Here is a 52487-nt window from a genome sequence, read left to right on the forward strand (position 1 = left end):
GATAGGATTTGATTTCGTTCCTGCCATTTTGATGTTACCAAAAATAGATCCTTGCATTTCATCGACCAATAATGCTAAAGATGCTAGATTAAGTTTTGCATTCAAATTTCCTTTTTCCGTTGAGCCATCTACATTTATTCGGTTTTTATCCCAGATTATTGCTAGATCATTAGCGGATAAATTACGTTTAGAATCAACTTGTAAATTACCGTTAGCCGAAAAATCAGCATGTTTAATTTTACCTATTAAATCTAAATCGGTAACATTGAATTGCCAAGTTTCACCTGCTAATTTACCCGTTGTATTAAATTGACCATTTAATTTTACAGGGTAATCAGGTATCTCTTTTGTTAGATCAACTTGATTAAGTTTCACATTGGTATTCCATTGCAGAGAATTTTGCCAATTCACATTTCCTGATGCAGCAATCTCACCTTGGGTTAACTTGATGATTCCACGCTTAAAGATAGCTCCCTGGTTGGTACCGTTGCCAGCAATGTCAAATATTGTTGCTGGTAAATTTTCACCTGCTACAGACCCTTTGGTTGATAAATTATATTGTTCTACATTGCCATCAATAGAGAGATCAAAATCATCAAGTTGATATTGAGCCACTCCCTCAAGAGGCCATTGAATATGTTTACCACTGAATTTGGCCATAACAGGTAAATATTTCTCGATAAAATTAATATGACCATCGATATTAAGTTGATTTAATCCTTTAAGTGAGGTATGAGTCTCTAATTTACCTAATAATTTTCCAGAAAATTGTCCATCCAAATGATTTTCTTTTGTGTCCACTTTAATAAACGTAACGAGTGGCCAATCATCACCAAGTGTGATCTCACCATTAACCGATGCATGTCCATTTATATAAGGAGTCTGTACATTGGTATCAACTTGTTTTACCATAATATGATTGTTTACCATATCTGTTTCAATGTTCACTTGATTAAATCGAAAGTCTTCCCCTCCGATATGTAATAACCAATTATCTCCGCTTAGATTACTCACATTGATATCTAATGGAATACTTACTTGAGGTAAAGAATTAATCAGTGGTTCATTAAATAATTGATTAATCTGTTCATTAATAGGTAAATTATTTTCTGTTTTTTTTCTTTGAGGTGATGTGTTATCAGGAAAAATTGCACTCAAATCCATAGCAACCGCAGGATATACGTAAATTTTTTCATTAACCCATATCGCTTTACCAGTAAAACTTGACATACCGAATTGCATATCATCAACGTTCACTTTGACCTTGTTAAGCTGTGTAGCATTTAATTGAATCGGTAATGGTGTTTTGATAATAAATCGTTCTTCGTCTACTGTTGTATCTGTTGTATCTTTTTCTGAAGGTTCGAATTGTTTGGTATCAATCTGAACGTTTACTCCATCTGCATCAAAGTTTTTCAGGCAGATCTTGGTCTGTATTAAACATGAACCTGATAATTCAAGAGAAGCATCTTGAACGCTTACATGGACTCCAGTTAAATCTAATGAAAGTCCTTGTATATGTAAATTATGAAACGATCCTTCAACTTGTTGAATTTTCAGTTCTGGCAGATATTTATTTAATGCAAACATGGTAAGTTTTACACCTAAACTTGTGTAAATCACCATAATGATAAATGTAATTAGAAAGATGAAAATAGACAGTATGATAATACTGCGTTTTTTCCATTTTCCTTTGGATTTTGAGTTTTCAGCAACAGCATCATGATTAGCATTTTCAGACATATTATAATTCGCTTCCTAAACCAATATATAGGTGAACAGAGCCTTTATCTTTTCTGTTTAATGGGGTTGCCAGATCCAATTTTATAGGGCCAACAGGGGATGACCATCTAATTCCAAATCCACTACCAGTATAAAATTTAGCTTTATCAACTTTATCTATGGCTTCGCCACTATCAACAAATACTGCTCCCCACCATGGACCAGATAAATTATATTGATATTCTGCCGAACCAGTGATGAGTTTAGATGCACCTTTAAGTTTCCCTTTTTTATCCTCTGGCGAAATAGATTGGTAGCTGTAACCACGAATACTTCGATCACCGCCAGCAAAGAATCTGAAAGAAGGCGGTACTCTGTTAAAATTACTCGCTTGAATTATCCCAAAATTCCCTCTAACAATAAATCGATGAGATTCTTTTAATGAACGGATCCAAGTTTGTTGTGCTTGGAAACGAACTAAATTGATATCAGAACCTAATGTTTCTGCTGCGGCTTCAACTGAATAACGTTGGGAATCACCCCACATAGGTAATATATTATCGTCACTACGGATGCGTGAAAGACTAAGCGAGGGATAGTATAAGAATGTTTTATAACTTGAATCCCCTTGGGTAAAATCATCCCTTAGCATACTTAGACCTAATGCTGTTTGCCATCCTTCAAAGCGATCCCAATTGCGCAACACTCCAAAAGTATAGGAACGCGAATAAGTATCATTATTGTCAATTTTTTTATAACCACCTTGGATAGTGTAATACTGCTCTAAAGGTGATTGTTTAAGGGGTATTTTATAACTCATGGTTATCATTTGTTCAGGTGATGATAGAGATAAATTACTTTGAAAACTTTGTCCTCGACTATTAATCCAAGGTTTACTCCAGCCTATTCTACCATGTACGCCATTATCCGTAGAGTATCCTAACCCTAAGTCCATACTATTTTTTTTACGCGGCGAAGTTGTCACTTCAATAGGGAGAGTTTTATCCTCACTTAGATGAGGAAAGTCTGGTGTAACAAGAACAGAATTAAACCAATTGGTTGAATTAAGACGTCTATTTAATACAGATAGCTGTTCAGCCGTATATTTTTCACCTTCTTTAAATGGTACTAGATTAGCTAAATAGTCTTTACGGATTTTCACATTTGGAAAACTAACTTTACCAAATTTGTAACGTTGACCCGTATTCAAATCAATATTCCAATAAGCTTGGTGTTCATAATTTGATACAGCTAACTGATGCTTAGACAGATTAGCATCGAAATATCCTTTTTCTAACGATAGATTAAGTAATGATTTTTTAAATGATTCGTAACTACCATGATTCAAAATATCACCTTTTTTAGGCAAGTCATGTTCAAGTAACTCATTAAAATCTTTATCTTGTTTACCTTCACCCGTAATATTTATGTTAAGTTGTTCAATTAGTATTGGTATGCCAGGTGAAATTTTAACAGTTAATACTTTAGGATCTTGTTCAAAATATTCAAAACTAGGGGAGTAATATCCTAACGCTCGAAGGGCTTTTTGTGCTTCGCTTTCAAAATAACGCTTAAAATTAGGTGAATTATTGATTTTATTTGGTTCAATTAATGAAACGCGGGCATCCACATTATCAGCAAGTTCCCCAGATAAACCTTTAATTGATAACTTCATATCAGCATGACAATATGCTGTAGTTATCATTAAAACTAAACATAATGAACGGGAAAATCGTGACACAAACACCTCGATGATTTTTTAGAAATTGTTTTGGAAGCTATTATGGGTTTGTTATTGTCTGTAAATTTAACATATTTGTTGTTTCATCGTCTATGATACGCTTTGTAAAATAAAGTTAATTCTCATGGAATATTATGTTCGATAAGGGAATTTTACAATCCATTGTTTTAGATGTTTTAGTATCGTTGCTAAGTTATCTTTAGATAATTCAAAAACGATTGTCCAATTATCTTGTAACTCATAGTGAGCATCAAGACAAAAATCTGGTTCAAGTTCACAACTAAGTGTAATTGAAATTGTTACTATTTGATTTTTATAAGAAATAAATGCAAGTGAAAAGCAAGGCTCAGTAAACCATAACTTAGCATCACTTGGTAATTTGCTTTTTGATAAATCATTAAACCAATTGTATAGTGTGTGTAAATCAGCTATTTCTAAAGCAGGATCGGTTTTTTCAAACCGATTACCACTTTGTTGGACGATGACTTTTAGCAAACACCAATCATCTTTGCTGTCAGGGAACTCATAACCGATGATATCAAATTGTAAATTTACCGTCTTTGTAATATCTGTTAACTCGATCATTTATTCGTCCTTGCCTGTTTTTTAAATTTTAAAACTAATCCTTAATTAAGAGTCAAGTAATGTTACATGACCAATATAAGGTAAGTGACGATAGTGCTGAGCATAGTCAATACCATAACCAACCACAAACTCATCTGGAATAGAAAAGCCGATATATTTTACTGGTACGTTTACTTCTCGACGTGATGGTTTGTCAAGTAAAGTACAAATTTCAATGCTACGTGGGTGACGTAATTTTAAGATTGCCATCACTTTACTTAGTGTATTACCTGTATCAATAATATCTTCAACAATTAATACATCTTTATCGCGGATATCTTCATCCAAATCCTTTAAAATTTTGACATCACGATTACTAATAACCGCATTGCCATAACTTGATGCCGTCATAAAATCGACTTCATGACCAACGGTGATTGCTCGACTTAAATCGGCCATAAAAATAAATGAACCTCGTAAAAGTCCAACTAAAACTAGTTCGTTTTGACTATCTTTATAATCTTGACTAATTTGTAGACCTAACTCAATTACGCGTTTTTTGATATCTTCTTCGGATATCATCATTTCTAATGTGTGTTTTTTCATTAATTGTGCTCAAAATAACTTTTTAAATAAATCGAACTAGATTTTAGCAATTTTCCTGACTAAAAAGAATAAGCAGGCAATTTTTTATTAAACTATAAAAAAATACTTGCTTTTTTACTTAAACGTATGGTTAACCTCAAACTTCTTGGCAGCACTTTTTAAGTGCTTTTTTTTGTAAGCGTCTTTTTTTGAAAAATTCACTTAAAATATTACCACATTCATTTGCTAACACGCCTCCAGTTACTTCTGCATAGTGATTGATCCCCTGATGTGCAAGAATATCAATTAACGAACCTGCAGCTCCTGTTTTATAATCACTTGCACCATAGACAACACGTTTAACACGACTGTGAATAATGGCGCCTGCACACATGATGCAAGGCTCCAATGTGACATAAAGGGTAGTATTAATTAATCGATAATTTTTTAAATATTCACCCGCATTTGCTAATGCTATCATTTCAGCATGAGCAGTGGGGTTATGTGTCAAAATTGATCGATTAAAACCTTCACCAATAATGTTATTATTTTCGTCAACAATAACCGCGCCAACAGGAATTTCCCCAATTTCTTCAGCTTTTTTAGCTAACATGAGTGCATGCTGCATCCAAACTTCATCTAACATCTTAGGAATTTATAAGCTATTTAAATTAAGGACATCACGCATGTCATACAAACCAATAGGTTGTTTTGCAAGCCACAATGCTGCACGCACTGCACCATTAGCAAAGGTCATCCTGCTAGAAGCTTTATGACTAATTTCAACTCGTTCACCAATATCTGCAAAGATGGCCGTGTGTTCGCCAACAATATCTCCAGCGCGAATGGTAGCAAAGCCGATAGCTCCTTTAGGACGTTCACCAGTATGTCCTTCACGACAATAAACCGCCCGATCTTTCAAATCACAATTCAGTGCATCAGCGATTGCTTCACCCATAGCTAAAGCGGTGCCTGATGGGGCATCGACTTTGTGTCGATGATGTGCTTCGATGATTTCGATATCACTATAATCGCCCATAATTTTAGTCGCTTTTTCAAGCAACTTAAGCACTAAGTTTACACCAACGCTAAAATTAGCCGCAAAAACAATGCTGGTTTTTTTTGCAGCATCAGCAATTGCTTGTTTGCCTGCATCATCAAAACCAGTGGTGCCAATTATCATCATTTTTTTATTTTCGACACAAAAAGCTAAGTGATTCAATGTGCCTTCGGGTCGAGTAAAATCAATGAGTACGTCAAATTTATCTTTAGCTTGGTCGAGTTTGTCCGATACTTTAATGCCACAAACACCAATACCAGCAAGTTCGCCTGCGTCAGAGCCAATAAGAGAGGAACCTTCACGTTCAAAGGCTGCTCCTAATGTTACGCCATCGATTTGCGCAACAGACTGAATAAGTTGTCGTCCCATTTTGCCACCGGCACCAGCGATAGCGATACGAATAATGTTTGTAGACATATAACTTTCCTTACACTTTTGTCTATTGTCGTTAATTGGTGGCATTATAACGGAAATTAAATGACTTATACATATTGTTAAACTAAAATGAAATTACAGTTGGTAAATTATCTATAAAAAATCTTCGGGAATGGGTATGCGTTTTTCATGGTATTTTGGTTGGAATATTGTCGTTGCTGCGTCAATTTTAACATTGCTTTCGAGCGGACTTAGAATGAGCATGGGCGTATTTTTCCTTCCTATAGCTAACGATCTTGGTTTTAGCCGCAGTGTTCTTTCTGGTGTTATCGCTATTGGTATGCTTTTTTCTGGTATTGCTATGCCAATAGCTGGTTATTTGGTTGGTAAATATGGTACTCGCTTTGTGCTATTGCTTGGTACCCTGATAATTATACTTTCAACGATTTGGTCGGCGATGTCTCGTGATTATTGGAATTTTCTTTTTTCATTTGGCATTGCATTGTCATTTGGTACATCGTTTGTTGGCTCAGTCAGTTTTACACCTATTGTGACAAAGTGGTTTTACAAACATAGAGGATTAGCCTTATTTATCTTATCATCAGGAAGTATGGCTGGAATTGCGGTAATGCTACCAGTGTTTGCTTTTTTCATTCCTATATATGGTTGGCAAACTACTTTAGTTGGGTTTTCTATTCTTTTTATGATTATAGCCGTGCCAGTTGCACTTATTATAATGAAAGATCATCACAAAGATATCATTGAGTTTAATCAAGATACTGCACGAGAACCACAATCGAGTATAAAACTTAGCGAAGTATTAAAAACTATACCATTTTGGCAACTTAGTTTTGGTCTTTTTACTTGTGGTTTTAGTATGAATTTATTAGGAACACATGGTGTTCCAATGCTCATTGACCATGGATTTAATGCAATGGTGAGTTCTAATGCAATTGGAATGATTGGTTTTGTCGCCATTTTTAGTACATTAGCACTTGGGTATCTTTCTGATATTGTCCAAAGAAAAAATATTTTAGTGATGGTTTATTTAGTTAGAGGCATCGGTTTTATTGCTTTGGTTTTAGCATCAAATGAATGGCAACTATTTACTATTGCAATGTTAGGAGGATTAGTTTGGGCTGGTGCTTTGTCCACTTCAGGGGCGATTACCGCAGATATTTATGGTGTAAAAATTGTAGGATTACTTTCTGGATTAACTTATTTAGGTCATCAAATCGGAGCTATGATTGGTTCATGGTTAGGCGGTTGGGCTTATGATAACCTACATACTCATCTTGTTGCTTTTGGTATAGCAAGTATTTTATTGTTTATCGCTGCATTTAACTCTTATTTTTTACCAAAAACAAATCATAATTAAAATGTAAATGGACGCTTTCGCGTCCATTTTTACTTATAAAACTTTCAATAATTCAACATCAAAAATTAATGCACTATAAGGTGGGATTGATGCGCCAGCACCTTGTGCTCCATAAGCCAATTCTTGAGGAATATATAAACGCCATTTAGAACCTTCAGGCATAAGTTGTAAAGCTTCAACCCAACCAGGTATCACACCATTAACAGGAAACTCAGCTGGTTGACCACGTTCAACAGAACTGTCAAATACAGTACCATCAATTAATTGACCGGTATAGTGAACTTGTACGCGATCAGTTGCTTTTGGTAGTGCTCCTTCACCAACAGTAATGATCTCATACTGTAAACCAGATTCGGTCGATTTAATGCCATCTTTTTTAAGATTTTCTGCAAGAAAATCTTTGCCTTCTTGCGCAATTTTTTCGGCCTGTTTAGCCTTTTCTTTGGTTGCTTGTTCATGTACGTGGCGTAATGCATCATGTAATTCTTGCAAAGGGAGTGCAGGTTGATTACCTGATAATACATCTTCCATTGCAAATTTTAATGCATTTAGATCTAAATTATTTAGACCTGAGTCTTTTAGTTGTTGCCCAATTTGTAATCCTATAGCATAACTTGCTTTTTGATCAATCGTATCTAATTTCATTTTTTACCTTTAATGGTTAATGGATAGAATTTATAAATAAGTTAATTAGTTTGTAGATAAGCAAATAAATGTCAAGCAGTAATTTACATTATCAATGCGTTATTACTGTTTTATTACACAATTGGGAAAGAATTTATTAATTTGGCTAGCACTCAGCTAAAATATCAGCGATAATAGGCGCCATTATATTCTCAAAATAGGTTAAGTGTAGATGCCGTTTCGTAAATTTACCTCGCTTGTAATTTTAACTAGTATTTTATTAACTGGTTGTTCAGTCGTTGATAATTGGGTGTATCGACCTGACATCAATCAAGGTAATTATGTGACACCAGAAGCAATTGATTTATTAAAAGTTGGTCAAACAAAAGATCAAGTTGTCTTTATCATGGGTGCACCGATGTTAACTTCTATTTTTGGTGATAACGTTTGGTATTATGTTTTTCGTCAACAACCACAACATGAAAGCATTAGTCAAAGAACGTATTCCATTTATTTTGATAAAATGGGTAGAGTGACAGATATTAAAGTTTCAGCATTGGAAAATTCAAAATCTTTAGAAGAAATGAATAAACAAGAAATATCAGATCCTATTAACGTACAATCGGATGATGAGACTAATCAATAACCATCTAACACTTTATTTTAGTCGCAATTTCGTCCATCTTTTCAGTAAAATAAAAAACCTCGTAATGTTGCGAGGTTTTTCTTTTTTATTGAGTTCAGTAAAACATAGAAAGATAAATTATAGTGCGGACAATCTGAACTTAATGATAGTGTTGAGCGAAAGAAGCTACAAATACAATTAAAATTATAATATATAGAATAAAAAATATAATTGAACAAATGAAAGTGATTAATTGAAATTTCCAATAACCATGTAAATTGGTGATGGCTTCAACAAAGTCATCCGCTTTTTGCAGATTCGCAGCCAGACTAAATGAATTTCCTGATTTAAACAGTTTTATCCCCCCCAAAATAACGGGAACACCGATAATTGCGGTGATAATACCTAAACAACTAATCGCACCACCTATAACAGCTATGACTCCAAAAATTTGTTGCATAATCGCAATAAATCGCATTTGTTTTCTTAATAATTCCGTAGAGTTAATTGAAATAATGTTTGTTTCATTGATATCCATGTTAATTCCCTTATACTATGAATCTTTGTTTTAAAAAAAAGACGGATAGAATAACACTTTTTCTTATAATGTCGAGGTAAGTTTGCAAAAAAAAATTGATTTAAATCATTTCTCTGTTGCGCCAATGCTGGATCTAACTGATAAACATTGTCGTTATTTTCATCGAATTCTAACCAAAAAAACGCTTTTGTATACCGAAATGGTAACAACTGGTGCAATACTATTTGGCAAAGGTGATTATTTAGCTTTCAACCAAGAAGAACAGCCAATTAGTTTACAATTAGGGGGTAGTGATCCTAACGCACTTGCACAATGTGCAAAGTTGGCTCAACAACGTGGATATAACGAAATTAATTTAAATGTAGGCTGTCCATCCGATCGTGTACAAAATGGTATGTTTGGTGCTTGTTTAATGGGGAAAGCTGATTTAGTCGCAGATTGCATTGAGCAGATGCAAGATCAGGTTGATATACCCGTCACAGTCAAAACACGAATTGGAATTGATGATTTCGATAGTTATGATTTTTTGCGTGGATTTATCGATAAAGTAATGCCTTATACTAATACTTTCATTGTTCATGCTCGCAAAGCTTGGTTATCTGGTTTAAGTCCTAAAGAAAATCGTGAAGTACCTCCACTTAATTATGAGCGTGTTTATCAGCTTAAGCAAGATTACCCAGATTTAACTATTGCCATTAATGGTGGTATAAAAACAATAGACGACATCAAACAACATCTGTGTCATGTAGATGGTGTAATGGTTGGTCGAGAAGCATATCAAAATCCATTATTGCTAACCCATATTGATTCACAGATTTTTGGATCAGATTCACCAATCATCAAACCTAAAGCAGCTATCCGCGCACTCTATCCTTATATTGAACAACAATTAACCCAAGGTGCACAGCTAAACCATATCATGCGCCATACACTGGGAATTTTTAACGGTTGTAAAGGAGCAAGGCAGTGGCGTCGATATCTTAGCGAAAATGCTCATAAAAAAGGTGCAGGCATTGAGGTTGTAGAACAAGCTTTAGCCTTTATTCAATAAAATTTATTTCAAATTTGTTACAATTGCACGTGGCTAGCATATCGTTATATACTAGCCGCCAATTTTCTTAATGGTTTATACTCTGTGCGTTTAAATTCAAGTCAACAACAAGCCGTCGAATATGTCTCAGGTCCATGCCTTGTTTTAGCGGGGGCTGGCTCTGGCAAAACTCGGGTTATTATTAATAAAATTGCCTATTTAATTCGGGTTAAAGAATATTTGCCAAGACATATTGTTGCAGTTACTTTTACCAATAAAGCTGCGCGTGAAATGAAAGAACGTATAGCTCATTCAATTACTAAACAAGAGGCTAGGGGACTTAAAATTTCAACGTTCCATACTTTGGGACTTGATATTGTTAGGAAAGAATATAAACATTTGGGGATCAAATCCAATTTTTCATTATTTGATGACCATGATCAAACAGCATTACTAAAAGAATTAACCCAGCAATGGCTGGAAGGGGATAAAGATCTAATTAATCAACTTCGCGCTATGATATCAAATTGGAAAAATGATATTGTTGATTCAACCTTAGCTATGGCGCGCGCGCAAACCAATAAAGAAAAGCTTTTTGCGCACTGCTACCAACTATACGAAAAACAGTTGAAAGCGTGTAGCATTTTAGATTTTGATGATCTTATTTTATTGCCAACATTATTGTTAAAAAATAATGAAGAAGTCCGCGAAAAATGGCAAAATCGAATCCGTTATTTGTTGGTAGACGAATACCAAGATACTAACACTAGCCAATATGAATTTATTAAATTACTGGTTGGCGATAGAGCTAAATTTACGGTAGTTGGAGATGATGATCAATCTATCTACTCTTGGCGTGGAGCCCGCCCACAAAATTTAGTATTACTTAATCAAGATTTTCCTAATTTAGAAGTCATCAAACTTGAACAAAATTACCGATCATCTGGTCGTATATTAAAAGTTGCTAATATTTTAATCGAAAATAATCCACACATTTTTGAAAAGAAACTCTTTTCAGAACTGGGTTATGGTGAAACATTAAGAATTATATCCGCAGATAACGAAGATTCTGAAGCTGAAAAAGTGGTAAACGACTTAATTGGACATCGTTTTGCTAACAATAGTCAATATGGTCAATATGCCATATTATATCGAGGCAATCATCAATCACGCTTAATTGAGAAAATGCTCATGCAATACCGCATCCCATATCGAATATCAGGGGGGACTTCATTTTTTGCGCGTATTGAAATTAAAGATCTTATGGCATATTTGCGTTTATTGACTAATCCTGATGACGATAATGCCTTTATCCGTATTATCAATACTCCTAAGCGGGAAATCGGTCCAGTAACCATTCAAAAACTGGGTGAGTGGGCAAATCATCGTGGCGTGAGTTTATATCAAGCAAGCCATGATATGGGGCTAACGGAACTACTTTCAAGCAAACGTATGGAAACGTTGCATACTTTCATTCATTGGTTTGATTCATTAATTGAAAAATCACACACTGAGCCAATGGATGCTATTCATGAACTATTACATGGTATTCATTACGAAAGTTGGATCTATGAAACGTCAGCATCACCAACAGCTGGTCAGATGCGAATGCGTAACGTTGAACAGCTAATTAGTTGGTTAAATGACATGTTACAAGGCGATGATATTGATGAAAGTATGACCTTAGAACAAGCTGTAGCAAGATTTACTCTGCGTGATATGCTAGAACGTAATGAAAGCGAAGAAGATCTAGATCAAGTTCAGCTTATGACATTACATGCTTCAAAAGGCCTAGAATTTCCTTATGTTTATTTGATTGGCATGTCAGAAGGGCTATTACCTCATCAGACCAGTATTGATGAAGATAATATTGAAGAAGAGCGTCGTCTAGCATATGTTGGTATCACAAGAGCCCAGCGTGAGCTTACATTCTCTTTTAGTCGTCAACGTAAACAGTTTGGTGAAACAGTATATGTCGAACCAAGTCGATTCTTATTAGAATTACCTCAAGATGATTTAGATTGGCAAGATGTACCAAACCAACTATCACCAGAAAAGAAAATGCAACAAGGCCAAAGTCGGCTAGCTATGCTAAAGGCTCAAATAGCTAATGCCAAATAACTTATGTTATTGCTAAATATTATATTGGTAGAATTATTGAAAAAAAAATTAAAAATCTACCAATATTGCCACGTTAAATTTCCAAATATTCAAACAAAGTTAATTCCATGTATCATAAATAATATTTATAAATTAAACATTTATGCTAAATAGTAATTTTGAAACCATAATTTCTAATAACTTTAATGAATAATAGATGTATTTTATGAACATCGTTAAAGAATTATCTATTCAAAGTAGGCTCTTGACTTTATTAAACCAAAATAAGCTAGTTGTGAATTTGATATCGGATAATTTTGAGCCAATCGGAATAAAACTTAGAAACATAAAGCTAAAAGTAAGTTTAATCAATGTGTTGATAAAAGTGAAATGGTGTCGTTTCCATGAAGTAATGTATAAATATAGGCTTTCAAAATCTAGTAATTTATATGGTTTGTCATTGGCTTCAGACGAGTCAATCGGTTTTATCGTTAATATGGTTACGGTATTTTTATCTTTATCCAAAAAAATACCATAAAAAAAATGTAGTTGTATATTCGTTGTTAATCGTTTTATATCAATAACAGTCTTTGTGGGTTAATTTAACTCTTGTTTTTATAAAGGTTTATCGTGATTGATTGTTGTGATATTGTCTCAAATGGTGTTCCTATAGAAGCCTAATGTATTGAATAAAATAATGATAAATAACAATATTTAAAAATAAAACTTCTTTTTTGTGATTTTATGACACTAACAATATTAATAAAATTTATTATTAATAATCAATTAATTAATCTCGTGTTGTTATAGTGTTGTATGTTGTTAATGACATAGTAAAATAAAATGATTATTTTTGATATAAGGAATGAAAAATGATAAAACCATTTAAAGAACAAATAAAAGGGTTACCTAAAATATGTTCAGACATTGTTGAAATAGTAAATAGTTCAACTGGAAGTATAGCTCTTACAATTATGTTTTACTACTTTACATTTAAACAAGTAGGATTTAGCAGTATTCCTATTTTTATCATTGAAATTCTTACTGTTTGGGGGATATGGGGATTTCATGCTTATAATAAAATTACATCAAGAAATCATGAGAAAAAAGAAGCTATTTCTATAGGATTGTTAATTATAGTATATGTATCTATTATTTTTATATTTACTTATGAATCTACAAAACAATCCCTTTAAAATTGTCTAATACTTGTTTTTGTTCATCTGATAGGTTGATATCTATCTCGCCATATTCAAGTAAGTAGGTACCGAATGACATGAGGAAAGCAACTGCAGGGTCTATCTTGTTGGCTGCTTTCTTTTTATTGGGCTTGATGTTGGTATTTGCATCTGTTTCCATTACTACATTACCTATAGCCCAAGCCAAAACAGGATCGCCATTATGTTTAATCCGTTTACGACTAATAAATACCTCAGCAGTTTTCGACGTTGGGCTATAGCGTGCATAGGTCTGTAGGGATGGCTCGACATCAAAGCAGATATTTTTAATTGAGTGGTATTGTAAACATTAAAGTATGATTAATGTGCTTTAAATCTTTCTATAGCGTATTCCTAAATGTAGTCACAACCTTTTGAATTTATAGGATTTTATAAAATATAAATGCATGTTAATTTAAGTGGAAAGCTTGGAATTAAAGGGTTTTTAGAATGTATTTGAACCTAGTAATGGTGCCTCCTACAGGAGATGTCATTACTAGTTAATTAAATAATATTCAAAAAAATAAAAACAACAATTAAATTTCACCAATTTTATTGTCACTATCAATAATTTTTAACTGAATTAATTGTTTATTAATTTTATTTTGCTCATATTTTAATAATTCTTTATTTAGATGTAGATTGTTTTTCTGAATGTGAGATAAGATATTATCTTGAGATATATTTTTTGGAATACTTTCTTCTAATTTTCTTATAGCACTCACAGGAATGCCATATTCTAAAAGAATAGTAAGATTGTCTCGTAAGAAATCGTTTTCCAACGAATATGCGTAATATGAGTAATCTCCACAGAGTTTTTTGTTTTCTCTACAAACTAATTCTTGTAATGAGTTTATCACCGCCAACCATTTAGGAACTTTGTATTGAATCCAATGTTTAACTATTTGAAATATTTCTTGGATGGCTTCATTTAACAAAATGTTCTCATCATTATTATTATTTTCTTTTTTGTAATAATATCTATCTAAAATCATTTTTTGTTGATCCTGATTATAACCATAATCAAATACTAATTTTACTAACCATTTTCGATTCATAGGGGCTGTTGTTTCTCCATCAACTATCAAATGATTCCAAGCGAGGGATAAAACATATGTCAATTGTTTATAATCTGGAAATTGAGTCCAATTAATTAAATGATAAATTTTATCAAAATTCGTTCTCAGGATTCTAAGAATTTTTGCTTGACCTAAAACACTTACTCCGTTAGCTTTAATTATTTCTCTATCAATCAATGGTAACTTGTTTATATTTCTATACTGTTCGGAATTTTTATCAATGATATCAGTATCACTCAACTGAATTAACGTTTCATCTTTTATTGGATTTTGTTGATAGAAAGGAATATCTATAATGTAATTTTTTTTATCAGGTGGTGGATTAAAATTATAAATGTTCCCCACATAATGAACCATCATCCTACCCGCACGTCCTTTTATATTTGAATAATCGAAATAATCAATTAATTTACCACCTTTTTTATTATCAAAATAGATAATATTTTTAGCGCTTGTATTTACGCCTTCAATTATTGTTGAGGTACAAAAAATATAGTTCAATTCTTCTGTATTAAAATAATCAATGATTGATGATGTAATATGTTTTGGTAAAGCACCATCATGAATACCAATTGAATATTTCAGATTATCGATTAAATTCCATTTCTCCGAAACATTTTTTTCAATCCATTCTATCAAGGGTAGAACGGTATTTTTCGGACTTCCTATAACACCTTGTAAAAATAACGTGAATTTTTGTGCTAAATATCTAACTCTAGCTGGCGATGAACAATATATGATCGTTTGCTCATCATCTAATGTGAGTAATAATTCGAAAAGCACATTCTCTTTAAATTCTTTTTTTTCACCTTTAGAGCCAAATTTTCCTCTATGTAACTCAAATACATTAATAACTCTATTATCTACTAATGAGTAGTCCGTTTTATAAAATTCAGCATTGTATTTTTCAGCAAATCCTTCACTTATTCCATCAATGTTGGGACCTAAAAAATAGAATTTAGGATGAAATTTATTATAGAGATGATAAAAAGCATTATTTAAAAATGCAGATCTTTCGTCATCTCTTTTTCCACTTAATTTATAAAATTCATCAATTATTAAAAAATCAACATGGCTAAAATGTTGATATTCATTTACCCGTTCTGCTGTGAATAGGAAAATATTTCCTTTTTTTTGACTTGGTTCTTGTGAAGTTCGAATAAGTATTTTATATTTATCGCTATACTTAAATAATTTTTGACGAGATTCATCAAGTAAAGCCAATGTGGGTTGTATAATAACTATATTTTTATATCGATTTGATGCGACAATTTCCTCAATTAATAGACTTTTTCCAAAACTAGTCGGAGCACTTAAAATAAGATTTTTACCTTTCTCAAATATATTAAGAGCTTTTAACTGTTCTTCATGAAAATATTTTGCATTTAAGTTTGATGATAAATGGAGTTCTTTTCTTAATTTAGCGGGTAAGTTTTTCAATACTAGATTATTATTTTTTTCAAGATAAGGATAAAATCCAGAAATCTCAATAATGTCAGTCCATATATCTTGGGTTTCTTTAGGGATTTTACTCCAATTGTTTAATACATTTATAACAATCTTATATCCTTCGGGCTTATTTTGATAAATTAAGGAATTGACATAACAGGCATATTCAAAACTTTGTTCAATGTTTATATTATCAATTAATTTATCATCTAAAATACTAATTATTTCGGCTGTTTGATTATCATGCATTTTGCTGATTCCATAATTTATTATGTAATGTTCTCAAAAGCTCTAATTTTGATGGAATAGGAAACAGTATTAATACTATATTTAAATTAGATTTATCTATTTGTCCATTATTTGTAGGTAGTTTATTCAATTCTTTTTTTAATAATGAATGGAGTGTATCCATTTCTTTATGATATTCTTCTTTGAATCCATTAATTTGGTCATGCTCAAAAGAAGAGAAGAGTTTAGATTCGTAAGTACAAATTAAAGGAACTGTGATTGAATTTACAAATTCTTGAATTTTTAGCTTCCCTAAACCAACCTCTTGTAGCAAATCCATATATTCATTTTTTTTATCTAAATAGGTTTTAAATGCCTCTACTGAGTTTTTATCAAAATATCTTTCAATAGATGAATAGCTATCCCTTTTCTTGGCAATTAAAATACATTCTCGCTTGAGAAAATCCACGTCAAAATGAGATTCAATATCTTGTACTAAATCTTTGATTCCATGCTTTCCCGCATCACCATCTTTTCGATAGTATAATTTTGATTCTCCTAAATATAATGAAATATCATTCTTATTTGTCAAATCAGGGCCAATATGTACTGAATCAAATCCATGAATAGTAATACCATCCGAATCTTTGAAATATATTTTAGAAAGCAATGGAGTTGTTTGAAAATAATCTCTGAGTAAAATATGTAAAATTAATTCTCCAAATTCTCCTCTTTTTTGATATTTATTGGAAATAGAGGGATCGCTATCCTCTAATACTGTGTTTTGATCAATATAATTTGTTTTATAATCGTTTATTTCTTTTATCGAATATAAAGACTTTGCAGCTTCAATAAGTTTACGCCGTGTATATTGTTTTAGGATTCCTGTATGATAACCAAAAGCAAAGTCAACTAAAGCATCCATGACAATTTCAGAGAAAGAGTCTAACCGATATTTTCCTAAATCAAATCCAATATAGAATGTTTTCAAATTTGGAATACCATGATTACCCTCAATTAATACCTCATTACATCCAAATTCTATTTGTCTCATTATTCACCTTATTATTGATATATTTCATTAAGCTATGTCGTTTATATTTTTTTGATAATCTTTTTGAGTTAACTTAAACTGTTTATAATTTATCATAATACTTATATAAAAATCTATCAATAACATGAAGTTCCGTTATAACTAAACATGAAAAAATATCAACACCCAATAACTTACTTCAGGAGGCTCTTGGTTATTAAGTTATTCCAAACTGATAAGGCATGACAAACTCTTTTTGGATTGCATCTAGGTAGTCAACCCACCATTGAACCATTTGAGTACGAGCATCAAGATGTAAGGCTTTATGGATATAGGTTGTCTCTTACATCATTGTGTACTTTGTGGCTCATTTGGCGTTCTATAGCATCTTTAGACCATAATCCAGATTCAACTAAAGCACTACAAGCCATAGCCCTAAAACCATGCCTACAGACTTCATTCTTTGTATCATAGCCCATTATACGTAATGCTGTGTTTATGGTGTTTTCACTCATTGGGTTATATGGATTATGATCACCAATAAATACTAGCTCGTGTTCACCATTAATCGCATGAATATGTGTTAAGATTGCTATTGCTAGATTACTTAGTGGCACGATAAGAGAACCGAATCTTACCTTTATTGGTTTGAATAATTCATATCTTTTATTAAAGTAAATTTCTAACCATGATGGTGACACATTGGTATCAATATATGGATATAATCCTTGAGTTAATAGTGAAGTTAAAATTATTTTAAATTTTGATAAGATTAAAGCAGCTAGGTTTTTTATATTTAATTTAAGGAAAAATCCAAATGATTTCTGTAAAACATTGAAAAAAGAAAGATAAAAAGTAGATATAGAATTTTACTGAACCAAAATGCAATGACTTTTTAACTTTATGATGGTGTTGATTGGATTGAATTAAGTTGACAGTTAAAAGCTTTAAATTCTTATAGTAAAAAGTTTAAGTTGGATAGATACTGCTAGTTAAGTGCTTTGAAAATAGTAAAATGGCGTCCCCTACAGGATTCGAACCTGTGACCTACGGCTTAGAAGGCCGTTGCTCTATCCAGCTGAGCTAAGGAGACTTTGATGCGTTTTTTTGAATAAACGCAGTGTATTATATAAATCTATTTTGATCCGTCAATGATTTTTAACTGTTTTTCGACTGGATAGACAAAATATCATCAATTTAACCAATTAACTTTTTAATTTCATCAAAATGCTAAGTTAAAATTGAACCATCCTAACTGTTATTAGGGATAAAATCAGACGAGTTTATGGCGTCAGGGTATTGAGTATATCCATCACAAATATTATCCCAGTTTGCTTTTGAATCGGTATAAACGTGTATACGATCTTCAGTCATAATTGGTTCATTAATAAGTCCGATACGTAAACGGTAAGTATTACTATCATTATCTCGAACTGAAAAAATATGCGATCCACAATTTGAACAAAAATGGCGATTAACGCCATTACTGGCATAAATTTTTATATTTGATTCACCTCTAATGAATGTTAAATCTGTTTTTTTTATTATTGCGGATGCATTAAATGCTGTTCCAGTTTGCTTACGACATCTAGAGCAATGACAAAACACAATAGTTTTAATATCACTACTTAACTGGTAAACAACTTCCCCACATAAACAATTGCCTGTTATCATGATTGAATTCCTTTTGTTAATTTAATAAATTTAGACTTATTTTTACATGGTAATCTATAAAAACAAATAAATAAGTGAATTAGGCAATTAAATTTTGTAAATGATTATTATTGAAAAGCCGCTATAAGCGGCTTTGAATGCAAGAGATGCAAGGATGTTAATTATTTTCGTTTAAAATTTTCATCATTTTTAGTGTATTCATATGCATCATTAATTAATCCTGCAATTCTTAAAACATTTTCAGGCTTATCAATGATAATTTGTTCTCCTGCACCTATTTCAAGTCCTGCTCTCTCAATCTCTTCTTTCATTTTTTCTGTTAATTCAATCGGTAATAGAATGGATGGATGTTACTCGTGATGCATTGTTCTAATAACAAATAATCTACTTATTAGATTTTTTTGATAAAGTTTTCTGAAATAGGATTTGATATCTTAGTTTTTTAGCAAATTAGACAATACAAATAAATCATTGGAAATTTATATCAAAGTGTGCCAATTTTTCTATTATAAAATCATAATGTTTAATACGTTTTTTACAAATTTAATATAAGTTAATTTAGAGTTATTAAGTGATGCACTAAAATGCTTGAATAACGATAGTATTTATCTGTTTTATGGAGTGGTTTTTTTATAAAGCGGGAAGAGTGGTCCCGCTTTTATTTTTATTAGTATAGATGTGATTTATGAGCAGACTAAACTATGTGATTAGCGATAGTTTAGTCTGCATATTTTATAACTTTAACGCTTGTACGCTTTGTACAAGATCAGCGAGTTGAGTGACAATTTGATTTCCAGTATTGGATTCGTCACCACCTAGCGTTTTATTTCGCATAAAGTCATTTTTGATTTGTTGCCATCGCTCTGTTTGTTCTTTTGTTAATACTCCTCGAATTTCGGCTAATTTGAGTAGATTTTCTTCTGCGCCGTTAGTTAGCAATTGTGCTTCACCCAAGTAATGATCTTCAATAACTTGATTAAGTTCTTCATCATTCATTACTGATGAAATTTTTTCGGCGAGTTTATTCATATTTCGATAACTACCTTGTAATTTGAACGGAGGTTCAGTACGGTATTTATCCGATTGTGCTGCACTAATGATATATTGTTGATTAACTTTAAATACTACTTCACGAATTTTTAATAAGTGGCGTAGAACTGCAACAATTTCACTTATTTCAGCTTGGCTATAGTCATAACTCAATTCATTGGTATTAAGTGGTTTGCCTTGGGCATGATCAATTAGATGATACAGATCATTAAGGTCACGTAATGCCAAAGGAGACAGAATTGAATTAGAGGTGAGACAGTTTTCAATATAACTTGATGCAAAAACTTCATCCATTCCACCAAGGACTTCCCCCAAATTATATATGTCAGCACGGTTAGCTAACATATCGGGTATTTTGAATACTTCACCTGACTCGGTATATGGGTTACCGGCCATTATTACACAGAATTTTTTACCTCTTAAATCATAAGTTTTTGTTTTACCTTTCCAAACACCTTCGATACGACGTGAACCATCACATAATGAGATAAATTTCTGTAAAAATTCAGGATTGGTATGTTGAATGTCATCCACATAAAGCATGACATTATTACCCATTTCCAAGGCTAAATTTAACTTTTCAAGTTCCTGACGTGCTGTTGCATTTGGCGCTTGTTCGGGATCGAAAGATAAAACACTATGCCCTAATGCTGGCCCATTAATTTTCATAAAAATCAGGCCTAAACGATTAGCGATATATTCCATTAATGTTGTTTTACCATAACCAGGAGGGGAAATAAGTAATAATAATCCCATTAAATCGGTTCGTCGGCTTTCGCCAACGGTACCCATTTGTTTGGCTAGGTTATCACCAATGATAGGAAGATAAACTTGATTGATAAGTTTATTGCGAACAAATGAACTTAACGGTTTAGCTTTGAATTCATCAATGTGCAAAAAGTATCGCTGTTCATCAAGAACTTCTTGACGTAAAGTCTGATAATGACGAAATTCTGGAATGATGACTCGTGCATGTTTGCGCATACGACTGAAGAAATCATCAAGGTTGATATTTAAAACCCCTTGTTTGATTGTTGGATGTTCGCCTAACAAGTCGCTAACCGTTATATCCAGTTCAAGTTCACTAATTTGCATGCTTATACTATTTTCTTTGTCTAGCATGCATAGCAAAATTGCTTCAGGTATGTAGTCGACTAATTTCTGATATTGAGGAAGTGTGCAAAGTCCCTTATACCAACTTTCAATAAGATTCCAACGATCAGCTAAGCGAGTTTTCAAATTAAGTTGCGATTGATTAAAATCGCCCCACATATGAAGCTCTTCCAACTTGGCTTTTAGTCCTTCATACATGTAAATGCTGTATTTGCTTAAGTTAAACTCTTGCGGTATTTCAGACAGCGCATAACTTAAATATTCAGTCGCTTGTTTGATATGAAAATAATCATGTTTTATTGGATATGTTTGCAAGAATTGATTTAGCTCTGTAGCCATTTCTGTTTGTAGATTAATTAATCCTTCATCATGACCAAATAGAGCTTGAATATCTTTGCAAGTCTTGGCTCGTTCCGGCCATAATTTTGCGACATCATTTTTTTGATTATGTTGCCAAAATAATATAGCTAAACTACGAGCTAATGGATTATAACGCAATAAGCCGGCTGCTTCACCTAGTGGAATAAGTTTTGATAAGATTTTTACCGCGTCGTGATCGTGAATACCTTTTTCATAACCTTCACGATATCGCATGGCTGCATAATCACGAACGGTTTTAACCAAACTTTCAGGTTGACTTAATTGAGTAACTAATTCTTCATAACTGATATCAAGATCTTTTTTTAATATGGCGTTGATAATAGAGTAGGCTAGATATTCACCACGATAGACTGTTGGTGACTCTGATTCAAGTGATATAGTCCAGAACGGTTTATAACTTTCTAATTTACTATTCTCTATTTTTTCTTGATAATCCGTACCCGTTAATTGCAAACATAAATGAGTTTCTTTCGGAACAATCGTTAAGTCAAGCTCTTGTGTGTTTACGCTGAATTTGTGTTTTGGACCTAATTTTATAACGTTGCCACCAGATTCAAATATTTCTGATTTATCTCGTAATGCGCGTATGGCCTGATCACGTGCACCTTTAAAACGTGATTCAATATCATCGGCTTTGACGTTATCAAACAGATCTCTCAATTTTTCAACAATTTCTCGAATTTTTAATGCTAGAGGATCTGCCACAAAGAAAGCATTAAGTTCATTTTGATCCGAAAATTTAGCCGTACGTCTCGGAATACTATCTAAAATGCGAACAGCTGCGGTAAGTAGGGCTTCGGTGCGCCTTGTACGATCTTCAAGTAATGCTTGTTTGTGTGTTTCGAAAGATTCTAATATTTCTTCGCGTTTCGTCAGAATGTCATTAAGGAACTCTTCACTTTCGCTAAATTGGTTTTCAAGTTCTTCAAGTTGAACAAGTAGCCTTGAGAGTTCATCGTCACATTTTTCTGGTGTGGTTGCGATGCTTAAAGCACTTGCGATGCTTTGACTAAATAGTTTGAATTGGGCGCCAAATTGCGCAATCATTTCGACACTAGATAGATTTTTTCGTTTTTGATTGATCCTTGCTTTGGTTTGATTTAGTTTGGCATAAACTTCAGCAATTGATTCAATAATTCTAGTTTGTAGTGTAACGTCTTCAAATTTTAATGATGCCATTAATTGCGAAAGCATATCCAAATCATTGGACATTTCGTCAGTGTTGTTTATTGGCTCAATAAGCTTGGCGACAGTGTCAGCTTGCTCAAGATATTTTTCAATATTATCTATTTTTGAAATAAATGGTTCAAGTGCTTTGTCACTACCTAAAAATTCGGCGGTTGCCAATGAAACTAAAGATTGACGTTCTTTCAGCTCATTTTCCATTTTATCAATTTGTTCTAAATTGATATAACGATAGGTTCTTAATGTTACAAGGCGACCTAATTGCATTTTTATTGCATTAAGCGCATCGACAAATTCTTGAGTTTCCTGCCAGCTATCAGGATATAATTTAGTTAATAAATCTTGTTGATTGGTAATGGCTTCACGCATCGCACTTTCGGATTGACGGCGTATGCTTTCTACTTTTTCATATTCATCAAGTACTAATTCACTGGTTTGGGTAATATTACGAAGTATTGGTGAAAATGATAGGTTTTTTTCATCAGCAAGCCAAAAATAACTATCAAATAATCTTTTAGTATCTTCACTTAGTTTGCCGTATAGTTGCGAAGAGACGGATTGATTATCAATTTCGCGAGAAATAAAATAGAGATCAGAAATACCACGCACTAATTCTGCGTTGCCGATTTTGCCTAAAAAGGTATTGTGGGTTGGCTGTGTTGCTGCAAATTCGTCACTATAAAAAGGCGTTTGCCAGATTTGCATAGGATGAACACGAGTTGGTTCATCATTTTCGCCTTCAAATACGACCATTCGGCCATCTTCAAATACAGCGTAACCATGACCTAGAATTGGGTTATCCAATTTTCGCTCTATCATGTTGTAATTGAATAAAGCTAAGCGACCAGAATTTGGATCGTAAAAAATGTATAAGACATCTTCCCCATTTGGTGAACGACGAATTCGTCTAAAACGCATTCCCCCCATAGATTGATCGAATGTTTTATATTCCCCATTTTGTAGATAGTAACCACCTGGGAATATCACCCCATGATCTTCTGGAAGTTGAATACAAGCTTGACCAATAAAGTCAATTCGTTGTACTTTTTGAGTAAGAGTGTTATAGATTAGATATCGCCAATTGTCTTCTCGGTAGGGTAGGACTTTTAAAAGAATTAGTGCACCTACTTTTGCATATTCGATTTTTGCATCGTTTATTGATTGATTTTTATCTAATACCTCTTCACGATAAATACCTAATCCATCATTAGTATTGTTTTCACATTTTATGGTAAGGTCACCACCAATGGTTTCAACAAAAACGGTATCAAGAATATTTACATGGGAGAATCGACCGTTAACGATGTTTTCACGGGTGGTTTCAGTCCATTCAAAATCATAAGCAGGAGGTAAAGCAATATCACGTTCACCCCGATTATCAATATAGCTAATTGTTTTTTTATCACTGGATATTGACCAACGAAATACCCGAATATCACTTACTCTTTCACCAATCTGGAAACTGGCAAGAAGCTTGCCATCACGTTCAACAAGTTGCAATAGTTGAGCATTTTTGTAGTAAGTATAAAGTTCATTGAAGTCTTGAACAAAACGGTCAATATTCAAAAAGGTATTTGATAGATCAACGGGATCCGCTTCGTAATTTTCATCACGTTCAACAAGTTGATAAAGTGAAAATACATCTTCAATTTTGGTTTCTTTTTTCAATCCTAAAAAGACGTTGTAACCAAATAATAACCAATCACCAAATCTAACGATATCTCGAGCGATACAATTGTTTTCGGTTCTTATGCGAATGCGACCGATGATCGACATATCGCTTTTACCAAATTCAGAAAGTCGTTGTTGATTTAACGCTTCAGTTTTTTGATTGAGTTCTTGGCCCAATGATGTCAAACGTTTACGAAGAATTTCGTAGGCTCCGCCTTCTGCGACTGCTTTATCGAGTGTATTTTGTTGCTCGTTTTCTTGTTCTATTTCTGCCATTTTTTACTCTTGATTTTGTTACAGAAAATCTATTACCTTCGGTAAAATTTAATATTTCACCGAAGGAAGATAATAGTGATAATGTTAATTTAATAACGATTTAACGATAATTGAATTATTTGATGCTATAAATCATCATTCCTTTCATTATTCGCTTTTTTCATCACTATTTGATGGTAAAAATTGTTTAGCCAGTGCTTTTAAATCAGTGTTTTTTAGTGTTTCGTTTAAATCGATATTTTTATTACCAGATAAACGTGATAGTACTGATTGTAAAGCAGATTGTAATACTGGGCTTTGGTTTACAGTTCCTTCAATTGCTTTACCGACACTGATAGCTTTAGAGAAGCTGTTAAAGAAGTTATCATTACCTCCAACAATTTCAATGTTCGCTTTGCTAAATGCAGCAGCAAGAACATCTGCTTGTTCTCTAGCAATCTCTTTATTAGCAGCAATAGCAGCCATAGCTTGTTCGAAGCCTTTTTCAAGCGCCAAGCGGAACTCTTCATGATTTTTAGATTGTTCATTCATCGTACCCATTGCTTGGAATTTCTCAACTAGACCATTAGCTTCAGCTGTTAAGCGTTCACGAATAACCAGTGCTTCAGCTAAACCTTGTTCTTTAGTTGCCGCAGCTTTAGCAAATCCAATGCGTTCATCACCGCGAGCTTGAGCTGAAAGTTTTTCTTCAAGAACTTTAGCTTCGGTTAGACCTTGTTTTTCTGTTGCTAATGCTTTTGCTTCAATAACTTTTGCTTCTGATAAGCCTTTTTCTTGATTACCTTTTGCTTCAGCAAGTAAAAGTTCAGCAGTAATATTTGCTTTTACTAAACCTTCTTTTTCTTCAGCTTCAGCACGAGCTTTGCGAACTTTGGCTTCTGCTAAACCGATAGCAGCTTCTTCTGCTTCAATACCTTGAGCAAGTTGTTTTTTCGCTTCAGCTTGTTTAGCTGCAACTTCAAGTTCAGCTTGTGCTATTGTACTAATTTCAATTGCACGGTGTTTAGATGATTGTTCATCTGCTTCAGCTTGCTTAACTTGTTTAACTAACTCTTGTTCAGCTCTAGCTTCTGCTTCAATAATAGTTGTTTGTTTTTCACGATCAGCTTTAGAAATTTCTCGTACTTCTTTGATATTTTCTTCTTCAACAGCTACCGTTTTTTCAACTGCAACTCGCTCACGAATTACATTGGCAATATGTTTCTTTTCTTCTTCAAGAACTTTGTCTTTTTCAATGCGTTGTAATTCTACTTCTCGTTCACGAGCAACAATTTCCAATGAACGGGCACGTTCGACGCGTTCTTCTTCGATAGCAATTGCTCTAAGACGATTTTGCTGAGCAACTTCAACTTCACGCAAACGATTTTCTTCACGCACTTCAATTTCTTGTTGTGCTTGGATTCTTGCTTGTTCCGATTTTAGACGTTCTTCTTCTTGTACTTTTAATGTTTCAGCTTGTTCGCGAGCTCGAATGGTTTCAATTTCGCGTTTTTGACGAGCTTCGGCATCCGCTTGTTGACGTTCAAGTTCTAATTTGGCTTCAATTGTTTCGGTATCTTTTTTCTTTAAAGCTAATTCAAGATCTCTTTCGCGTTTATTAGTTTCATCCTTATGAACAGCTGTGATCGAGGTAATTTTGTTAATACCTTCGGCATCAAAAATATTATCAGGATCGAGTGATTTGATTGGGGTTTGCTCTAAATAGTCGATAGCCACATCTTCAAGTGCATAACCATTAAGATCTTTACCAATTACATCAATAATACGTTCACGGAAATTCATACGATCTTCAAACAGTTTAGATAATTCAAATTGCTTACCTACTGTTTTTAACGCTTCTGAAAATTTCGCGCTAAATAGTGAACTTACCGCTTTTTGATCAGACGCTCTATCTACACCAATTGACTTAGCAACTTTTAAAACATCTTCAGTTGTTTCATTAACACGAAGATAAAAAGCGACACATATATCAGCACGTAAGTTATCTTTACAAATTAAACCATCTTTACCACGACGTTCTACATCAAAAGTAATTAATGATATTTTCATGAATTCTTTTTTGTAGATGACAGGGTAAACCAACGCACCTGTAAAATGCACTTTAGGTTTTGACGTCATGTCATTAACGATAAGTGCTGTACCTTGCGGAACTTTGATATAGAACGCTTTAAACAATAAGAAAAATCCAACGATTACCAGAAAGACTATTCCAACAATCACTAGAAAAAACATGATGGTATCAGTATTGATTGACATAATTTATTATTCTCCAAAAAAATATTTACTTTTCTATCCATTAAATTCTTTAACGCTAATAATTTCATAGCTGTTATTGGTTGTGTCATAACGTAGTAGAACAGCTTTATCCCCACGTTTGAATTGATATGAGCTCGTGCATCTAACTTGTAAAATTAAACCAGCGCCACCATCTTCGTAAATAGCTTCTCCTTTTGTTTCATTCACATAGCTTGAACGAATCTCAACAGTTTGCCCTAATAATGATTTATGATTATTAGTGCTTTCTAATTTACTGAACAGTGGTCGAAGAGGTTTTATAATAAATGCGGTAAGATATACTGCAGCAATAAAGGCAGTTAAAAAAATAAAAAAACCAGCTATGTAATAAATTAGCAATAAATCACACAGAGGTAACATAAAGAAACGAAAGGCGAAATAAGAGATTGACCAACCTATTAATGAAATCAAAGTGACAATAAGTGTCATTGGGACTTTGTTAAAACCTAATTTCATCAATAGGCCTGTAAATCCTGATGGAGTATTTGGAATGTCTAATGGTATATCATCAACATCGACATTTAGTTCTATATCTAAACAATCAATGCTTAAAATACCAAAAGCAGCAACCAACCAATATAATACACAAAGTGTTAACAACCCACTAAATATGATTACTGGAAAAGAAAAAAATATACCCCAGAAAAGCTCCATTATTTTCCCTTATATTAATTTTCCGAATTAACTAGTCTGAATTAATTAAATAATTTATTACGTTAACTATATTAACCTAAAATTTTATTTTATTAAATAGTTTGATTTTCTTGCTTTTCTTTTAATCTGGCTAATATTGCAGCAGCATTTTGGTTGCCTGATTTGATTCCTGCTGCTTCAAGCTTACTATCAAGCGTACTTTGATTTTCAAGCTTAGCTAATTCATTTTTTGCTTCAATGACTGCACTGTTTTTCTCTTGACGTTTTTTTATTCTATCTAAAGAATCCAGAGCTGTTTGTAATTTTGCAGTTGAACCGCCATATCGTTGTGCAACTGCTGATTGTGCTTTTTGAACGCTTTCAGTTGCTTTCACAATATCAACTTGCTGTTTTAAATTTCGAATATTGATTTCTGTTTGTGAAATTGATTGACGTAAGCTTTTTACAGTTTCAGCAAAGTAAGTGGCTTGTTGCTTATTGTTTTCAAGTTCATTTTCAAAAAATCCAATTTTTTCAGACACTTCAAGTGCTAATTCTTCATTGCCACTTTCAAGAGCTTTGATTGCATAACTTTCATATTCATCAATTTTAGATTGTGTTTCTTTAACAACTTTATCTGCTAGTTTTTGTTGTGCAAGTATATTTGCTAATGATTCTTTAGCTTGTTTTAATTCACTGTCAGCATCGCGAATTTCTTGATCGAGAATTCTTAGAGCTTGAGTGTCAATGATCGCTTCTCCTGCTTCATTGATGCCACCACGAAGAGCTGTAACAAGTTTTTTGAAGATAGCCATGTTTAATCTCCTTATTATTTATATAAATTTAATTAGTTAAGATTGATGTGATGTTCATAAGCTTCTGTAGCTTTAATAACATTGTCAGATAAAGTTTCTAATTCATAGACAATATTACTTAAAAGTGAAGATGAACTTAACGCACCATACATAATGTAGTTGACCGAGCCGTCTCCAGCTTTTTCAATTGCTATTGTTGATAATGGAAATAGTTTACGAGTGCATAAAATTTCTTCATTGAATTGAGTTTTATTTTTAACAATATCAACTGGCCAAAGTAAACATTCAACAACAATTTGTTGATTTGATATACTTAAAAATAAAGGCAAATCACCATATTCATGCATAATGATATGCAAGCAAGCATCCACACCATCGATGATTTCTATACTTGCGTGGTTTTGCTTAACTAATTCTGATTGCATTAATTTATTATAAAGAGTTTCTATTGACCAAATTTCATTTCTTTCCATTTCATTAAATTCCTGTTTACGATTAATATTATTGTCTTTAACTAAAGACTGGCGAAATTGTTTTTCGATTTCCAATAATTTAGTTGTATTTTCAGGTAAAATCCAAACTTCTTTTTTGACCAAACCTTGTTCACGCAACCGTTGTCGGTATTGTTGCTGGTAAAAAGCTGAATTTTTGGTCTCTTTGGTTTTTTTCATAACGCCCGTTTGGTGTTTTGTTAAATTTATGTAAACCATATTACCACAAAAATATTACATGTAAATATCACATGTAATATTTTTTTATGAAAATTAATCCGTAATAGCGAATTAGAAGATGATGAGTATATTTTAAAATGTTTTTTAGAAATAGATAGTTAAACCTAAACTAGATGTTTTAATTGGTGTGGTAAACCTATCTGTTAGATAATTTGTTAGATTTATGTAAGCAATATTACCATAAAAATATTACATGTAATACTTTTTGGAAAAAAATAACCCGCATTGGCGGGTTAGAAAATGATAAATATATTTTAGATATTTCTAGAAATCAATATTTAAACCTAACTGGAATGTTCTACCTGGTGCGGTAAACATCTCTAGATATTTATGATCTGATGTACTGTATAATTTATTATTACTGAGGTAATCCCAATATTTTTGATCAGTAAGATTGTAGATTCCTCCGCTTAGTCTAATATTATTGGTAATATTTATATAACCTGTTAAATCAACAATACCGTGACCAGCGATTCTAAAATAATCATCAGATGAGTCTTCAATTGGTTTGCCTTCGTTGCGATATGTTTCGCGGGAGGTGGCATCAGTTTTCTTACCTTTTTGGAATGTTGTTGTTAAGGAAACACCATAGAATTTATTCGGATCATCCCATGATAAACCAATAGTACTTTTTAATGGTGCAATAGTATCCATCTCAATGTATTTATCACCTAAATAACTTGATTTTGATTTACCTTTGTTATAGCCAATTGCGAAACGTGCGCTTAAACCATTGAGTGATTCTACCCAAGTACCAATATTAAATTCACTATTTAATTCTGCACCAAAGGTATAAGCTTTGTCACGGTTCTCAGATTGATAAACTAAACGATTGCCAATACCAACAAAATTTTTCCTATAACGCGTAAAAGCAATAAAGTTTTTGTACTTGTTATAAAAAGCAGATGACGATAACGTAATGCCTGATATTGGTTGACCTTTTACACCGAGTTCAAAATTGTCGCCCGTTTCAGTTTTTAAATTAGAGTTGCCAACAAGTACATACATAGTGCTGTGCGCTAAATAAGAGCCATATAATTGGTTCTGATTTGGCATTTGAGCGCTACGTTTATATTGTAGATAAGCAGTGAAATTAGGATTAATATCATACATTAATGCCATTGATGGTAAAATTTTGAAATCACTGTTACTACTATATTGTGTACCTAATTGATGTGAATTAACATTTGATACTGACATGTTTTCAAGATTGCGTGGCTTGGTATTTTGATAAATTGCTCTGACACCAGGTACTAAATAAAAGTTATTACTATTGTTGGTATTAAAGCTAATGCGATCTTCAAAAAATCCCCCCAACTGATAACTTTTACTATCGGCTTGTGGTTTGGAATAATCACCGTCTGGGAAAGTATCGACGTATTGTGATTTAGCTGATGTAAAGAATGGCGATTCATCTTCACTCCATTTACCATTTAAACCAGCGCTGATTTTTTGGTTATCAATTTGTTTTATTAAAGTAGTAATAAAATTATATGATTTAGTATTATAGTTGGTTTGAGTATAAAAATTACCTTTGGATTTGTGCTGCAATTTTGTGTCATCAAAGACATTAGTCCGTTGGTAATTTAACTGTGTCGTTAATGTGTCAATCCAACTAATATTGGTAGGTTGCCATGTATCTTTAATTGCTAAGTTAAAGCGGTTATTTTTACTGCGTTGATGGTCGAGTGATTCAATGTGTTTACCTTTTTGGTCCCAAGTATCATAATGGGAATTTTTAGTTTTATTATTATAATCGACAGTCGTATTGAGTAAATGTTCTTCTGTCATTTGCCAACCAAAGCCAGCTAAGATTGAGTTAGAGTGCCAATTTTCTGGATAACTGCTTATTGAATCACCGTGATTTCTTGTTTGTTGTCCATCTCGACGACTTAATACAATAATGCCATTGAGGTGATCATCTCCACCAGCCATAGTAATTCCTTGATGATAGCTTCTATCTGAACTGTCATAATTGTTTTCGAATCCAAAATAACTGGTTTTACCTGGATATAGATAATAGCTAGCCGTTTTAGTTTGGAAGGATACCGAACCGCCTAGGGCATTATTCGCATTACTTACAGATGTGGCACCTGATTGAATATCAACTTTATTATACATGTAGGTATCGATGTAATCACGACCAATACCATAAGAACCGAAACCTGCCCGACCTACTGAATTAACTCGGCCTTGTGCTATAGGTAATGGCATACCGTCAACATCAATTGATACGCGGTTAGCATCTAGACCACGAATATTATAGCCACTGAAACCTCCTCGGTCCCAACTACTTTTACCGGTACCTGAACCGGAAATATTACCTGGAGCTGAAATGAGTGGTTGATAACGCATGAGAGTACCAAAATTAGTACCGCCGTCACGGCGGATATCATGTTCGGATATTTCAGTATTTGTACCTGGTTTTTTAATTGCTTCGTGAGCGGTCACAGTTATGACGTCGTAGTTTTCATCATCGAGTTTGCCCGTAGCCATTGCTGGCATGACAACTGTCAAGCCCAAAGCTAACGTGCTGGTTTTTTTAAATTTAGTGAAATTAATCATTTTAATCCTTTCAAATATAATAAACTAAATAAAATCATTCAGATTAATTAACAGTTAAGTTGATCATCTTTTAAATTTAATCAATCTGCTAAACAATTTTTTATTTCAGTTTTATCCTCAACAGTTATTGAGGATAAAAGCTGTCACAAAGAATCTTTGCAACTTCATCCACTCGGGGGCCAATACCAAATAGATATCCGTCATCAATGGTAATAATTCGGTGGTTTTTGAATGCTGCTGTTTCTGTGATACCTGGTATAGTGTCGATTTTATTAACTCCACCAAGTTGTTGAATTGAGTGGTTATTTAAAATAATAACATCAGGATTCATTGCAATGATAGATTCGGCTGTATAGCTTTTATAACTTTTATGTTTAGCTAGATTTTCACCCCCAGCAATAGTAATTAAAGCATCCGCTGTGGTGTTTTTACCTGCTACTGAATTGGTTCCACCCATGCTCATTAAAAATAAAACTTTGGCTTTATTGGGTTGCATATCTATTTTTTGTTGGATTTGTAAAAGATTATTCTTGATATGCTTTATTAGCTGTTGTCCTTGATCTGGTTTTTGTAGTTTATTAGCTATTTTTTCAATATTTTCATAAAGTAATTCAACAGTTCCAGGCACACGTTGTAAAGATAAAACATCAACTTTAGCTTGAGTAACTTGACTAATAATATTATCGGGCTCTGCATCACTTAAAGTAATAAATAACGTTGGGTTTAATGATAAAATTCCTTCTATATTTAATAATTTCCAATAACCAATTTGGGGTAGAGTGGTGACAGATTGTGGATAAGTGCTAGTTTTATCAACGCCGACTACCTTATCCCCTTCACCCAGCGCAAAAACAATTTCGGTTAATGAGCCACCCGCAATAACAATTCTATCTTGAGCTGAGCTGATATTTATAAGCGCGTTGAAAGTGAAAATTAACAAAAATATATTTAATTTTGTTATGAAATTTTTCATTATTTACTTCCTGTTTGTAAATTTTAATCTTCGCGATAATATAGTGAAAATGAGAACTATTATCAACATAATTGTCCTTTATTCCTCATTTTTTTCAAGCAAAAAAAAATTTTCGTTTAACGAGATTTTTAACAATTTCAATATAAATAATCAGTTAAAACAAGTTGTAAAGATTTGAGAAATGGCTTAAAAAACAGACAAATTATAAAGAAAATGAATTCAAAAACATTTTTTTGTAAAAAAATAATAATAAATATATCAATATATTATAAAAATGGTTAATAAAAAATATTGATAAATGAAAATAATTATTATTTAATTTTGCAGTTTATTTAATTAAGAACGGTTGTTATGAAATCATTAGATGTCAGCGCTTTTTTTGCTCAAAACGCGACTTTACCTTTTAAAGATCGTTGGGCTGTTATGCCTTTACAGGCGAGTATTCCACTACCACCCCATGAAGTTACCTCTCAATGGGATACAATTCAATCAACCTCTCTAAAGGGTAAAAAAAGGTTGATTTATATTCATATTCCTTTTTGTGACATACATTGCCAATTTTGTGGATTTTATCAAAATCCATTAAGAAAATTTAATACTGAAACTTATATTAATTATTTATTAAAAGAGATATCGCTTGAAATTAATAATACAGCAATGCAATCAGCACCTATTCATGCTGTTTATTTTGGAGGAGGGACGCCTTCTGCTTTGGCAGCAGGGCAAATAGCACGCGTTATTCGCTATCTTAAAGATCATGCACCATTAGCGCCAGATTGCGAAATTACGGTTGAGGGGCGTATTTCTGATTTTGATGATGATCGTGTTGATAGTTATATTGAAGCGGGAGCAAATCGGTTTTCAATTGGTGTCCAAACCTTTAATACTGAAATTCGCCAACGATTAGGTCGTGAATCAAGTGAGCAACAAATTATCAGTAGCTTTGAACGTATTGCCGCTCGTGATAGTGTTGCGTTAGTTTGTGACTTAATGTTCGGTTTACCAAATCAAAACCCAGAAACTTGGCAACGTGATTTAGAAATTGTCAATGAATTGCCGTTAGATGGTGTAGATTTGTATTCGCTTAATCTTTTACCAACCACACCTTTGGCCAAAGGGGTCGAAAATAAGCGTATTGAAATACCCTCCATTACAGATAAAAGTAATTTTTATCATCAAGGTGCAGAATTTTTAGCTAAACAAGGTTGGGTACATTTAACCAATGCCCACTGGGCCAAAAATAGTCGTGAACGAAATTTATATAATTTTCTGATCAAGCAAGGTTCTCATTTTTTTGCATTTGGATCTTGTGCCGGGGGCCGATTAGGTGGTCAGTCATTTATGATTCATCGTGATTTAAATCAATATTATACCCAGCTTGATGAGGGTAAAAAACCAATTATGATGTTGACTGGTAAACCAGTGATAGGAGAATGGCTTTATCGATTACAAGCAGGGATAGAAAAAGGGCGTGTTGATTTAACTAAACTAACTGAACAATATCATCTCTTCGCACCTCTAATTAAACAATGGCATCAAGTTGGGCTTTTAGAAAACGAAGATTATTGTATACGACTAACTTTATCGGGACGTTTTTGGTCAAGCAATATAGTTCAAGCACTCCAGCAGTTATTGTTACAACTTAATAATCCCGAATATATTGAAATACAGAAAAAAATGGCTCAAGCGAGACAAGCTATGAATAGTCATCCTAGAGTGGCTAAATCAAATACAGAAAAATCTAAACATCCACATCAAATTTCATAATTAAAGGATACTATTATGACAGAAAAACCAACACTTTTAGATAATTTAAATGCTTATATGAAAACAGAACCAGAAGAGTTATTAGAAAAAATCGCTCAAGATCATCATGTTACATTAACACAAGTTATTCAAGCTTTACCTGATGCGAAAATTGTTGATGGCAGTAATTTTGATGCGATCTGGGAAGAAGTTACAACATGGGGAGATGTGCTATTTTTAGTTCATACCGGTGATGTAATCGCTGAAATTTCTGGTGAATTACCGTCAGGATCTCACAGCCAAAGATACTTTAATCTTCGTCATCAAAAAGGGTTAAGTGGACATATTAAGGCTGAACATTGTCAATATATTGCATTTATTGAACGTAAATTTATGAAAATGGCAACTGCTTCAATAATTTTCCTAAATCACACAGGACAAGCAATGTTCAAAATCTTTGTAGGTCGTGACGAAAAACATCAATTAAAAGCGGATCAATTAGAAAAATTCCGTACATTAGCAAAAAAAATTAATTAATTATAAGTTATTAACAAAATGCAGACATTATTAATTTTTGGTGTAAGCCCTAAACAAGGTACAGGTTATCAAATTGCACATCTAGCCAAGCAATATCACCCTCAATGGCGTTGTATTGTATTAGTTCGTGATGCTAATTTTGCCAAACAATTAGTTAATCAAGGTATTGAGGCTCATGTTGGTGATGCAACTGATTGTGAATTAGTTAAAAAACTATGCGAATTAGCGGGTTGTGAAGCAACTATTATATCAACCTTAGGCGGTGAAACAGGTAATTATTCTGCTCAACGCGTGATTATCGACTGTGCTGAACAAACCGGAATTAAACAAATGATTCTGGTGACCTCTTTAGGTTGTGGTGATACATGGGCTACGTTGTCTGAACGTGCTAAACAAGTGTTTGGTCGTGCTGTTCGTGAAAAATCATTAGCTGAGGTTTGGTTGCAAACAAGCAAATTAGATTTCTTGATTTTAAGACCGGGTGGATTACGTGATGGTGAAATGACACAAAAAGCTGAATGTTATTATCAACAAGAGGTGCATGGTATTATTTATCGTACTGATTTGGCAAAAATAGTTATTGATAAAATTGTCAATCAACAAATTGACGATCATGCTTACAGTGTCGTCGATCCTAGCTTGAAAATAACCTATTAATTGGCTCAAGTTGAATGAATAAATTAATACAGATAAGAGGATAATGGGTGGGCAAATATAGTCATCGCTCTTTGTTATGGGGATTATTTGCCATTCTATTGGTGCTAATTCTATTTTCTGCAAATTCAGGCGCATTAAAACTAACTTTTGATAAACTAGTGGATATGTCGATGGATGATCCTTTATGGAACATTTGGTTAAATATACGTATGCCACGAATAGTGTTAGCAATTATAGTAGGAATGGCATTAGCCACTTCAGGCGCGGTGATGCAAGGGTTATTTCGTAATCCCTTAGCTGATCCGGGTTTACTTGGCATTAGTAGTGGTGCGGCTTTAATGGTTGGGTTATCTATTTTGTTTCCTGCCATTTTTCCACCTATTATGGTCATGTATGGCAAAATGGTCGCAGCATTTGCAGGAAGCTTTTTTATCTGTTTATTAATTTATCTTTATAGCATAAATTCGCAATGTAATTTGGCCAAAATGGTATTACTAGGTGTTGCTATTAATGCTGTTATTGGGGCGGTTATGGGTTGCCTAAGTTATATTAGTGATGAAGCGCAACTGCGACAACTTTCTTTATGGTCCATGGGACATTTAGGTAAGGGCTCTTGGGATTTAGTTCTGGTTGCGTTATCACTTATTGTCCCTGCTTTAGTGTGTTTATTTAAGCTTTCTCATCAACTTAATATTCTTCAGTTAGGTGATGAAGACGCTCATTATTTAGGTATTAAAGTCAGACGAATTAAGCAGTATTTATTATTACTATCTGCTGTGCTTATTGGTACATCTGTCGCAGTTAGTGGCATGATTGCTTTTGTCGGTCTGGTTGTACCCCATATGATTCGATTGAGAGTCGGTGCTAATCATAGCTGGTTATTGCCGGGTTCAGCACTAGGTGGTGCTTGTTTATTACTACTAGCCGATACCTTTGCACGCACTTTAATTGCACCTACTGAAATTCCTGTCGGACTTTTCACAAGTTTGATTGGTGGTCCTTATTTTATTTGGCTGATTTTAAAACATAAGTAATAGATGGTATTTAATGATGTTAACTGCTGAACATTTAACTTTTGGTTATGCTAATCGCACTTTAATTAACGATGTGTCTTTGAACATACAAGCCAGTGAAATTGTAATTATCATTGGTCCCAATGGTGCAGGTAAATCGACACTTTTACGTTTATTGACAGGTTATCAAAAACCAGCTTCAGGCGAATGTTATTTACTTAATAAACCATTATCACAATGGTCCGAAACGCAATTATCTAAAATTAGAACCGTTATGTTGCAACAAAGTCAATTAACTTTTCCATTCAAAGTGAAAGAAGTGGTTGCAATGGGGCGAGCTCCTTATGGTAAGACCAATTTTGAGCAAGCGGTGCAAGAAAGTATGCAACAAACTGATTGTTTAAAATTGGCAGACCGCGATTACCGTAGTTTGTCAGGAGGTGAACAGCAACGAGTTCAACTGGCGCGAGTATTAGCGCAATTATGGCAGCCTGAACCTACAGAAAAATTGTTATTTTTAGATGAGCCGACTTCCGCCCTTGATCTATATCATCAACAACATACGTTAAGATTGTTGAAACAATTAGTTAGCAAACAAAAATTAGCAGTTTGTTGTATTTTGCATGATCTTAATTTGGCTGCTTTATATGCTGATAAAATTTTATTAATTCATCAAGGCCGAATTGTCGAGCAAGGTGCGCCAGCGGATGTGCTAACGGTTGAAAAAATTCATCGATGGTATGGTGTTGAAACAGGGATTTTTAATCATCCCAATCATTCGTCAATACCACAAATTTATTTAAACCCTTAACGGGTAAATCTCGATAATCAATCATTCGCTGCATTTTTAATCAAAATCAGTATATAATTAAGCAAACTTAATAAATGGGGCTGATGATGATTAACGAAAATAGTAATAGTTCTATTCTGGTTTCAGATCTACTTGCAGCACAACCTGTTTTTAGTTGCCAATTGGATGGAAAGGGCAAAGCCAATTCTTTGAATGACAAAACAGAAGCTTCAAAGACCCAACCTTATTGGATACATCTTGATTTTGCTAAAAGCGAAACCATAAATTGGATCAATCAAACAAATTTGATTCCTGATCTTGTCAAAAATGAGTTGATAAAACCTAATCAATTTCCAAAAGAAATACGTTGTGATGCAGGGATTTTAGTCGTACTAAAGGGTGTTAATTTTACCCCAAATGAACTGCCCGATCCTATCGTCACTTTTCGTTTTTATATTACCGATAATTTAATAATCTCAACCAGACATCAAAAAATAGATGCTATTATTAAATTAAAACAAAATTTAGAAAAAGGAATTGGTCCTGTTGATGTTGCTGACTGGTTAATTCAGCTTTCTGAATTAATCTGTGATCAAGTTAATTTATCATTTGATGGTGTCCACAATAAAATTATTAAATTAGAAGATTTACTCTTAAATCAGCGAATTTTTTCGCATAAAGAAATAGGAAGAGTTCGTAAACAACTTTTCATATTACGTCGTCTACTTTCACCACAACGTGATATTTTTGTAAAAATTTCAACAGAACGAATATCTTGGATTGATGATAATGATCGCCAACGATTGCATGATATTTCAAATCAACAAAATCACTATGTTTCTGAAATTGATAGTTGTTTAATAAGAATTGGTTCAGTTATGGAGCAAATTAATAGCATTCTGGCTGAATCGACGAATAAACGTATTTATTTAATGTCACTGTTCACCATTATATTTACGCCAATTACTTTCATAACCAGCTTACTGGGTGTTAATTTGGCAGGTATCCCTTTTAATGAAAATGAATGGTCATTTGTGGGTTTAATTTTAGTGCTTATTGCTATTAGTATTGTTTCAGTAATATGGCTTAAGCTCAAAAAATGGTGGTAGCTGAAGTGATTTTTTAAATCTCTGAAGTTTTAATCAATTTTTATAAATTTTTTAATAACAATGGTGTTAAGTCGTTATTTGAAAGTGCGACTTGAACACTCAGTCATGCTTATTGGAAAGGGAATATTGGATCGGCTTATACAGATAATCTATTGCAACCAAGTTCAGTTGTAACTAATATTGTCTATTTCTTTTTTTAGCAAGCCAATCTAATCAAAATTTTCTTTGCAATATTCCAAAAATTTATAGTAATGATTATGAAATTCTGTTTACATTGAAAAAGAATAGCAAATTTTAATCGAGAATCTATACCCAAAAAATTACGATAAAATTATACGTTATAGTTTAAATTCGAATCCATTATGTTGACATAACAAACTGAAATTAATTGTTTCAAAATTACCCAAAGATTATCAATTACAATCTATTGATTAAAATGGTTATCAGGAAATTTTCAAACTTGAATGGGCTAAAAACTTATGTAACAATTTTAATTCATATTTTGAATTTGTAGAAATAGGTTTAGGATTTATTGTTTTAAAATATAATGTTATTTTTTCTAAAGCATTATCTTATTTAGTATATAATGATAGTATTGAAGTAGATACTTTATACTTTAGCAAAAGAAAGAGAAAAGGGACTTACATTGACTTGTTCTGCAAATTTACTTTTAGCCTGTTTGGAATGTCAAGTATCACCAAATTGGGATAGACATAATCGGGAATCTTTAAAGAAATTCACTAATTTAGGTTATATCTTAAAATAAACTCAATAATGCTTATGTCGTTTGGAATTTATGATTAATACTTATTATTATGCAAACTAATCAGTCTTTTCGTTTATTTATTGCCGAAAAGCCCAGCTTAGCTAGGGCTATCGCGGATGTATTGCCCAAACCTCACCAAAAAGGGAATGGTTTTATCCGAGCCAGTAATGGTGATGTGGTTAGCTGGTGTATTGGGCATTTATTAGAACAAGCGACCCCTGAAGTCTATGATGAACGATTTAAAAAATGGTCTTTAGATGATTTGCCTATCGTGCCTGAAAAGTGGATATTAATCCCTAAAGGAAATACCGAAAAGCAATTAAATATTTTGGTCGATTTGATTAAATCTGCCGATCTGATTGTGCATGCGGGTGACCCCGATAGAGAAGGACAATTATTAGTAGATGAAGTGTTAAATTATTGCCAGCTTACACCCGAAAAACGCAAAACCATCCAACGTTGCTTAATTAGTGATTTAAATGCTAGTGCAGTTCAAAAATCTCTTGAACAGTTGCGAAGTAATCAAGATTATGTCCCTTTATCGACTTCTGCATTAGCTAGAGCTCGGGCTGACTGGCTTTACGGCATGAATATGAGCCGAGTTTGTACATTGGTAGGGCAAAGAAACGGTTATCGTGGCGTACTGTCCATTGGTCGAGTGCAAACGCCTATTTTAGGATTAGTGGTAAGACGCGATTTAGAGATAGCCCAATTTGTACCTAAACCGTTCTATGAAGTGTTTGCTATTTTGCAAACCAAAAATAATGAAACATTTAAAGCTAAATGGCAACCGAGTGAAGCTTGCGAACCTTATCAAGATGAAGAAGGTCGAGTACTCGTTAAAGCATTAGCTGAAAATGTTTGCCAACGGATTAAAGATAAATCCGGTATAATTGATAAAGTAAGCAATAAAAAGAAAGAGCTTGCTCCACCAATGCCATTTAACCTGTCTTCTTTACAAATTGAAATGGCGAAAAAAAATGGGTTAAGTGCGCAAGAAGTGCTTGATATTTGTCAGTCATTATACGAAAAACATAAGTTAATTACTTACCCCCGTTCAGATTGTCGTTTTCTGCCTGAAGAGCATTTAAAGCAAATTAATGGCATAAAATCAGCCATTGAAAACAATTGTTCAGCTTTGCAAACAGCAATTGATAATGCTGATTTTTCATTGCGTTCCAAAGCATGGAATGATAAAAAGGTGGAAGCGCATCATGCCATTATTCCTACCTTACGTAAAGCCAAAATGGACAGTTTGTCCAATAATGAGCGGGCTGTTTATCAAGTTGTAGCAACCCAATATTTAGCCCAATTTTATCCCGCCTATAAATATTCTGAATTACAAATTGATGTTGAAATTCAAGGAGGGAAATTTATATCAAAAACCAATCAAATGCTTGATGAAGGTTGGAAAGTTTTATTCAGAAATAAAAACACTCAAATCGATAGCGATGCTGATGATAACAACAATGGTTTATTGACTAAGCTCATTAAAAAAGGGGAATCTGTCCAATGCATTGATACTGAATTGCTTAGTAAAGAAACTCAGCCGCCAAGACCATTTACTGACGCTACGTTATTAGCAGCTTTGACGGGGATAGCTCGCTTTGTAAAAGATCCTGAAATTAAAAAAATCCTACGTGAAACAGATGGCTTAGGTACGGAAGCAACGCGTGCAGGTATTATTGAGTTGTTATTTAAAAGGCAATTTTTAATTCGACAAGGAAAATCAATACGCTCTACACAAATCGGACAAAATCTAATTTTATCATTGCCAGATATTATGTCTATGCCAGATATGACAGCACATTGGGAATTACAGTTAGATGAAATTAGTAAGAAATCCTTTTCATACCAACAATTCATGTATCAACTTAATTCATCATTATCAAATTTAATTGATCAAATGAAAAATGCACGGTTGAATATTCATTCTTAACCCTCATATTAAAAAAACAGGATGAATCGCATCATTGAAAATAGCGTTTATCCTGTTTATTTATATCACTTGGTTATCAATCGATTTATTGATCAATTTTTATTTTATCGATTATTCCAACGTACGGCTGTTTGCGTCTCTTTCTTCAATAATTTTAGCCAGTTCATTGTTTGCTCTTTGTAAAAAAGTTTCATTTTTTAAAATGACCAAATAGGTTTTCAATCGTTTGATTGGATCGAGTGCAAAACGATATGTAATAAACAAAATGATAAAAATAGTCAAAATCGAAATGATAATATTGACAATCCAAGGTGAACTAAAGATTCTATTAATATTAAATAGTAATAAGATAAGTGCAAAAATTAATATGATACCGCTAAGTACAACTTCTTTAATTGAGTAAAATGCTAGTGGTATTAAGCGATTTTTTTGAATAGTAAAATATTGGGTTAATAAATTTAATTGTGTCAGATCAATAATATTATTTACGTCGGCATTAACAAGTGACATAGCAATATTCTCTTTTTCAATATCACCTGATTTATAAAAACAGATTTTATCCCAAAGTAATTTTTTTTTGATATTACTTAAGTAGTCACGTTGATACTTTGGTTGAGATGTTTTTTCTAAAATATCGGCATATTTGATGAGGTTGTCGAAGTATTTACTGGATCTTGGCCTTTTGCATATAAAAGCAACACAAGAAAGTGTGAATATAATAACCAAATTGAACCAATTGTCATGGAGTAATTCTGAGATTTCCATTTCAATAATCCGCATTAATTAATCATTGTACAATTATATCTGATATCGGGTAAAACGTGTATTAATTCTATGCTAATTTTAATTTTCAAGCCGTTTTACGTGCTGTTTTTAAGCGAACTCGAAATATTTTTTTGATAACGGGTTGACTTACTTTTGTGAAAAGCGTATAACTTGCCCACCTTGGAGCTTTTCTTTCTTTTTTAACTATCAAAGCGGTTTAAAAATGAGGGTGAAGAAAAGTTGAAATCCAAAGGGTAGAGTTCAATTTACAGGAGAAATATGGACACTCAATCGGGTCACCCCAAACAGTGGGGAGATAAATTCAAACACATCATTGTCGGTTAATGAACCTGTCTAAATAGTTATTTTTTCAGTTCACGAGCCGAAATTGATAAAAACGGTAACGGTGAACGATATGCAGTTTTCTACATGCTATCACTCAAATTCAAAACATCATTGCGCTCTTAAAGTGCTTCTAAGGGTATTATATCTTACAGACAAGCATTTAGAGCCACCAAGTTGTATCTAACTCTTAACTAATTTTAATTCTCTAAAATTTTATTTTATGCCAAGCATTAGCTTGAATGGCTAGTTATTGCTTTGCGTTTAGATTTTAGCCAATAAGAACTGATATATGCCTAGTTATGATTTAACTTAGGAATAGGTTCCTTTTGTCTAAAAAGTATGGATAGGTACAGACTATGACTAAAAAAACATCTAAAGTAAAGACAGAAAATACTTCAAACATAAAAGCCCTTAAAGAGGCTCAAAACAGTCTTGATAACATTTTATCTAATTTCCAATCAAGTCTTTCTGGATTAACTCAAGAAAGCGCAAAATCAAGATTGGAACAATATGGAAAAAATGAAGTCGCTCGTGAAAAAGTACCTTCTGCTTTTGTCCAATTACTATTAGCTTTTAAAAATCCATTTATATTTGTATTGTTGACATTAGCGATAGTTAGTTTTGTTACTGATTACTGGTTACCACTACAAGATGGTGACGAGACCGATTTGACTGGTGTTATCATTATCCTCACTATGGTGACACTGAGTGGGATATTACGTTTTTGGCAGGAATTTAGATCAAACAAGGCTGCCGAAGCCTTAAAATCTATGATCCGAACCACTGCAACGGTATTGCGTCGAGCACATAAAGATATGAGCCCAGAACGCATTGAAATACCATTAAGTGAAATTGTACCAGGCGATATTGTTTATTTGTCAGCAGGCGATATGATCCCGGCCGATATTCGTTTGATTGAATCACGAGACTTATTTGTTAGCCAAGCAGTATTAACAGGGGAATCAATTCCGGTTGAAAAATATGACACATTAGGTGCTGTAACTCAAAAAAACAGTGATAATGTTGATGCTGCCGATATCGATAAAGATAATGTGCTGGATGTGAATAATGTCTGTTTTATGGGTACCAATGTAGTGAGTGGAACTGCAACTGCTATTGTGGTTGCGACAGGTGCAGATACCCATTTTGGTTCGTTAGCAAAATCGATAGTAGGATCAAGAGCCGAAACTTCATTCGATCGTGGCGTAAACAGCGTAAGTTGGTTATTGATTCGCTTTATGTTAGTCATGGTTCCTATTGTTTTATTAATAAATGGATTCACTAAAGGCGATTGGGGAGAAGCAGCATTATTTGCTTTAGCGGTTGCGGTTGGTTTAACACCTGAAATGTTACCAATGATCGTGAGTGCAAATCTTGCCAAAGGTGCTGTAGGAATGGCAAAGCGCAAAGTTGTTGTGAAACGTTTGAACGCTATTCAAAACTTTGGTGCAATGGATATTTTATGTACTGATAAAACGGGTACATTGACTCAAGATAAAATCATTTTAGAACATCATTTAGATATTAATGGGCAAATTGATGCATCTGTATTACAACTAGCATGGCTTAACAGTTACTATCAAAGTGGAATGAAAAACTTGATGGATAAAGCCATCATCCGTTTTGCAGAAGAAAAGACCAGTGTTAAAAAAGTAGGTATTGGTTTTTATAAAAAAATTGATGAATTACCTTTTGATTTTGTTCGTCGTCGCTTATCAGTTGTTGTTCAAGGCAATGATGATAATCATTTAATGATCTGTAAAGGTGCCGTTGAAGAAATGCTATCAATTTCGGATTTTGTCTATGAAAACGGAGAATATTTGCCATTAGACGAAAACCGTAAGAAAGCATTGATTGAATTGGCGCATAACTATAACAAAGATGGTTTTAGAGTATTAGCCGTTGGTATAAAAGACATTCCTGTTGCCCAGACTAAAACTCAATACAATGTTCAAGACGAAAAAGCTTTAGCGATTCGTGGATTTTTAACTTTCTTAGATCCGCCCAAAGAGAGCGCTTATGAGGCTATTTCAGCATTAAACGAACATGGGGTTGGCGTTAAAGTGTTAACAGGTGATAATGAAATAATCACCATTAAAGTCTGCCGTGAAGTAGGTTTAGAACCCGGTATTCCTTTACTTGGAACTGAAATTGAAACAATGGATGATGCAGAGCTAAAAGTACAGATTGAACAACGTACTATTTTTGCTAAATTAACACCATTGCAAAAATCACGAATAATTCGTTTATTGCAAGAAAATGGTCATACCGTTGGTTTTCTAGGTGATGGTATTAATGATGCACCTGCATTACGTGATGCTGATGTGGGGATCTCAGTTGATACCGCGACAGATATTGCTAAAGAATCGGCAGATATTATCCTTTTGGAAAAAAGCCTAATGGTATTAGAAGAAGGTGTTATTTGTGGCCGTGAAACTTTCGGTAATATCATGAAATATCTCAATATGACGGCAAGTTCTAACTTTGGTAATATATTCTCAGTATTAGTTGCTAGTGCTTTTTTACCGTTTTTACCTATGCTAGCAATACATTTACTTATTCAAAACTTGCTGTATGATATTTCACAACTCTCCTTACCGTGGGATAAGATGGATGAAGAGTTTTTACAAAAACCACGTAAATGGGATGCACGAAATATTGGACGTTTTATGATTTGGATCGGGCCAACATCGTCCATTTTTGATATCACAACGTATGCACTAATGTGGTTTATATTTGGTGCTAATAGTATTGAAGCGCAATCACTGTTCCATTCTGGTTGGTTTATTGAAGGATTGTTATCACAAACGCTGGTTGTGCACATGCTTAGAACACAAAAAATTCCATTTGTGCAAAGTACAGCTGCATTCCCAGTTATTGTAATGACCATGCTAATTATGGCAGTGGGTATTTATATTCCGTTTTCACCATTAGGTGGATTAATTGGATTGCAACCATTACCTTGGTCATATTTCCCATGGCTATTAGTAACTCTATTTAGCTATTGCTGTGTTGCTCAATTAATGAAACGCATCTATATCAAACGTTTTGGGCAATGGTTCTAGCTTCATTGATGACTATATAGGTGATGTCAATTTCACTTATATAGTAAAACTGTATCTTGAAATTATATTTATTAAAAATATCTTGTGAATCATACAATTACAACAAAAAGGAAATAACACATGAAGACACCACATAAAAACTTAATTGTACTAATTAAAAGCCGTAAACAAAAAAAGGCTCAACAACAATTAGCTAAAAAATAAAAAGCTTAATCACCAACATTGTAATAAAATCGTTGGTGTAACTATTTAAGTTGATATAAAATAAAAAACCCCATTAATTGGGGTTTTTTATTACACACTAATTTTCACATCTATTTATCAATTTATAATCACTATCTAATTAATTATAATTTTAAATGGTTATCATTGGTTTTTCTTAAAATATCATAAATTTCATCTTTCAGCTTTAATTTTTGCTTTTTCAATGCATCTATCGTTTCGCTAGTATCAACAGTAATTCCAGACTCAATATTTTTAATTTTTTGATCAAGTTCATTGTGTAAATCGAACAGTTTTTGAAAACGTAAATCGTTATTTTTTAATTTAGAGATTAATTCTCGATATTCTGGAAACATAACGGCTCCTTATATTGGCTAGATGGATAATAAAAATAGCGGTTACTGCTAATTCAGAATACAATATTATTTAAAACTTTAACAGTAAAAAGCATTTAATTGACAAAATTGGCCAATTGTTTTTATAACATCAAATATTAAATAACAATTTTACAAGAGGTTAATCCATGAGTGAATCGATCATCATCGCCAAAAGCCATGGCAAAGATTTATCCATCGTTGCAGCATTAGCTAATCGTCATGGTTTAATTACTGGCGCAACAGGTACTGGTAAAACAGTCACATTACAAAAAATGGCTGAAGGATTTTCGCAAATAGGCGTGCCGGTTTTTCTTGCTGATGTTAAAGGCGATCTAACAGGTCTTGGCGAAAAGGCTGTTTTAACAGAAAAATTAAAAACTCGTTTAGACAATATAGAAGTTTTTAATTGGCAGCCTGATGCATCACCCATTGAATTATGGGATGTATTTGCTGAAAAAGGGGTCCCTGTTCGTAGTACTGTATCAGATATAGGGCCAATTTTACTTGCTCGGTTACTCAATCTAAATGATATACAGTCTGGTGTATTACAATTAGTTTTTAAAATTGCTGATGATAATGGTTTATTATTACTCGATTTCAAAGATCTGCGATCATTAATTCAATTTGTAGGCGATAATGCCAAACAGTTTACCACTCAATACGGTAATATTTCTTTATCGTCAATAGGGGCGATTCAACGTGGATTGTTAACACTTGAACAACAAGGTGCGGAGTTTTTTCTAGGCGAACCAATGCTTGATATTCAAGATTTAATGCAGGTAAATGCAGAAGGACGTGGAATTATCAATATTTTATCTGCACAGAGATTATACAATTCACCTAAATTATATTCTGTCTTCCTTTTATGGTTGTTATCCGAACTTTTTGAGCATTTACCAGAAATAGGCGATCCAGATAAACCAAAATTGGTGTTCTTTTTTGATGAGGCTCATTTATTGTTTAATGATATTTCGCCAGCATTATTAGAAAAAATTGAACAAGTAGTACGCTTAATTCGTTCCAAAGGCGTGGGTATTTATTTTGCTTCGCAAAATCCGACAGATATACCGGATACTGTTCTCGGGCAATTAGGTAATCGTGTTCAGCATGCCTTGCGAGCTTTTACACCGAAAGATCAAAAAGCGGTTAAAACGGCTGCGCAAACAATGCGTGCTAATCCAAGTTTTGATACTGAAAAAGCGATAATGGAATTAGGTGTTGGTGAAGCTTTAATTTCATTTTTAGATGAAAAAGGCCGACCAAATATGGTCGAACGTGGTTTTGTGATTGCGCCAGGATCGAGAATGGGCGCTATGTCTCAAGAAAATCAATCAGCAATTATTCAACATTCCCAGTATTACAATAAATATCGATCAACTATAGATCGTCAATCTGCTTATGAGATATTAAAAAATGGATTTTCATTAGATAACTTATCTAACTCTCAAACCGATAAAAATAATCAAAACCTCAATAATGACGCTGAAAACCAACAAAATAAAAATAGTGGTGGATTGCTTGATTTTTTCAGTTCAATATTTTTTGGTTCGAAAGGCCCAAAAGGGGGACAGCATGATGGTATTGCCCAACAACTAGCTAAAAGTGCTACCAGACAAGTAGTTAATCAAATTAGTAGAAAAATCACCCGTGGCATATTAGGTGGTTTTAAAAAATAATCAATCAAAGTGTGTATAATTTAAAAAAAACAGCATGATAGGAGAATTTTGATGTTAAAAATGTTTATGGAATGGTATAAAAAGCGTTTTAGCGATCCGCATGTAGTGTCATTGATGGCGGTTATTTTAGGCTTATTTATTATCATCTATTTTTTCAATAAAATTCTGCTACCTATCTTAATTGCCATCGTACTGTCCTATTTACTAGATAGTCCGGTTAATTTTTTACATAAACGAGGTTTACCAAGAACACTCGCCGTTGTGATTGTTTTATTACTGTTTATTATGGTGGTTTTTGTTGGGTTTATGATTTTACTACCGCTAATTTGGCAACAAAGTATTAGCTTGATAACCAATATCCCTAACATGCTCAATTTTGCTAATAATTTCTTAACTACATTACCTCAACATTATCCTGAATTAATTGATGTTGGGTTATTTGATTCCATAATTCAGGGTATCACCAGTAGAGTTGTGCAAACAGGAAACTCATTATTGCAATTTTCGATTGTTTCTTTATTAGGATTTGTATCTGTGGCAATTAACGCTGTCTTGGTACCAATAATGATGTTCTTTTTATTAAAAGATAAAACTAAGATCTGGGCCTATTGTTCTAAAATATTACCTAAGAATCGTACAATTTTAGATAAAGTTGCCGTTGAAATGGATATGCAAATCTCAAACTATATCGTTGGTAATGTGTTACACATTATCATATTAGCTGTATGCGTATATATTCCGTTCTGGTATTTTGGATTAGATTATGGTTTATTACTTGCTGTTTTGGTGGGCTTATCGGTATTGATTCCATATATTGGTATTATTATTTCAAGCATCCCTGTCGTTTTAATCGCTATCTTTCAGTGGGGAATAAGTCCTGAATTTAGTTATTTAATTTTCTGTTATGTTTTAATCCAAGCTTTGGATGGGAATTTATTAGTACCTTGTTTATTCTCAGAGAAATTGAATCTTCATCCTTTAGTTATTATTGTCGCTGTGATCGTATTTGGTGGATTATGGGGATTTTGGGGAATATTTTTTGCTATACCATTGGCAACATTAGTAAAAGCTATTATTAACGCTTGGCCAACACCTGAAGATATAAATAATAATAGTTTAAAAGAAATTAAAGCAGATTAAGCAATTTAATCTGCTTTAAAAATTATTTAGATTAATTTTTGAGATAGTCTAAAACAACTTCATGATGATCACTTGTTTTAAAATTATCAAAGACTTTTTCAATAATACCGTCTTTGTTAATTAAAAAACTTATTCGATGAATACCTTCATAGGTTTTACCCATGAATTCCTTTTCGCCCCAAGTTCCAAATGCTTGGGCAACTTCATGATTTTCATCAGAAAGCAAAGTAAAATTTAACAGTTCTTTTTCAACAAATCGGGATAACTTTTCAGGCTTATCGGTACTAATACCAAGGATCACCACGTCATATTTTTCAAAATCGTCAGAGCTATCTCGTAAATTACAAGCTTGCACTGTACAACCGGGTGTCATGGCTTTGGGATAAAAATAAATTAAAACACGTTGACCTTTGAAATCTTTTAAGCTGATGTACTCTCCATCTTGGTCAGGTAATGAAAACTCAGGTGCTTTTTCACCTTCTTTTAGTGGATTAACCATATAATATTTACCTATTTTAATAGTTTAATTTTTTATCTCTGTAATGTATTAAAAAATAGTGTCATTTTTTCAGTTATAAAATAAAGAATTTAAAAACTAAAAATTTAAGTTACTAAAAAAACGATTTGCTGCATCAATTGTGTGATTGATCTCCCTGTCGGTGTGTTTAATCGACATGAAACCTGCTTCAAATGCAGATGGTGCAAGATAAACACCTTCAGCGAGCATATGATGATAGAATTTTTTGAATAATTCAATATTACACTGCATAACGTCCTGATAACTGCTTACTTCACCAGCAGTTGTAAAAAATAGTCCAAACATGGCACCAGCATAATTGACTACTAATGGTACATTATGTGTTTTGGCCGCTATTTTTAGACCATCAGCTAGCGCTGCTGTTTTATCTGTTAATTCTTGATAGACTCCGACATCCATCAGCTTATTCAAAGTGGTGTATCCAGCAGCCATCGCAACCGGGTTGCCAGATAATGTACCGGCTTGATAGATTGGTCCAGTTGGGGCCAATTGTTGCATAATGTCAGCACGTCCACCAAAAGCACCTACAGGCATGCCACCACCAATAATTTTTCCTAAGCAGGTTAAATCAGGCACTATGTCATAATAATCTTGAGCTCCGCCCAGCGCGACTCTAAATCCTGTCATTACTTCATCTATAATTAGTAGCGCCCCATATTCATCGCATAATGCTCGTAATCCATGTAAAAACTCTTTTTTCGCTGGCACACAATTCATATTACCCGCTACTGGCTCAATAATGATAGCTGCAATATCGTTAGGATATTGCTCAAATTGTTGTTTGACTGATGCCAAATTATTATAATCACACACTAACGTATGCTTAACAAAATCATTAGGCACTCCCGGTGAAGTGGGATGGCCAAAGGTAAGAGCGCCAGACCCTGCTTTAACCAATAAATAATCTGCATGCCCATGATAACAACCTTCAAACTTAATAATCTTATCGCGTCCGGTAAATCCACGAGCAACTCGAATTGCACTCATGGTTGCTTCAGTACCCGAATTTACCATGCGTAGCATTTCAATTGAAGGCATTAACTGTGTAACAAGATTAGCAACTTTGGTTTCTATCTCTGTTGGAGCACCATAACTTAAGCCATTATGAACCGCATGAATAACTGCATTGGCTACATCTGGATCGTTATGCCCTAAAATCATGGGTCCCCAAGAACCTACATAATCAATATAAGCTTTTCCATCAACATCATAAATATAAGCGCCATTGGCGCGCTCAATAAATAATGGCGTACCACCAACACCATTAAAAGCTCGCACAGGAGAATTAACACCGCCAGGCATTACAGATAATGCTTGATGATACAACTTTTCTGACTTAAATTTATCTAGCTTCATTAAGGTGACCTCTATGAAAAATTTTGTTGTATTTATTCATAAAATCAAAATAAATTCAAGTTAGCTATGAAAAATTTATTTAATAGAAGTTTTCATTTTGTATTTTCAATCTGCAAAGGTATATAATATCTCAATCAAATATTGGGAGAAAAAAATGAGTAATGCTTTTCCGATTAACTTTACAGATGCTGCCGCTAATAAAGTTAAATTATTAGTAACAGAAGAAGAAAATCCAAACCTCAAATTACGAGTTTACATCACTGGCGGTGGTTGTAGTGGTTTTCAATATGGTTTCACTTTTGATGAAAAAGTAAATGAAGATGATCTTGCTATCGAAAAAAATGGCGTTTCACTTGTTGTTGATCCAATGAGTTTGCAATATCTAGTCGGTGGTACTATTGATTATGTTGAAGGCTTACAAGGATCACGTTTTGTGGTAGATAATCCGAATGCGACAACAACATGTGGTTGTGGCTCATCTTTTAGTGTCTAATTAAACTACGGTTCTTCATTTATATCATCCATTTTTTCATAGCAAAATTGCCTTATTATTAAATGGCATTTTGCTAATGTAACCATTTAGAGCATAATTTTATATAGCAATCCTAAATAATTTTATGTTCTGATCTCCAAGCATAATCGAATTTGACGTAAATAATCTCATTACAATTTAACTTAAAAAAATATATGCCCATTTAATTTTTACTTTATTTTGGATATAAAAAACGTCATTAAAACCTGAAAAGATTAATAATTTGGCAAAATATGACAAACATTGAGCAATCGAACAATTATTTTTAATTTTTAGTTGACGATATTTTTTAGATGAGTAAAATGCACAGCATCAAAACGCAATTACATTTTGTAATAAGTTTTAAGCCCGGGTGGTGAAATCGGTAGACACAAGGGATTTAAAATCCCTCGGCCTTTTTGGCCGTGCGAGTTCAAGTCTCGCCCCGGGCACCATTTAAAACACTTCTCTTGCGGGAATAGCTCAGTTGGTAGAGCGCAACCTTGCCAAGGTTGAGGTCGCGAGTTCGAACCTCGTTTCCCGCTCCAAATTTTCTTATAAAGACTTCCATTAAAGTTCATAACTTCTTGAAATTGCAGTGTTAACTGTAAACTTATCTTCGTTAAAGATTATTATTGTGCGCTTAAAGTAAGTATATTTAAGTCCACCGCTATATTTATCTTAGATAGCAGTATAACTGGATATTTTACCTTTTTTCCTATTTCGTCGTTGTTTTAGGTCGAGTAAGTATTTGGTGATTACACCGTGCAGTCTCTTTGTTCCTAGACAGTTTTTGACATGAAAAAAAAACTTTGAACAACGAACAAGAGGATATAGCACCATGACACTGCTAACCGATTTATCAATTCGACGAGCCAAGCCTGCCGCTAAAGCCTATAACCTAGAAGACTGCGCAGGTTTGTACCTTAACATTAAGTTTAACGGCACTAAACAATGGGTGTTTCGCTTTTACTGGGAAGGCACACAAAAACGAATCTCTTTTGGGGTGTACCCTGATGTAGATTTTAAGAAAGCGCGTTCTTTACGTCAACAGGTGCAGGATTTAATTGCTTCTAGCATTGACTTGCGTACTGGCAGAAAGAGTGTATTAAAATCTGCCAGCAAAGTCTTGCAAAACAGTGGTATGTCCACACTTTTTAGTACCAAAAAGATAAGGTCATCGATTTCTTTTGTATTCAATCGGTGACTGATAATTTAATGTTGA

40 protein-coding genes, 3 tRNA genes and 4 pseudogenes (1 of these 47 cut by a window edge) are annotated in these 52487 nt (G+C 33.4%); 21 read left to right on the forward strand and 26 right to left on the reverse strand.

The features are described 5' to 3' along the window. From H3S88_RS05640 to dapB, 6 genes are all read right to left on the reverse strand, one after another. Positions 1–1743, reverse strand: the 5' end (the start) of a protein-coding gene (locus H3S88_RS05640; RefSeq protein WP_198227790.1) for a translocation/assembly module TamB domain-containing protein. Its footprint begins 2064 nt before the window's first position; only the first 1743 of its 3807 coding nucleotides appear in the window; the start codon lies at positions 1741–1743; its stop codon lies beyond the left edge, outside the window. 1 nt (position 1744) lies between these two features. Further along, the gene (locus H3S88_RS05645; RefSeq protein ID WP_370528584.1) at positions 1745–3427 is read right to left on the reverse strand and encodes an autotransporter assembly complex family protein; all 1683 of its coding nucleotides are present in this window, start codon (positions 3425–3427) and stop codon (positions 1745–1747) included. Between the two features lie 168 nt (positions 3428–3595). Beyond that, a complete protein-coding gene (locus tag H3S88_RS05650; protein ID WP_198227788.1) occupies positions 3596–4048 on the reverse strand; it encodes a hypothetical protein in 453 nt (150 codons plus the stop codon). Between the two features lie 45 nt (positions 4049–4093). Then, positions 4094–4633: a hypoxanthine phosphoribosyltransferase gene (gene hpt, locus H3S88_RS05655; protein ID WP_086327173.1), complete on the reverse strand. Its 540-nt coding sequence runs from the start codon at positions 4631–4633 to the stop codon at positions 4094–4096. Between the two features lie 136 nt (positions 4634–4769). Further along, a complete protein-coding gene (gene tadA / locus H3S88_RS05660) occupies positions 4770–5258 on the reverse strand; it encodes a tRNA adenosine(34) deaminase TadA (RefSeq protein WP_198227786.1) in 489 nt (162 codons plus the stop codon). A 9-nt stretch (positions 5259–5267) separates the two neighbouring features. Beyond that, entirely contained in the window at positions 5268–6089 is an 822-nt protein-coding gene (gene dapB, locus H3S88_RS05665; protein WP_198227784.1) for a 4-hydroxy-tetrahydrodipicolinate reductase, read from the reverse strand. Between the two features lie 136 nt (positions 6090–6225). On the opposite strand from dapB, the gene H3S88_RS05670 reads away from it, so the two are divergent. Next, complete coding sequence (locus H3S88_RS05670) at positions 6226–7425, forward strand: MFS transporter (RefSeq protein ID WP_198227782.1); 1200 nt, start codon at positions 6226–6228, stop codon at positions 7423–7425. A 33-nt stretch (positions 7426–7458) separates the two neighbouring features. Here H3S88_RS05670 and H3S88_RS05675 read toward each other — a convergent pair whose 3' ends face one another. Further along, the gene (locus H3S88_RS05675) at positions 7459–8070 is read right to left on the reverse strand and encodes an FKBP-type peptidyl-prolyl cis-trans isomerase (RefSeq protein WP_144091938.1); all 612 of its coding nucleotides are present in this window, start codon (positions 8068–8070) and stop codon (positions 7459–7461) included. A gap of 211 nt (positions 8071–8281) precedes the next feature. Between H3S88_RS05675 and bamE the strand changes: the two genes are divergently transcribed. Continuing rightward, complete coding sequence (gene bamE / locus H3S88_RS05680) at positions 8282–8695, forward strand: outer membrane protein assembly factor BamE (RefSeq protein WP_086327169.1); 414 nt, start codon at positions 8282–8284, stop codon at positions 8693–8695. Between the two features lie 139 nt (positions 8696–8834). Here bamE and H3S88_RS05685 read toward each other — a convergent pair whose 3' ends face one another. After that, positions 8835–9212, reverse strand: a complete 378-nt coding sequence (locus H3S88_RS05685) for a DUF5362 family protein (RefSeq protein ID WP_086327569.1) — start codon at positions 9210–9212, stop codon at positions 8835–8837. 82 nt (positions 9213–9294) lie between these two features. Between H3S88_RS05685 and dusA the strand changes: the two genes are divergently transcribed. The 3 genes from dusA (at position 9295) to H3S88_RS05700 (ending at position 13538) form a co-directional block, all read left to right on the forward strand. After that, a complete protein-coding gene (gene dusA, locus H3S88_RS05690; protein WP_232352507.1) occupies positions 9295–10263 on the forward strand; it encodes a tRNA dihydrouridine(20/20a) synthase DusA in 969 nt (322 codons plus the stop codon). Positions 10264–10347: 84 nt separating this feature from the next. Continuing rightward, positions 10348–12363 carry a DNA helicase Rep gene (gene rep / locus H3S88_RS05695; RefSeq protein ID WP_198227780.1) on the forward strand — a complete coding sequence of 672 codons (2016 nt, stop codon included), beginning with the start codon at positions 10348–10350 and terminating at the stop codon, positions 12361–12363. Between the two features lie 851 nt (positions 12364–13214). Further along, positions 13215–13538 carry a hypothetical protein gene (locus H3S88_RS05700; protein ID WP_086327639.1) on the forward strand — a complete coding sequence of 108 codons (324 nt, stop codon included), beginning with the start codon at positions 13215–13217 and terminating at the stop codon, positions 13536–13538. Here the strand turns inward: H3S88_RS05700 and H3S88_RS05705 are convergent. The 14 genes and pseudogenes from H3S88_RS05705 to H3S88_RS05770 all read right to left on the reverse strand — a co-directional run. Beyond that, a pseudogene (locus tag H3S88_RS05705) lies at positions 13519–13833 on the reverse strand (terminase TerL endonuclease subunit); the annotation flags it as partial. The gene H3S88_RS05700 and the pseudogene H3S88_RS05705 sit on opposite strands and share 20 nt — an antisense overlap. A gap of 262 nt (positions 13834–14095) precedes the next feature. Then, on the reverse strand, positions 14096–16336 hold the full coding sequence (locus H3S88_RS05710) for a DEAD/DEAH box helicase (RefSeq protein ID WP_198227778.1): 2241 nt from the start codon (positions 16334–16336) through the stop codon (positions 14096–14098). Beyond that, positions 16329–17369: a DUF1837 domain-containing protein gene (locus tag H3S88_RS05715; RefSeq protein WP_198227776.1), complete on the reverse strand. Its 1041-nt coding sequence runs from the start codon at positions 17367–17369 to the stop codon at positions 16329–16331. Before H3S88_RS05715 ends, H3S88_RS05710 begins: the two co-directional genes overlap by 8 nt. 196 nt (positions 17370–17565) lie before the next feature. Beyond that, positions 17566–17968: pseudogene (locus H3S88_RS05720) on the reverse strand (tyrosine-type recombinase/integrase); the annotation flags it as partial. A 396-nt stretch (positions 17969–18364) separates the two neighbouring features. Next, positions 18365–18441, reverse strand: a tRNA-Arg gene (locus tag H3S88_RS05725). 158 nt (positions 18442–18599) lie between these two features. Then, entirely contained in the window at positions 18600–19022 is a 423-nt protein-coding gene (locus H3S88_RS05730; protein ID WP_086327641.1) for a GFA family protein, read from the reverse strand. Positions 19023–19183: 161 nt separating this feature from the next. Then, on the reverse strand, positions 19184–19333 hold the full coding sequence (locus H3S88_RS05735) for a hypothetical protein (protein ID WP_172398416.1): 150 nt from the start codon (positions 19331–19333) through the stop codon (positions 19184–19186). A gap of 421 nt (positions 19334–19754) precedes the next feature. Further along, on the reverse strand, positions 19755–24698 hold the full coding sequence (locus tag H3S88_RS05740) for a DNA repair ATPase (protein WP_198227772.1): 4944 nt from the start codon (positions 24696–24698) through the stop codon (positions 19755–19757). 147 nt (positions 24699–24845) lie between these two features. Next, a complete protein-coding gene (locus H3S88_RS05745) occupies positions 24846–26954 on the reverse strand; it encodes a hypothetical protein (RefSeq protein WP_065737219.1) in 2109 nt (702 codons plus the stop codon). 33 nt (positions 26955–26987) lie between these two features. Then, positions 26988–27647 (reverse strand): OB-fold-containig protein, encoded by a 660-nt coding sequence (locus H3S88_RS05750; protein WP_198227770.1) that lies wholly within the window; start codon positions 27645–27647, stop codon positions 26988–26990. A gap of 92 nt (positions 27648–27739) precedes the next feature. After that, positions 27740–28441 (reverse strand): PspA/IM30 family protein, encoded by a 702-nt coding sequence (locus H3S88_RS05755; protein WP_198227769.1) that lies wholly within the window; start codon positions 28439–28441, stop codon positions 27740–27742. A gap of 32 nt (positions 28442–28473) precedes the next feature. Further along, positions 28474–29112: a YjfI family protein gene (locus H3S88_RS05760; protein ID WP_086351437.1), complete on the reverse strand. Its 639-nt coding sequence runs from the start codon at positions 29110–29112 to the stop codon at positions 28474–28476. Positions 29113–29436: 324 nt separating this feature from the next. Further along, on the reverse strand, positions 29437–31737 hold the full coding sequence (locus H3S88_RS05765) for a TonB-dependent receptor domain-containing protein (protein WP_086327443.1): 2301 nt from the start codon (positions 31735–31737) through the stop codon (positions 29437–29439). A gap of 124 nt (positions 31738–31861) precedes the next feature. Next, positions 31862–32710 (reverse strand): hemin ABC transporter substrate-binding protein, encoded by an 849-nt coding sequence (locus tag H3S88_RS05770; protein WP_198227768.1) that lies wholly within the window; start codon positions 32708–32710, stop codon positions 31862–31864. A 351-nt stretch (positions 32711–33061) separates the two neighbouring features. Here H3S88_RS05770 and hutW point away from each other — a divergent pair. The 9 genes and pseudogenes from hutW to H3S88_RS05810 form a co-directional block, all read left to right on the forward strand. Beyond that, a pseudogene (hutW, locus tag H3S88_RS05775) lies at positions 33062–34366 on the forward strand (heme anaerobic degradation radical SAM methyltransferase ChuW/HutW); the annotation flags it as partial. 126 nt (positions 34367–34492) lie between these two features. Then, entirely contained in the window at positions 34493–34993 is a 501-nt protein-coding gene (hutX, locus tag H3S88_RS05780; protein WP_198227766.1) for a heme utilization cystosolic carrier protein HutX, read from the forward strand. An 18-nt stretch (positions 34994–35011) separates the two neighbouring features. Then, positions 35012–35650, forward strand: a complete 639-nt coding sequence (locus H3S88_RS05785) for an NAD(P)H-binding protein (RefSeq protein WP_198227765.1) — start codon at positions 35012–35014, stop codon at positions 35648–35650. A 47-nt stretch (positions 35651–35697) separates the two neighbouring features. Continuing rightward, positions 35698–36684: an iron ABC transporter permease gene (locus H3S88_RS05790; protein ID WP_039127854.1), complete on the forward strand. Its 987-nt coding sequence runs from the start codon at positions 35698–35700 to the stop codon at positions 36682–36684. A 13-nt stretch (positions 36685–36697) separates the two neighbouring features. After that, a complete protein-coding gene (locus H3S88_RS05795; protein ID WP_198227764.1) occupies positions 36698–37474 on the forward strand; it encodes a heme ABC transporter ATP-binding protein in 777 nt (258 codons plus the stop codon). Between the two features lie 86 nt (positions 37475–37560). Next, a complete protein-coding gene (gene zntB / locus H3S88_RS05800) occupies positions 37561–38562 on the forward strand; it encodes a zinc transporter ZntB (RefSeq protein ID WP_172398417.1) in 1002 nt (333 codons plus the stop codon). Positions 38563–39012: 450 nt separating this feature from the next. After that, positions 39013–39159, forward strand: a pseudogene (locus H3S88_RS13510) (GNAT family N-acetyltransferase); the annotation flags it as partial. Positions 39160–39166: 7 nt separating this feature from the next. After that, positions 39167–39328: a GNAT family N-acetyltransferase gene (locus H3S88_RS13515; protein WP_370528585.1), complete on the forward strand. Its 162-nt coding sequence runs from the start codon at positions 39167–39169 to the stop codon at positions 39326–39328. A 49-nt stretch (positions 39329–39377) separates the two neighbouring features. Then, positions 39378–41267: a DNA topoisomerase III gene (locus H3S88_RS05810; RefSeq protein ID WP_198227762.1), complete on the forward strand. Its 1890-nt coding sequence runs from the start codon at positions 39378–39380 to the stop codon at positions 41265–41267. A 111-nt stretch (positions 41268–41378) separates the two neighbouring features. On the opposite strand, the gene H3S88_RS05815 is transcribed toward H3S88_RS05810, so the two are convergent. Then, positions 41379–42032: a hypothetical protein gene (locus H3S88_RS05815; protein ID WP_198227760.1), complete on the reverse strand. Its 654-nt coding sequence runs from the start codon at positions 42030–42032 to the stop codon at positions 41379–41381. A gap of 701 nt (positions 42033–42733) precedes the next feature. Between H3S88_RS05815 and mgtA the strand changes: the two genes are divergently transcribed. After that, on the forward strand, positions 42734–45442 hold the full coding sequence (mgtA, locus tag H3S88_RS05820) for a magnesium-translocating P-type ATPase (protein ID WP_039127843.1): 2709 nt from the start codon (positions 42734–42736) through the stop codon (positions 45440–45442). Between the two features lie 347 nt (positions 45443–45789). On the opposite strand, the gene H3S88_RS05825 is transcribed toward mgtA, so the two are convergent. Further along, complete coding sequence (locus H3S88_RS05825) at positions 45790–46020, reverse strand: YdcH family protein (protein WP_039127841.1); 231 nt, start codon at positions 46018–46020, stop codon at positions 45790–45792. A 167-nt stretch (positions 46021–46187) separates the two neighbouring features. On the opposite strand from H3S88_RS05825, the gene H3S88_RS05830 reads away from it, so the two are divergent. Both H3S88_RS05830 and H3S88_RS05835 read left to right on the forward strand, forming a co-directional pair. Continuing rightward, a complete protein-coding gene (locus H3S88_RS05830) occupies positions 46188–47717 on the forward strand; it encodes a helicase HerA-like C-terminal domain-containing protein (protein ID WP_198227758.1) in 1530 nt (509 codons plus the stop codon). A gap of 51 nt (positions 47718–47768) precedes the next feature. Next, positions 47769–48857 carry an AI-2E family transporter gene (locus tag H3S88_RS05835; protein WP_086327455.1) on the forward strand — a complete coding sequence of 363 codons (1089 nt, stop codon included), beginning with the start codon at positions 47769–47771 and terminating at the stop codon, positions 48855–48857. Between the two features lie 31 nt (positions 48858–48888). Here the strand turns inward: H3S88_RS05835 and bcp are convergent, their stop codons facing one another. Together bcp and hemL are read right to left on the reverse strand one after the other, a co-directional pair. Next, a complete protein-coding gene (gene bcp / locus H3S88_RS05840) occupies positions 48889–49356 on the reverse strand; it encodes a thioredoxin-dependent thiol peroxidase (RefSeq protein ID WP_039127832.1) in 468 nt (155 codons plus the stop codon). Between the two features lie 96 nt (positions 49357–49452). Continuing rightward, positions 49453–50751 (reverse strand): glutamate-1-semialdehyde 2,1-aminomutase, encoded by a 1299-nt coding sequence (gene hemL / locus H3S88_RS05845; protein ID WP_198227756.1) that lies wholly within the window; start codon positions 50749–50751, stop codon positions 49453–49455. 154 nt (positions 50752–50905) lie between these two features. Between hemL and erpA the strand changes: the two genes are divergently transcribed. From erpA to H3S88_RS05865, 4 genes are all read left to right on the forward strand, one after another. Beyond that, complete coding sequence (erpA, locus tag H3S88_RS05850) at positions 50906–51244, forward strand: iron-sulfur cluster insertion protein ErpA (RefSeq protein WP_025315260.1); 339 nt, start codon at positions 50906–50908, stop codon at positions 51242–51244. A 385-nt stretch (positions 51245–51629) separates the two neighbouring features. Next, a tRNA-Leu gene (locus H3S88_RS05855) sits at positions 51630–51717 on the forward strand. A gap of 17 nt (positions 51718–51734) precedes the next feature. Further along, a tRNA-Gly gene (locus H3S88_RS05860) sits at positions 51735–51810 on the forward strand. 293 nt (positions 51811–52103) lie between these two features. Beyond that, complete coding sequence (locus H3S88_RS05865; protein ID WP_198227754.1) at positions 52104–52469, forward strand: Arm DNA-binding domain-containing protein; 366 nt, start codon at positions 52104–52106, stop codon at positions 52467–52469. Positions 52470–52487 lie beyond the last annotated feature (18 nt).

It is taken from the genome of Gilliamella sp. B14448G11 (genome assembly GCF_016101765.1).
In the GTDB taxonomy this organism is placed as follows: Bacteria; Pseudomonadota; Gammaproteobacteria; order Enterobacterales; family Orbaceae; genus Gilliamella; species Gilliamella apicola_N.

Coding starts and splice junctions, on each gene's coding strand:
- H3S88_RS05645 (WP_370528584.1), bottom strand. CDS start 3,427: ATGATAACTACAGCATATTGTCATGCTGATATGAAGTTATCAATTAAA.
- H3S88_RS05650 (WP_198227788.1), bottom strand. CDS start 4,048: ATGATCGAGTTAACAGATATTACAAAGACGGTAAATTTACAATTTGAT.
- hpt (WP_086327173.1), bottom strand. CDS start 4,633: ATGAAAAAACACACATTAGAAATGATGATATCCGAAGAAGATATCAAA.
- tadA (WP_198227786.1), bottom strand. CDS start 5,258: ATGTTAGATGAAGTTTGGATGCAGCATGCACTCATGTTAGCTAAAAAA.
- dapB (WP_198227784.1), bottom strand. CDS start 6,089: ATGTCTACAAACATTATTCGTATCGCTATCGCTGGTGCCGGTGGCAAA.
- H3S88_RS05670 (WP_198227782.1), top strand. CDS start 6,226: ATGCGTTTTTCATGGTATTTTGGTTGGAATATTGTCGTTGCTGCGTCA.
- H3S88_RS05675 (WP_144091938.1), bottom strand. CDS start 8,070: ATGAAATTAGATACGATTGATCAAAAAGCAAGTTATGCTATAGGATTA.
- bamE (WP_086327169.1), top strand. CDS start 8,282: ATGCCGTTTCGTAAATTTACCTCGCTTGTAATTTTAACTAGTATTTTA.
- H3S88_RS05685 (WP_086327569.1), bottom strand. CDS start 9,212: ATGGATATCAATGAAACAAACATTATTTCAATTAACTCTACGGAATTA.
- H3S88_RS05700 (WP_086327639.1), top strand. CDS start 13,215: ATGATAAAACCATTTAAAGAACAAATAAAAGGGTTACCTAAAATATGT.
- H3S88_RS05710 (WP_198227778.1), bottom strand. CDS start 16,336: ATGCATGATAATCAAACAGCCGAAATAATTAGTATTTTAGATGATAAA.
- H3S88_RS05715 (WP_198227776.1), bottom strand. CDS start 17,369: ATGAGACAAATAGAATTTGGATGTAATGAGGTATTAATTGAGGGTAAT.
- H3S88_RS05730 (WP_086327641.1), bottom strand. CDS start 19,022: ATGATAACAGGCAATTGTTTATGTGGGGAAGTTGTTTACCAGTTAAGT.
- H3S88_RS05735 (WP_172398416.1), bottom strand. CDS start 19,333: ATGAAAGAAGAGATTGAGAGAGCAGGACTTGAAATAGGTGCAGGAGAA.
- H3S88_RS05740 (WP_198227772.1), bottom strand. CDS start 24,698: ATGGCAGAAATAGAACAAGAAAACGAGCAACAAAATACACTCGATAAA.
- H3S88_RS05745 (WP_065737219.1), bottom strand. CDS start 26,954: ATGTCAATCAATACTGATACCATCATGTTTTTTCTAGTGATTGTTGGA.
- H3S88_RS05750 (WP_198227770.1), bottom strand. CDS start 27,647: ATGGAGCTTTTCTGGGGTATATTTTTTTCTTTTCCAGTAATCATATTT.
- H3S88_RS05755 (WP_198227769.1), bottom strand. CDS start 28,441: ATGGCTATCTTCAAAAAACTTGTTACAGCTCTTCGTGGTGGCATCAAT.
- H3S88_RS05760 (WP_086351437.1), bottom strand. CDS start 29,112: ATGAAAAAAACCAAAGAGACCAAAAATTCAGCTTTTTACCAGCAACAA.
- H3S88_RS05765 (WP_086327443.1), bottom strand. CDS start 31,737: ATGATTAATTTCACTAAATTTAAAAAAACCAGCACGTTAGCTTTGGGC.
- H3S88_RS05770 (WP_198227768.1), bottom strand. CDS start 32,710: ATGAAAAATTTCATAACAAAATTAAATATATTTTTGTTAATTTTCACT.
- hutX (WP_198227766.1), top strand. CDS start 34,493: ATGACAGAAAAACCAACACTTTTAGATAATTTAAATGCTTATATGAAA.
- H3S88_RS05785 (WP_198227765.1), top strand. CDS start 35,012: ATGCAGACATTATTAATTTTTGGTGTAAGCCCTAAACAAGGTACAGGT.
- H3S88_RS05795 (WP_198227764.1), top strand. CDS start 36,698: ATGATGTTAACTGCTGAACATTTAACTTTTGGTTATGCTAATCGCACT.
- zntB (WP_172398417.1), top strand. CDS start 37,561: ATGATTAACGAAAATAGTAATAGTTCTATTCTGGTTTCAGATCTACTT.
- H3S88_RS05810 (WP_198227762.1), top strand. CDS start 39,378: ATGCAAACTAATCAGTCTTTTCGTTTATTTATTGCCGAAAAGCCCAGC.
- H3S88_RS05815 (WP_198227760.1), bottom strand. CDS start 42,032: ATGGAAATCTCAGAATTACTCCATGACAATTGGTTCAATTTGGTTATT.
- mgtA (WP_039127843.1), top strand. CDS start 42,734: ATGACTAAAAAAACATCTAAAGTAAAGACAGAAAATACTTCAAACATA.
- H3S88_RS05825 (WP_039127841.1), bottom strand. CDS start 46,020: ATGTTTCCAGAATATCGAGAATTAATCTCTAAATTAAAAAATAACGAT.
- H3S88_RS05830 (WP_198227758.1), top strand. CDS start 46,188: ATGAGTGAATCGATCATCATCGCCAAAAGCCATGGCAAAGATTTATCC.
- H3S88_RS05835 (WP_086327455.1), top strand. CDS start 47,769: ATGTTAAAAATGTTTATGGAATGGTATAAAAAGCGTTTTAGCGATCCG.
- bcp (WP_039127832.1), bottom strand. CDS start 49,356: ATGGTTAATCCACTAAAAGAAGGTGAAAAAGCACCTGAGTTTTCATTA.
- hemL (WP_198227756.1), bottom strand. CDS start 50,751: ATGAAGCTAGATAAATTTAAGTCAGAAAAGTTGTATCATCAAGCATTA.
- erpA (WP_025315260.1), top strand. CDS start 50,906: ATGAGTAATGCTTTTCCGATTAACTTTACAGATGCTGCCGCTAATAAA.
- H3S88_RS05865 (WP_198227754.1), top strand. CDS start 52,104: ATGACACTGCTAACCGATTTATCAATTCGACGAGCCAAGCCTGCCGCT.